This window comes from Streptomyces iakyrus (assembly GCF_000717055.1).
Taxonomy (GTDB): Bacteria; Actinomycetota; Actinomycetes; order Streptomycetales; family Streptomycetaceae; genus Streptomyces; species Streptomyces iakyrus.
Window position 1 is genome coordinate 115,344 of the sequence record NZ_JNXI01000001.1, and the last position, 55,778, is coordinate 171,121.

General features: G+C 72.2%; 56 protein-coding genes, 1 tRNA gene and 1 riboswitch (2 of these 58 cut by a window edge). Of the genes, 33 read left to right on the plus strand and 24 right to left on the minus strand.

All coding sequences use genetic code 11. The annotated features are described in order from the left end of the window. On the minus strand, nt 1-1,138 hold the 5' portion of the coding sequence (locus OO68_RS00480; protein ID WP_033306060.1) for a glycosyltransferase family 4 protein. 308 nt of this gene lie to the left of the window's left edge; only the first 1,138 of its 1,446 coding nucleotides appear in the window; it begins with the start codon at nt 1,136-1,138; its stop codon lies beyond the left edge, outside the window. Nucleotides 1,139-1,349: 211 nt separating this feature from the next. Here OO68_RS00480 and OO68_RS00485 point away from each other — a divergent pair, with 211 nt between their 5' ends. Beyond that, on the plus strand, nt 1,350-2,009 hold the full coding sequence (locus OO68_RS00485) for a TetR family transcriptional regulator (protein WP_033306061.1): 660 nt from the start codon (nt 1,350-1,352) through the stop codon (nt 2,007-2,009). A gap of 302 nt (nt 2,010-2,311) precedes the next feature. Here the strand turns inward: OO68_RS00485 and OO68_RS00490 are convergent, their stop codons facing one another. After that, nucleotides 2,312-2,545, minus strand: a complete 234-nt coding sequence (locus OO68_RS00490; protein ID WP_033306062.1) for a ferredoxin — start codon at nt 2,543-2,545, stop codon at nt 2,312-2,314. Between the two features lie 2 nt (nt 2,546-2,547). Further along, complete coding sequence (locus OO68_RS00495) at nt 2,548-3,999, minus strand: aldehyde dehydrogenase (protein ID WP_033306063.1); 1,452 nt, start codon at nt 3,997-3,999, stop codon at nt 2,548-2,550. 158 nt (nt 4,000-4,157) lie between these two features. On the opposite strand from OO68_RS00495, the gene OO68_RS00500 reads away from it, so the two are divergent. The 3 genes from OO68_RS00500 to OO68_RS00510 all read left to right on the plus strand — a co-directional run bounded on the left by OO68_RS00500 (nt 4,158) and on the right by OO68_RS00510 (nt 6,698). After that, on the plus strand, nt 4,158-5,183 hold the full coding sequence (locus tag OO68_RS00500; RefSeq protein ID WP_033306064.1) for a Strvi_7410 family MBL fold metallo-hydrolase: 1,026 nt from the start codon (nt 4,158-4,160) through the stop codon (nt 5,181-5,183). A gap of 63 nt (nt 5,184-5,246) precedes the next feature. Further along, nucleotides 5,247-5,714, plus strand: a complete 468-nt coding sequence (locus OO68_RS00505) for a nuclear transport factor 2 family protein (protein ID WP_106974232.1) — start codon at nt 5,247-5,249, stop codon at nt 5,712-5,714. A 78-nt stretch (nt 5,715-5,792) separates the two neighbouring features. Next, complete coding sequence (locus tag OO68_RS00510) at nt 5,793-6,698, plus strand: Sco1979 family transcriptional regulator (RefSeq protein WP_078625114.1); 906 nt, start codon at nt 5,793-5,795, stop codon at nt 6,696-6,698. A 4-nt stretch (nt 6,699-6,702) separates the two neighbouring features. Here OO68_RS00510 and OO68_RS00515 read toward each other — a convergent pair whose 3' ends face one another. Continuing rightward, on the minus strand, nt 6,703-7,518 hold the full coding sequence (locus OO68_RS00515) for an SAM-dependent methyltransferase (RefSeq protein ID WP_033306066.1): 816 nt from the start codon (nt 7,516-7,518) through the stop codon (nt 6,703-6,705). A gap of 35 nt (nt 7,519-7,553) precedes the next feature. Next, a complete protein-coding gene (locus tag OO68_RS00520) occupies nt 7,554-8,234 on the minus strand; it encodes a phosphotransferase (RefSeq protein ID WP_033306067.1) in 681 nt (226 codons plus the stop codon). 340 nt (nt 8,235-8,574) lie between these two features. Beyond that, nucleotides 8,575-8,683, plus strand: a riboswitch (cobalamin riboswitch). A gap of 92 nt (nt 8,684-8,775) precedes the next feature. Between OO68_RS00520 and OO68_RS00525 the strand changes: the two genes are divergently transcribed. From OO68_RS00525 to OO68_RS00560, 8 genes are all read left to right on the plus strand, one after another. Then, nucleotides 8,776-9,990 (plus strand): SCO2321 family membrane protein, encoded by a 1,215-nt coding sequence (locus tag OO68_RS00525; RefSeq protein ID WP_033306068.1) that lies wholly within the window; start codon nt 8,776-8,778, stop codon nt 9,988-9,990. Next, nucleotides 9,987-10,619, plus strand: a complete 633-nt coding sequence (locus OO68_RS00530) for an SCO2322 family protein (protein ID WP_033306069.1) — start codon at nt 9,987-9,989, stop codon at nt 10,617-10,619. The genes OO68_RS00525 and OO68_RS00530 overlap by 4 nt, the downstream gene beginning before the upstream one ends. Before the next feature lie 91 nt (nt 10,620-10,710). Further along, nucleotides 10,711-11,766: an energy-coupling factor transporter transmembrane component T gene (locus tag OO68_RS00535; protein WP_245236884.1), complete on the plus strand. Its 1,056-nt coding sequence runs from the start codon at nt 10,711-10,713 to the stop codon at nt 11,764-11,766. Beyond that, nucleotides 11,763-13,448 carry an ABC transporter ATP-binding protein gene (locus OO68_RS00540; RefSeq protein WP_033306071.1) on the plus strand — a complete coding sequence of 562 codons (1,686 nt, stop codon included), beginning with the start codon at nt 11,763-11,765 and terminating at the stop codon, nt 13,446-13,448. The genes OO68_RS00535 and OO68_RS00540 overlap by 4 nt, the downstream gene beginning before the upstream one ends. After that, nucleotides 13,445-14,269 carry an ECF transporter S component gene (locus tag OO68_RS00545; RefSeq protein WP_033306072.1) on the plus strand — a complete coding sequence of 275 codons (825 nt, stop codon included), beginning with the start codon at nt 13,445-13,447 and terminating at the stop codon, nt 14,267-14,269. Before OO68_RS00540 ends, OO68_RS00545 begins: the two co-directional genes overlap by 4 nt. Before the next feature lie 315 nt (nt 14,270-14,584). After that, entirely contained in the window at nt 14,585-15,793 is a 1,209-nt protein-coding gene (locus OO68_RS00550) for an argininosuccinate synthase-related protein (RefSeq protein WP_033306073.1), read from the plus strand. Between the two features lie 76 nt (nt 15,794-15,869). Further along, nucleotides 15,870-16,601, plus strand: coding sequence for a 2OG-Fe dioxygenase family protein (locus OO68_RS00555; protein ID WP_033306074.1), 732 nt, complete (start codon nt 15,870-15,872; stop codon nt 16,599-16,601). 48 nt (nt 16,602-16,649) lie between these two features. Beyond that, on the plus strand, nt 16,650-17,618 hold the full coding sequence (locus OO68_RS00560) for a DMT family transporter (protein ID WP_033306075.1): 969 nt from the start codon (nt 16,650-16,652) through the stop codon (nt 17,616-17,618). Here the strand turns inward: OO68_RS00560 and OO68_RS00565 are convergent. Beyond that, the gene (locus tag OO68_RS00565) at nt 17,553-18,545 is read right to left on the minus strand and encodes a helix-turn-helix transcriptional regulator (RefSeq protein WP_033306076.1); all 993 of its coding nucleotides are present in this window, start codon (nt 18,543-18,545) and stop codon (nt 17,553-17,555) included. The two genes, OO68_RS00560 and OO68_RS00565, sit on opposite strands and share 66 nt — an antisense overlap. A 324-nt stretch (nt 18,546-18,869) precedes the next feature. On the opposite strand from OO68_RS00565, the gene OO68_RS46070 reads away from it, so the two are divergent. Further along, on the plus strand, nt 18,870-19,010 hold the full coding sequence (locus OO68_RS46070) for a hypothetical protein (RefSeq protein ID WP_157852642.1): 141 nt from the start codon (nt 18,870-18,872) through the stop codon (nt 19,008-19,010). Nucleotides 19,011-19,014: 4 nt separating this feature from the next. Further along, a complete protein-coding gene (locus OO68_RS45185; protein WP_051814219.1) occupies nt 19,015-19,827 on the plus strand; it encodes a type 1 periplasmic-binding domain-containing protein in 813 nt (270 codons plus the stop codon). Nucleotides 19,828-19,855: 28 nt separating this feature from the next. Here the strand turns inward: OO68_RS45185 and OO68_RS00575 are convergent, their stop codons facing one another. Continuing rightward, nucleotides 19,856-21,091: a cytochrome P450 gene (locus OO68_RS00575; RefSeq protein WP_033306077.1), complete on the minus strand. Its 1,236-nt coding sequence runs from the start codon at nt 21,089-21,091 to the stop codon at nt 19,856-19,858. Nucleotides 21,092-21,309: 218 nt separating this feature from the next. On the opposite strand from OO68_RS00575, the gene OO68_RS00580 reads away from it, so the two are divergent. Continuing rightward, complete coding sequence (locus tag OO68_RS00580) at nt 21,310-22,479, plus strand: steroid 3-ketoacyl-CoA thiolase (protein ID WP_033306078.1); 1,170 nt, start codon at nt 21,310-21,312, stop codon at nt 22,477-22,479. Here the strand turns inward: OO68_RS00580 and OO68_RS00585 are convergent. Next, nucleotides 22,463-22,648 carry a DUF397 domain-containing protein gene (locus OO68_RS00585; RefSeq protein WP_033306079.1) on the minus strand — a complete coding sequence of 62 codons (186 nt, stop codon included), beginning with the start codon at nt 22,646-22,648 and terminating at the stop codon, nt 22,463-22,465. The genes OO68_RS00580 and OO68_RS00585 overlap by 17 nt on opposite strands. Continuing rightward, nucleotides 22,629-23,456, minus strand: coding sequence for a helix-turn-helix domain-containing protein (locus OO68_RS00590; RefSeq protein WP_033306080.1), 828 nt, complete (start codon nt 23,454-23,456; stop codon nt 22,629-22,631). Before OO68_RS00590 ends, OO68_RS00585 begins: the two co-directional genes overlap by 20 nt. A 93-nt stretch (nt 23,457-23,549) precedes the next feature. Here OO68_RS00590 and OO68_RS00595 point away from each other — a divergent pair, with 93 nt between their 5' ends. Next, nucleotides 23,550-23,945 (plus strand): ATP-binding protein, encoded by a 396-nt coding sequence (locus OO68_RS00595; protein ID WP_033306081.1) that lies wholly within the window; start codon nt 23,550-23,552, stop codon nt 23,943-23,945. Here the strand turns inward: OO68_RS00595 and OO68_RS42875 are convergent. Together OO68_RS42875 and OO68_RS00605 are read right to left on the minus strand one after the other, a co-directional pair. Next, a complete protein-coding gene (locus OO68_RS42875; protein ID WP_157852643.1) occupies nt 23,942-24,352 on the minus strand; it encodes a peptidoglycan-binding domain-containing protein in 411 nt (136 codons plus the stop codon). The two genes, OO68_RS00595 and OO68_RS42875, sit on opposite strands and share 4 nt — an antisense overlap. 89 nt (nt 24,353-24,441) lie before the next feature. Beyond that, complete coding sequence (locus tag OO68_RS00605; RefSeq protein WP_033306082.1) at nt 24,442-26,481, minus strand: bifunctional glycosyltransferase 87/phosphatase PAP2 family protein; 2,040 nt, start codon at nt 26,479-26,481, stop codon at nt 24,442-24,444. A gap of 355 nt (nt 26,482-26,836) precedes the next feature. Here OO68_RS00605 and proP point away from each other — a divergent pair, with 355 nt between their 5' ends. Beyond that, complete coding sequence (gene proP / locus OO68_RS00610) at nt 26,837-28,222, plus strand: glycine betaine/L-proline transporter ProP (protein WP_033306083.1); 1,386 nt, start codon at nt 26,837-26,839, stop codon at nt 28,220-28,222. 89 nt (nt 28,223-28,311) lie between these two features. Continuing rightward, nucleotides 28,312-28,983, plus strand: a complete 672-nt coding sequence (locus OO68_RS00615) for an O-methyltransferase (RefSeq protein WP_033306084.1) — start codon at nt 28,312-28,314, stop codon at nt 28,981-28,983. Nucleotides 28,984-29,016: 33 nt separating this feature from the next. Here the strand turns inward: OO68_RS00615 and OO68_RS00620 are convergent, their stop codons facing one another. Further along, nucleotides 29,017-29,409, minus strand: coding sequence for an FHA domain-containing protein (locus tag OO68_RS00620; protein WP_033306085.1), 393 nt, complete (start codon nt 29,407-29,409; stop codon nt 29,017-29,019). Between the two features lie 96 nt (nt 29,410-29,505). Here OO68_RS00620 and OO68_RS00625 point away from each other — a divergent pair, with 96 nt between their 5' ends. Continuing rightward, nucleotides 29,506-29,913, plus strand: coding sequence for a DnaJ family domain-containing protein (locus OO68_RS00625; protein ID WP_033306086.1), 408 nt, complete (start codon nt 29,506-29,508; stop codon nt 29,911-29,913). Between the two features lie 19 nt (nt 29,914-29,932). Here the strand turns inward: OO68_RS00625 and OO68_RS00630 are convergent, their stop codons facing one another. Together OO68_RS00630 and OO68_RS00635 are read right to left on the minus strand one after the other, a co-directional pair. After that, entirely contained in the window at nt 29,933-30,667 is a 735-nt protein-coding gene (locus OO68_RS00630; RefSeq protein WP_033306087.1) for a hypothetical protein, read from the minus strand. A gap of 4 nt (nt 30,668-30,671) precedes the next feature. Further along, nucleotides 30,672-31,367 (minus strand): hypothetical protein, encoded by a 696-nt coding sequence (locus tag OO68_RS00635; protein ID WP_033306088.1) that lies wholly within the window; start codon nt 31,365-31,367, stop codon nt 30,672-30,674. A 159-nt stretch (nt 31,368-31,526) separates the two neighbouring features. On the opposite strand from OO68_RS00635, the gene OO68_RS00640 reads away from it, so the two are divergent. Next, nucleotides 31,527-32,018, plus strand: coding sequence for a GNAT family N-acetyltransferase (locus tag OO68_RS00640; RefSeq protein WP_078625140.1), 492 nt, complete (start codon nt 31,527-31,529; stop codon nt 32,016-32,018). A 30-nt stretch (nt 32,019-32,048) separates the two neighbouring features. On the opposite strand, the gene OO68_RS00645 is transcribed toward OO68_RS00640, so the two are convergent. Then, nucleotides 32,049-34,100, minus strand: coding sequence for an MDR family MFS transporter (locus tag OO68_RS00645; RefSeq protein ID WP_033306090.1), 2,052 nt, complete (start codon nt 34,098-34,100; stop codon nt 32,049-32,051). Nucleotides 34,101-34,259: 159 nt separating this feature from the next. Here OO68_RS00645 and OO68_RS42025 point away from each other — a divergent pair, with 159 nt between their 5' ends. Next, nucleotides 34,260-35,771 (plus strand): peptidoglycan-binding domain-containing protein, encoded by a 1,512-nt coding sequence (locus tag OO68_RS42025; protein ID WP_051814222.1) that lies wholly within the window; start codon nt 34,260-34,262, stop codon nt 35,769-35,771. 42 nt (nt 35,772-35,813) lie between these two features. Continuing rightward, nucleotides 35,814-36,350: a chloramphenicol phosphotransferase CPT gene (cpt, locus tag OO68_RS00655; protein ID WP_209442531.1), complete on the plus strand. Its 537-nt coding sequence runs from the start codon at nt 35,814-35,816 to the stop codon at nt 36,348-36,350. Between the two features lie 206 nt (nt 36,351-36,556). Here the strand turns inward: cpt and OO68_RS00660 are convergent, their stop codons facing one another. Beyond that, on the minus strand, nt 36,557-37,216 hold the full coding sequence (locus tag OO68_RS00660) for an HAD-IA family hydrolase (protein WP_033306092.1): 660 nt from the start codon (nt 37,214-37,216) through the stop codon (nt 36,557-36,559). Nucleotides 37,217-37,423: 207 nt separating this feature from the next. Further along, on the minus strand, nt 37,424-38,005 hold the full coding sequence (locus tag OO68_RS00665; protein ID WP_033306093.1) for a TMEM165/GDT1 family protein: 582 nt from the start codon (nt 38,003-38,005) through the stop codon (nt 37,424-37,426). 390 nt (nt 38,006-38,395) lie between these two features. Between OO68_RS00665 and OO68_RS00670 the strand changes: the two genes are divergently transcribed. The 6 genes from OO68_RS00670 (at nt 38,396) to OO68_RS00695 (ending at nt 45,831) form a co-directional block, all read left to right on the plus strand. Then, complete coding sequence (locus tag OO68_RS00670) at nt 38,396-39,040, plus strand: HNH endonuclease family protein (RefSeq protein ID WP_033306094.1); 645 nt, start codon at nt 38,396-38,398, stop codon at nt 39,038-39,040. Between the two features lie 77 nt (nt 39,041-39,117). Continuing rightward, on the plus strand, nt 39,118-40,755 hold the full coding sequence (locus tag OO68_RS00675; RefSeq protein ID WP_033306095.1) for an alkaline phosphatase D family protein: 1,638 nt from the start codon (nt 39,118-39,120) through the stop codon (nt 40,753-40,755). A 225-nt stretch (nt 40,756-40,980) separates the two neighbouring features. Next, the gene (locus tag OO68_RS00680) at nt 40,981-42,996 is read left to right on the plus strand and encodes an FAD/NAD(P)-binding protein (protein ID WP_033306096.1); all 2,016 of its coding nucleotides are present in this window, start codon (nt 40,981-40,983) and stop codon (nt 42,994-42,996) included. Nucleotides 42,997-43,079: 83 nt separating this feature from the next. Then, nucleotides 43,080-43,532, plus strand: coding sequence for a DoxX family protein (locus OO68_RS00685; protein WP_033306097.1), 453 nt, complete (start codon nt 43,080-43,082; stop codon nt 43,530-43,532). A 286-nt stretch (nt 43,533-43,818) separates the two neighbouring features. Further along, nucleotides 43,819-44,415, plus strand: a complete 597-nt coding sequence (locus OO68_RS00690) for a DedA family protein (RefSeq protein ID WP_033306098.1) — start codon at nt 43,819-43,821, stop codon at nt 44,413-44,415. A gap of 129 nt (nt 44,416-44,544) precedes the next feature. Next, nucleotides 44,545-45,831 carry a phosphatase PAP2 family protein gene (locus OO68_RS00695; RefSeq protein ID WP_033306099.1) on the plus strand — a complete coding sequence of 429 codons (1,287 nt, stop codon included), beginning with the start codon at nt 44,545-44,547 and terminating at the stop codon, nt 45,829-45,831. A gap of 67 nt (nt 45,832-45,898) precedes the next feature. On the opposite strand, the gene OO68_RS00700 is transcribed toward OO68_RS00695, so the two are convergent. Then, complete coding sequence (locus tag OO68_RS00700; protein ID WP_033306100.1) at nt 45,899-46,135, minus strand: DUF2277 domain-containing protein; 237 nt, start codon at nt 46,133-46,135, stop codon at nt 45,899-45,901. A gap of 282 nt (nt 46,136-46,417) precedes the next feature. Here OO68_RS00700 and OO68_RS48655 point away from each other — a divergent pair, with 282 nt between their 5' ends. Both OO68_RS48655 and OO68_RS00710 read left to right on the plus strand, forming a co-directional pair. After that, entirely contained in the window at nt 46,418-46,720 is a 303-nt protein-coding gene (locus OO68_RS48655; protein ID WP_439332890.1) for a hypothetical protein, read from the plus strand. A 51-nt stretch (nt 46,721-46,771) separates the two neighbouring features. Beyond that, nucleotides 46,772-47,125 (plus strand): DUF8825 domain-containing protein, encoded by a 354-nt coding sequence (locus OO68_RS00710; protein ID WP_033306101.1) that lies wholly within the window; start codon nt 46,772-46,774, stop codon nt 47,123-47,125. Between the two features lie 12 nt (nt 47,126-47,137). Here the strand turns inward: OO68_RS00710 and OO68_RS00715 are convergent, their stop codons facing one another. Both OO68_RS00715 and OO68_RS00720 read right to left on the minus strand, forming a co-directional pair. Beyond that, a complete protein-coding gene (locus tag OO68_RS00715; RefSeq protein WP_033306102.1) occupies nt 47,138-47,782 on the minus strand; it encodes a DUF305 domain-containing protein in 645 nt (214 codons plus the stop codon). Nucleotides 47,783-47,877: 95 nt separating this feature from the next. After that, a complete protein-coding gene (locus tag OO68_RS00720; protein WP_051814224.1) occupies nt 47,878-48,282 on the minus strand; it encodes a DUF6153 family protein in 405 nt (134 codons plus the stop codon). Nucleotides 48,283-48,415: 133 nt separating this feature from the next. Between OO68_RS00720 and OO68_RS00725 the strand changes: the two genes are divergently transcribed. Further along, complete coding sequence (locus OO68_RS00725; protein WP_033306104.1) at nt 48,416-48,985, plus strand: DinB family protein; 570 nt, start codon at nt 48,416-48,418, stop codon at nt 48,983-48,985. A gap of 81 nt (nt 48,986-49,066) precedes the next feature. On the opposite strand, the gene OO68_RS00730 is transcribed toward OO68_RS00725, so the two are convergent. Next, nucleotides 49,067-49,138: transfer RNA gene (locus tag OO68_RS00730), tRNA-Val, on the minus strand. 210 nt (nt 49,139-49,348) lie between these two features. Between OO68_RS00730 and OO68_RS00735 the strand changes: the two genes are divergently transcribed. Both OO68_RS00735 and OO68_RS00740 read left to right on the plus strand, forming a co-directional pair. Next, a complete protein-coding gene (locus tag OO68_RS00735) occupies nt 49,349-50,176 on the plus strand; it encodes a DUF4097 family beta strand repeat-containing protein (RefSeq protein ID WP_033306105.1) in 828 nt (275 codons plus the stop codon). Nucleotides 50,177-50,250: 74 nt separating this feature from the next. Then, a complete protein-coding gene (locus OO68_RS00740) occupies nt 50,251-51,687 on the plus strand; it encodes a hypothetical protein (protein ID WP_033306106.1) in 1,437 nt (478 codons plus the stop codon). A gap of 19 nt (nt 51,688-51,706) precedes the next feature. Here the strand turns inward: OO68_RS00740 and OO68_RS00745 are convergent, their stop codons facing one another. The 3 genes from OO68_RS00745 to OO68_RS00755 form a co-directional block, all read right to left on the minus strand. After that, nucleotides 51,707-52,861, minus strand: coding sequence for an amidase domain-containing protein (locus OO68_RS00745; RefSeq protein ID WP_245236868.1), 1,155 nt, complete (start codon nt 52,859-52,861; stop codon nt 51,707-51,709). 134 nt (nt 52,862-52,995) lie between these two features. Beyond that, nucleotides 52,996-54,273 carry a polysaccharide deacetylase family protein gene (locus OO68_RS00750; RefSeq protein WP_033306108.1) on the minus strand — a complete coding sequence of 426 codons (1,278 nt, stop codon included), beginning with the start codon at nt 54,271-54,273 and terminating at the stop codon, nt 52,996-52,998. Nucleotides 54,274-54,330: 57 nt separating this feature from the next. Then, nucleotides 54,331-55,778 carry the 3' portion of a transglycosylase domain-containing protein gene (locus OO68_RS00755; protein WP_078625141.1) on the minus strand. 667 nt of this gene lie beyond the right edge of the window, so the window shows 1,448 of its 2,115 coding nt (coding positions 668-2,115); its start codon lies off the right edge, out of view; the stop codon is at nt 54,331-54,333.

Sequence of the window (55,778 nt, forward strand, 5' to 3'; positions counted from 1 at the left end):
CGCCGGGCGGTACCGCGAGGCACGTCTCGCCGTCACGGCCGGCGACCTCGGGTATGGCGCCGCCGGTCGTGGCGAGCAGGGGCGTGCCCGTGGCCATGGCCTCGGCGGCCGGGAGCGAGAAGCCCTCGTAGAGCGACGGCACGCAGGCGACCTGCGCCGAGCGCACGAGGTCGACGAGTTCCGCGTCGGAGATGCCCTTGACGAACTCGACGGCCCCGGCGAGGCCGTAGCGCTCCATCGCCTGGGCGACCGGTCCTTCGGTGGGCCGCTTGCCGACGACGACGAGGTGGGCGCCGGGGTGCTCGGTGCGCACCTTGGCGAGTGCCTCGACGAGGTGCACCAGGCCCTTCAGCGGCACGTCGGCGCTGGACGTCGTCACGATCCGGCCCGGCACGACCGGCACCGAGGGATCGGGCGAGAACAGGTCGGTGTCGGCGCCGATGTGGACCACGTGGATGCGGTCCCGCCGGACACCGAGGTGGTCGATGATCTCCTGCTGCGAGGTGCCGGACACGGTGAGCACCGACGGCAGCCGGCGCGCGACGCGCTTCTGCATGCGCGTGAAGGCGTACCAGCGCCGCACCGAAAGGCGCCGCTTCCGTCCCTCGGCGGCGTCCAGCTCCAGCTGCCGGTCGACGGTGATGGGGTGGTGGATGGTCGTCACCAGGGGCGCGCCGACATCGCCCAGCAGGCCGTAGCCGAGGGTCTGGTTGTCGTGCACGACGTCGAACTCGCCGCGGCGGGCGCGCAGGTGGCGGCGGGCGCGCAGCGAGAAGGTCAGCGGTTCGGGGAAGCCGCCCGTCCACATCGTCGCGACTTCCAGCGCGTCGATCCAGTCGCGGTACTCGCCGCGTCCCGGCGTGCGGAAAGGATCCGGCTGGCGGTACAGGTCGAGGCTGGGCAGCTCGGTGAGACGCAGCCCGTCGTGGCCCTCGTCGAGGACGGGGTAGGGCTGGGCGCCGATGACCTCGACCCGGTGGCCGAGGCGGGCCAGTTCGCGGGAGAGATGCCGGACATAGACGCCCTGTCCGCCGCAGAACGGGTTTCCCTTATAGGTGAGGAGCGCGATGTGGAGCGGTCGCAAGCCGTCGGCGGCGGGGCCCTCCGTAGCCCCGGCCTGACTGGCCTCAGCGGTCACTCTGGGCCCCCTTCTCCCTGCACTGTCCCGCGAGATTACGCCGGGACGCTAATCTAGAACAAGTTTCAGACTTGATCGTTCGGAGGCTCTGAATCTACCGGCAGGTAGGGGTGCTGTGAGCAGTGGATCAGGTGATTCACGCCACGACCGGCGCCGTGCCATGCTGTGTGATCACTCGTCCTCACGGACGGTCACGGAACGGGACCGACACATGCCCGCGGAAGCCAAGGTGAGCGCCAAGGTGAACAAGCCGGCCAAGGTGGAAGCCAGAGCGGCAGCCCCCGCCTCCCCGCCCCTCACGGAGCGGCAGGAGGCCCGCCGCCGCCGGATCCTGCACGCGAGTGCGCAGCTGGCCAGCCGGGGCGGCTTCGACGCCGTGCAGATGCGCGAGGTCGCGGAGTCCTCGCAGGTGGCACTCGGCACGCTGTACCGCTACTTCCCGTCCAAGATCCACCTGCTGGTCGCCACCATGCAGGACCAGTTGGAGCACATGCACGGCACCCTGCGGAAGAAGCCCCCGCAGGGCGAGACGGCCGCCGAGCGGGTCGCGGAGACGCTGATGCGGGCCTTCCGGGCGTTGCAGCGCGAGCCGCACCTGGCCGACGCGATGGTCCGCGCCCTCACCTTCGCCGACCGCAGCGTGAGCCCCGAGGTCGACCAGGTCTCCCGCCAGACGACGGCGATCATCCTGGACGCGATGGGCCAGGAGAATCCGACGCCCGAGCAGCTCTCGGCCGTCCGGGTCATCGAGCACACCTGGCACTCCGCGCTGATCACCTGGCTGTCGGGCCGGGCCTCGATCGCCCAGGTGAAGATCGACATCGAGACGGTGTGCCGCCTGATCGACCTGACGGCACCAGCCCCTCGGTAGACGCCCGGACACGCCAAGGACCTACGAGACGGGTTCCCTTCGCCGGCATGGTCCGGATCAGGTGATGGGGGTCGCCTTCCGGGCGCCCGGCCTTGCGGCCCTGCGTCCTTCCGGCCTCTCAGCCCTACCGTCGCAGTCGGCACCAGCGGAAGCCGGAACTGAAGCTTCCCGCCGACGTCGGCTACTCCGGTCGGACTCCCTCACTCGCCTCGTAGGCCGATTTCCAGGATAGAACGCCCGAAGGGGAATGGAACCCCCTGATCCGTGATTTTTCGGGCGCCACGGTGCCGGTGCTCCGGGCGCTACTCGTCCGGTGGGAACACCGCCTCCCCGCTGTCCCCCAGCGTGATCGTGATCGCCTCCGCCGGGCAGCATTCGGCCGCCTCCAGCACCCGCTCGTTCGCGTCCATGTCGGGGGCCGTGGGGCGGGACTGGCGGGCGGTGTCCAGGCGGAAGCCGTCCGGCGCGTGGTGGAGGCACTGCGCCGAGCCGATGCACAGGGAACGGTCGACCTCGACGTGCCAGCGGTCGCCCATCGCTAGGCCTGGGCCGGGAGGTGGATCATCTTGTGCTCCAGGTACTCGCCGTACCCCTCGGGCCCGAACTCCCGGCCCAGGCCGGAGTTCTTGTAGCCGCCGAAGGGGCCGAGCATGTCCAGGCTGAAGGTGTTGACGGAGTACGTGCCCGTGCGGACCTGGCGCGCGATGTCGATGCCGTGCTCGACGTCCGCCGTCCACACGCTGCCGCTCAGCCCGTAGTCGGAGTCGTTGGCGATCTTCACGGCGTCGGACTCGTCGTCGTAGGGCAGCAGGCAGATCACCGGGCCGAAGATCTCCTCGCGGGCGATGCGCATGGAGTTGTCGACGTCGCCGAAGAGGGTCGGCTCGACGTACCAGCCGCGGTCCAGGCCGGCCGGGCGTCCGCCGCCGGTGAGGATCTTGGCGCCCTCCTCCTGGCCGATGCGGATGTAGTCGAGGTTGCGCTGCTGCTGCCGCCGGGCCACCAGCGGGCCCACCTGGGTCGCCGGGTCCAGCGGGTCGCCGACCGTCAGGGCGCCCGCCGCGGCGGCGAGGGCGTCGGCGAACTCGTCGTAGCGGGAGCGCGGCAGGAGGATGCGGGTCTGGGCGACGCAGGCCTGCCCGTTGTTCATCCAGGCCGCCGGGGCGATGCCCGCCACGGCCGTCTCGACGTCCGCGTCGGGCAGCACGACGGCCGCCGACTTGCCGCCCAGTTCGAGCGTCACGCGGGTGACGTTGCGCGCGGCGACCTCCATCACGCGCTTGCCGGCCGCGACCGACCCGGTGAAGGACACCTTGTCGACGCCGGGGTGCCCGACCAGGTACTCGCTGACGTCCCGGTCGGCGGGCAGGATCGACAGCACGCCCTCCGGCAGCCCGGCCTCGCGAGCGATCTCGCCGAGCAGATAGGCGTCGAGCGGCGACTCGGGCGACGGCTTGAGGACGACCGTGCAGCCGGTGAGCAGGGCCGGGGCGAGCTTGGCGGCGGCGACGAACTGCGGGACGTTCCAGGGGGCCACGGCGGCCACGACCCCGACGGGCTCACGCCGTACGAGGATCCGGCCCAGCACGCCGTCACGGCGCTCCTCGTGGGTGAAGTTCCGGGCGACGGTGATCGCCGAGTCCCAGACCATCACCGCGCCGAGCGCCTGGGCGAGGACGCTCCAGGAGTACGGCGAGCCGTTCTGGGCGGAGATCACGCGGGCGATCTCGTCGTGCCGGAGGGCGATGGCGTCCTTGATCCGGCCCACGATCTCGATCCGTTCGTCGAGGCTCATGCGCGGCCAGGGCCCCTCGTCGAACGCGCGCCGGGCCGCCGCCACGGCCCGGTCCACATCCGCCGTCGAGGCGTGCGGGACGCGTCCGATGACCTCCTCGGTGTGCGGCGAGATCACCTCGATGACGTCCTGGCCCAGGGGGTCGGTCAACTCCCCGCCGATGAACAGCTGTCCGTGTTCCACGAGCTCGGTCATGGCCGACTGCCTCCCCGGGAGCGTTCTCTGACGGTTCATCAGATATGCCCACTGATACCAGCCCCGCCCCGAGGAGTCCACGGACCGCGCATCACCGGGGGACCCCTATTGGAACCCGTTCTAGTTATAGTGACGGGGAGCCGGCGACAGGGGAGCCCATGACACAGGTGACCGATCACGGCGGAGGCGTCCGGTCCCTGCGGGTCCCGATCCCGGACAACCCGCTCGGCCACACGCTGGTGTACGTCGTCGACACCGACCGCGGCCCGGTGCTGATCGACACCGGCTGGGACGACCCGGAGTCCTGGGACACCCTCGCGGAGGGCCTCACGGCCTGCGGCACCTCGGCCGCCGAGATCCACGGCGTGGTCATCACCCACCATCACCCGGACCACCACGGCCTGTCCGGCCGGGTCCGGGAGGCGTCGGGCGCATGGATCGCGATGCACGCGGCGGACACCGCGGTCGTAATGCGGACCCGTGAGGCCCGCCCCGAGCGCTGGTTCACGTACATGGCGGCCAAACTCGCCGCGGCCGGCGCCCCCGAGGAACACATCGCCCCGCTGCGGGCGCCCCGCCCGCGCGCCCTGCCCGGCCTCTCCCCCGCGCTGCCCGACCGCGACATCGTCCCCGGCGAACTCCTGGCGCTGCCCGGCCGCCGCCTGCGCGCGATCTGGACCCCGGGGCACACACCGGGCCACGTCTGCCTCCACCTGGAGGAGACCCACCCGGCCCGGCTCCCGGGCCGGGGCCGCCTGTTCTCCGGCGATCACCTGCTGCCCGGCATCACCCCGCACATCGGCCTCTACGAGGATCCGGACGACGCCACCGTCACCGACCCCCTGGGCGACTACCTCGACTCCCTGGAGCGCGTCGGCAGGCTGGCCCCCGCCGAGGTCCTCCCCGCCCACCAGCACCCGTTCTCCGACGCCGCCGGGCGCGTACGCGAGTTGCTCACGCACCACGAGTCCCGCCTGACCGCCCTGCTGGCGCTGCTCGCCGAGCCCCTCACCCCCTGGCAGCTCGCCGAGCGCATGGAGTGGAACCGCCCCTGGGCCGAGATCCCGTACGGTTCCCGCACCATCGCCGTCTCGGAGGCCGAGGCGCATCTGCGGCGGCTGGTGAAGCTGGGCCGGGCGGAGGCGGTGCCGGGGGGCGAGCCGGTGAGGTACGCGGCGGTGTAGGCAACGGGCAAGGCCAGGTGCAACCGTGTCGCCGGATGGCCCGGAGGAATGCTAAGAACCCCCATGGACCCCATGGAGCACCTCCTCGCCGAACGCGCCTGCGAGCGCCTGATCCTGGACTTCGTCCACCGGCTCGACCTGGGCGAACCCTCCTCCGTCGCCGAGCTGTTCACGGAGGACGGCGTCTGGCAGTGGCCGCACGACGGGCGGCGGGTCGAGGGACGCGACGCTCTCCGCGCGTACTTCGGATCCCGTCCGGCCGACCGGCTGTCCCGCCGCATGATGTCCAACGTCCTGGTCACGGTGACCTCGCCGGACACGGCCCGGGCGGTCTCCTACTTCACGACGTACCGCGTCGACGGCTACGAGGGCGGTGTCGTCCCGGCCGGTCCGCCGGTCCAGATCGGGCACTACGAGGACACCTTCCGCCGGGCCGGCGACGGGACCTGGCTGCTCGCCTCACGAACCCTCCACCTTCCCTTCGGCGGACCCACCCCGCGTCCGAACGTGCCCGCGTCACAGGGCTCTTGACGTTGCCTGGCGCCCCCCAGGTCGTGCGGACACGGCCTAGGATGGTCGGACGCAACGCTCGCACCGGGAGAGACGCCCATGGGCACCGAAGAGGCCGCACGCACGACGACCGGCAGCGGGGCCCTGGACGGCGAATGCACCGGGCCCATGGTGCCGCGCCTCGCCCTCGGCGCCCGGCTGCGCGGGCTGCGGGAGGAGCGGGGCATCGGCCGGGCGGACGCCGGGCACGTCATCCGCGCCTCCTCCTCCAAGATCAGCCGGATGGAGGCCGGCCGCCACGGCTTCAAACTGCGTGACGTCGCCGATCTGCTCACCCTCTACGGCGTCACCGACGAGGCCGAGCGGGCCACCCTGCTGGCGCTGGCCGAGCAGGCCAACACCCCTGCCTGGTGGCGGTACTACAGCGATGTGGTGCCCACCTGGACCCAGACCTACCTCGGGGCCGAGCAGGCGGCGAGCCTCATCCGCTGCTTCCGGGTCCAGCGCGTCCCCGGCCTGTTGCAGACCCCCGGCTACGCCCGGGCCGACGTCCGGCTCGCCCACCCGGACGCGGGGGCGGCGGAGACCGACCGCCGGGTCGCGCTGCGGATGGCCCGCCAGCGAATCCTGCACCGGCAGCCGGCGACCCGGTTGTGGGCCGTGATCGACGAGGCGGCGCTGCGCCGCCCGGTGGGCGGTATCCGGGTGATGCGGGATCAGCTCAGGCATCTCATCGCCATGTGCGGGCTGCCGCACGTCACGGTGCAGATCCTGCCGTTCGCGGCCGGCGCGCACGCCGCGGAGGGCGGTCCGGTCACCATTCTGCGGCTGCCCGGCGGGCAGTTGCCCGACGTGGTCTACCTGGAGCAGCTCACCGGCGCGCTCTACCCCGACCGGCCGGCCGACATCGAGTGCTACTGGGACGCCATGAACCGGCTGGTGGTCGAAGCCGAGTCGCCGGACGAGACTCCGACCATCCTGCACCGCATCCTTCAGGAGACCTGAGCGCTCAGTTCTTGCGGGCGACGCCGCCGTACTGGTGCACCTCGGCGGGAAGCCCCAGGGCCGCCGCGTCGGGACGCCACCGCGAGCAGGAGGCCACGCCCGGTTCGAGCAGCTCCAGGCCATCGAAGTAGCGCGCGATCTGCTCGGGGCTGCGCAGGATGTACGGGATCGAACCGCCGTCGTTGTACTGCTGGATGGCGCGGACGTAGTCCTCGTCCGTGTCGGTGGAGTCGTACTGCACGAGGTAGCTGCCGGGGGGCAGGGCGTCCACGAGCTGCCGGACGATCGAGCGGGCCTCGTCGTGGTCCTCGATGTGGCCGAGGATGCCCATCAGCATCAGGGCGACGGGCCGGTCGAAGTCCAGGGTCTTCCCGGCCTCCCGGACGATCGTGCCCGGCTCGCGCAGGTCGGCGTCGACGTAGTTGGTGACGCCTTCCGCCGTGCTGGTGAGCAGCGCGCGGGCGTGGGCCAGCACCAGGGGGTCGTTGTCGACGTAGACGATCCGGCTCTCCGGGGCCACGCGCTGGGCGATCTGGTGGGTGTTGTCGACGTTGGGCAGGCCGGTGCCGATGTCCAGGAACTGGCGGATGCCCTCCTCGGCGGCCAGGTGGCGGACGGCCCGGGCGAGGAAGTAGCGGGCGGCGCGGGCGCCGGTCTCGATGCCGGGGAAGATCTCGCGGAACGCGTCACCGGCCACCCGGTCGACCTCGTAGTTGTCCTTCCCGCCCAGCCAGTAGTTCCAGATCCGGGCCGAGTGCGGCACCGAGGTGTCGATCTTGGGGAACGGCTCCTGCTCGGGGGTCTCCGCCTGATCGGTCATGGACGCTCCTGCGTGAGTGGTCGGGAAGCCCCACGTTAGCCGGTCCGCGCCCTGGAGAGGATCAACTCGGCTGCGGTATCGAGGAGTTCGACTTCGGCCCGGCCCATCGTCGGATTGGCACCCCGGCGGCGCAGGGCCTCGGTCAGTGCCGTGCGGGTGAGCGGGGACGGGCCGTCGAGGAGGGCGGTCAGCATGGTGTCCGCGGGGGCGGAGAGGGAGTCTCCGGCGACGGCGGCCTGCGCGAGGACCACCGCGGTCGCCGCCCAGTCCAGGCCCGGGTCGCCCTCCTCCGCGTCCGACCAGTCGATGACGCGAGGGCCGTCGGGGGTGATGATCACGTTCTCGGGGTGCAGGTCCAGGTGCAGGACACGGACGGCCGGGTCGGTGGCGCGCAGCGCGGGAACGGCGTGCAGGTCGCGCAGCAGCCGGGCGAGGATCGAGCCCGCCTCGGCCATCTCCAGGGTGCCCGCGAGGCAGGCCTGGAGCATGGTCGGGCCGGTGAGGCGTTCCATCACCAGGTCGGTGCGCGAACCGGAGGGCCGGACCCGGGGCACGGGATAGCCGTGGGCGCGCACGTGCTCCATCAAGGCGCCCTCGGCCGCCGCGTCACCCCCATCGCCCCGCTCCCGGCGCACCACCCACGCCGCGTCGATCTCGAACACATCGGCCCGCCGCCCGGATCCGAGCAGCCTTCCCGCCGGTGGTGTGATCGCCATGAAGCGAAGCTACCCCGCATCCGCGCCACCTCATCGAGGCCCGAGTCGCCCCCTGTCTTGGCCGGCCCCCGACTGCCGGGCGCTCCGCCGGCGTCAGGCCGAGCCACCCCGCGGTCACACGCCCGGCACGGGGGACCGAGCCACGACGTCGGCCGGTACCCGCAGCGTGTCCGGGGCCGAGCGCCCGGCTGCCCGCACCCCGGCACCGGACCATTCCGCAGCGCTGCCCCACCGGCACGTGGCACGTCGCACGTCGCACGTGACCAAGGCCCCACCCGGGCCCCTCGGCCGGATTCCTACGTGCGGGTACAGTAAGCGCGTCGTCATCACACCGTACGGGGGGAAGCCGGTGCAATTCCGGCGCTGACCCGCAACCGTGAACCGCCACCCAGGCGGTGAGCCGGATCGCCCCGTACGGTTTCGTGACCGGCTCGCGTGCCCGGCAGACCGCCGGGCACGGCACCGTCGAGGTATACGGAGCCGAGCCGCCGGGGTGTCCCGTGCTGCCCGGCTCCCCCACAGGGAGAGGCACCCGCCGATCATGAACGTCCGCCGCAGCGCCGCGGTCCTGGCCGCCGTCGCCGTGATCGGCGCCGCCACCCCGGCCGCCGCCGACCCGTCCCCGTCGCCCTCCCAGGCGTTCCCCTCCGCCCTGTACGGCGACAAGGACCCGAAGTACGACGGCGTCTGGCGCCAGTCGCTCGCGCTGCTCGCGCAGGACACCGTGGGTGTGAAGCCGGCGGCGAAGTCCGTGCAGTGGCTGGTGCGGCAGCAGTGCGCGGACGGCGGCTTCGCCTCCTACCGGCCCGATCCCACCACCGCGTGTGACGCCAAGACCCTGCTCGACACCAACGCCACGTCCGCCGCCGTGCAGGCCCTCACCGGGCTCGGCGGGCACGACGCCGTCACCCGCAAGGCCGTCGGCTGGCTGAAGTCCGTGCAGAACGAGGACGGCGGCTGGGGCTACGCGCCCGGCGGGGCCAGCGACACCAACTCGACGGCGATCGTCATCGGCGCGCTCACCGCCGCGGGCGAGAAGCCGGACCAGGTCGAGAAGGACGGCAAGTCGCCCTACGACGCGCTGCTGAAGCTCGCCCTGCCCTGCAGCGGGGACGGCGACGGCGCCTTCGCGTTCCAGCCGGACAAGAAGGGCGAGCTCGCCGCCAACGCGGACGCCACGGCGGCCGGTGTGCTCGGCGCGCTGGGCAAGGGCATGGTCGTCGAGCCCGGCAAGAAGTCCGAGGCGACCTGCGAGAAGGCCACGACGCCGCGGCAGGCGGCGGCGAACGGCGCGGGCTACCTCACCGCCGCCCTCGCCAAGGACGGCGACCACCTCATGTCCGCGCTGGCCGGTGCCGAGCCCCAGCCCGACTTCGGCAACACCGCCGACGCGGTCGTCGCGCTCGCCGCGCAGGGGGACACCGCGCAGGCGGAGAGGTCCGTGCGGTGGCTGGAGAAGAACTCCGCGTCCTGGGCCGCGCAGAGCGGTCCGGCCGCCTACGCCCAGCTGATCTTCGCCGCCCACGCGACGGGCACGAACCCGCGTGACTTCGGCGGCGCGAACCTCGTCAAGCAGCTGGGCGCGACGGGCCCGGCCCCGCAGACCGCCGAAAAGACCACGTCCGAGGCCGCGGACGAGAAGGAGGACTCCGGCTCGGACTTCTTCGGGGTCTGGTGGTACGTCGGCGTCTGCCTGGTCGCCGGCATCGGCATCGGTTTCCTGTTCACCGGCCGCAAGAAGCAGCAGCAGCTGTGATCCGCCGGGCCGTTCTCCTCCTCCTGGCCTCGCTCCTGCTGTGCGCGGGCGCGGGCCAGGCCCAGGCCGCCGGTTACCGGTACTGGTCGTTCTGGGAGCGCGACGCCGGCCGCTGGGTCTACGCCACCCAGGGTCCGTCCCTGGCCCGCCCCTCGGACGGCGACGTCCAGGGCTTCCGCTTCGCGGTGAGCGAGGACTCCGCGAGCGCGGTCCGGCCGCGCGGAACGGCCGACTTCGCGACGATCTGCGCGAAGACGCCCGCGCAGGAGGGCAGGAAGCGGGTGGCCCTGGTCATCGACTTCGGCACAGCGTCGGACGCCCCCGGCGGCGCATCCCCGCCCGCCGCCCGCACGGCCTGCGCCCGGGTCTCCCCCGACGCGACGACGGCCGAGGCCCTGGCCGCGGTGGCGAAGCCGCTGCGCTACGACACCAACGCCCTGCTGTGCGCGATCTCGGGCTATCCGGAGAAGGGCTGCGGCGAACAGGTCTCCGAGGAGCAGCGGGAGCGGCCTGCGGCGGAGAAGACCTCCCCCTCGGACGGCGGGCCGTCGCTCGGACTGCTCGCGGGTATCGCCGTGGTCGTGGTCCTGGGCGGCGCGGCGATCTGGCAGGTACGGCGGCGTGGCTAGCCGTCCCGCCCAGCCTGCGGGCCGTCGTGCCGGCACTGCGGAGCGCCGGGTTGCGCAGCCGCCCCGGCCGGGGCGGCAACGCCGGGCACACCTGCACCCGGGAGCCTGGTGGCTGTGGTCCCTCTCCCTCGGCACCGCCGCCACCCGCACCACCAACCCCCTGCTCCTCGCACTCCTCATCTCGGTCTCCGCCTACGTCGTGGCGACGCGCCGCCCCGACACCCCCTGGTCCCGCTCCTACGGCGCCTTCGTCAAGCTCGCCCTCGCGGTGATCCTGATCCGCCTCGTCTTCGCGATCGTCCTCGGCTCCCCCGTCCCGGGCACGCACACCCTCCTCACGCTGCCGGAACTCCCCCTCCCCGCCTGGGCGCAGGGCATCCGCCTCGGCGGCGAGGTCACCGCGGAAGCCCTCACCTTCGCGCTGTACGACGGGATGCGGCTGGCCACGCTGCTCATCTGCGTGGGCGCCGCGAACGCCCTCGCCAACCCCTCCCGTCTCCTCAAGTCCCTCCCGGGCGCCCTGTACGAGATGGGCGTCGCGGTCGTCGTCGCCCTCACCTTCGCCCCGAGCCTCATCGCCGACGTCCGGCGGCTGCGCGCCGCACGCCGGCTGCGCGGACGCCCGGACAACGGCGTCAGGGGCCTGCTGCACGTGGGGCTCCCGGTCCTGGAGGGCGCGCTGGAGCGTTCCGTGGCCCTGGCCGCCGCGATGGACGCCCGCGGCTACGGCCGTACCGCCCAGGTTCCGCCCGGCGTACGCCGTACCACCGCCGCCCTCACCCTCGGCGGTCTGCTCGGCGTCTGCGCGGGGACGTACGGCCTCCTCACGGCCGAAGGCGCCGCCTACGGTCTCCCCGTGCTCCTCGCGGGTCTGGCCGCCGCCCTCGCGGGTCTCAAGCTCGGCGGCCGCCGGTCGCTGCGCACCCGCTACCGCCCGGACCGCTGGGACGTGCGCGCCTGGCTGGTCGTCGCCTCCGGCGTCGCGACGGCGGCCCTGCTCGCCCTCGCCGCGGCCCGTGACCCCGCGGCCCTCCACCCCGGCGTGGTGCCCCTGGTCGCTCCCGCCCTCCCCCTCTGGCCGGCCGCGGCCGTACTGCTCGGCCTGCTGCCCGCGTTCGTCGCCCCCGACCCCAAGGAGCTGTCGTGATCCGCTTCGAGGATGTCTCCGTGACCTACGACGGGGCCGCCGAACCCACCGTCCGGGGCATCGACTTCGAGGTCCCGGAAGGTGAACTCGTCCTGCTGGCGGGCCCGTCCGGCGTCGGCAAGTCCACCGTCCTGGGCGCGGTCAGCGGACTCGTCCCGCACTTCACCGGCGGCACCCTGCGCGGCCGGGTCACGGTCGCCGGCCGCGACACCCGCACCCACAAGCCGCGCGAACTGGCCGATGTCGTGGGGACGGTCGGCCAGGACCCGCTGTCCCACTTCGTCACGGACACCGTCGAGGACGAACTCGCCTACGGCATGGAGTCGCTGGGCCTGGCCCCGGACGTGATGCGCCGCCGCGTCGAGGAGACCCTCGACCTGCTGGGCCTGGCCGGCCTGCGCGACCGGCCGATCGCCACGCTCTCCGGCGGCCAGCAGCAGCGCGTCGCGATCGGCTCGGTCCTCACCCCGCACCCGGGCGTCCTCGTCCTGGACGAGCCGACCTCCGCGCTGGACCCGGCGGCCGCTGAGGAGGTGCTGGCGGTCCTCCAGCGGCTCGTCCACGACCTCGGCACGACGGTCCTCCTGGCCGAACACCGCCTGGAACGCGTCATCCAGTACGCCGACCAGGTCGTCCTCCTGCCCGCCCCGGGCGCCTCCCCGGTCCTGGGCGGCCCGGCCGAGGTGATGGCCGTGTCCCCGGTGTACCCGCCGGTGGTGGCCCTGGGCCGCCTGGCGGGCTGGACCCCGCTACCCCTGACGGTCCGCGACGCCCGCCGCAGGGCAGGAGATCTGAAGCAACAGCTGGAAAACGCCCCTCTTCAGGGGCGCGGGGCTGCGGTCGATGTGCGGCTGCCGCCGCGTGGGCGCGACAAGCCACAGACGACCCGCACCCGCAAGCGATCCGCCCACCCCACCCCCGTAGGCGAAGTACGAGCCCTCTCCGTCTCCCGCGGCCGCATCCAAGCTCTCAGCCACATCGACCTCACCATCACCCCCGGCGAGACCATCGCCCTCATGGGCCGCAACGGCGCCGGAAAGTCCACCCTCCTCAACGCCCTGGTCGGCCTGGTCAAGCCCACCTCGGGAACCGTCCGGGTCGGCGAAGCCACCCCCCACCGCACCGCACCGAAGGACCTCGTCCGCAAGGTCGGCCTGGTCCCCCAGGAGCCAGGCGACCTGCTCTACGCCGACACCGTCGCCGCCGAGTGCGCGGCGGCCGACCAGGACGCCGGCGCGGACCCCGGCACCTGCCGGACCCTGGTCACCGAGCTGCTGCCCGGCGTCACCGACGACACCCACCCCCGGGACCTCTCGGAGGGGCAGCGGCTCGCGCTCGCCCTGGCCGTCGTGCTGACCGCCCGGCCCCCGCTGATCCTGCTGGACGAGCCGACCCGGGGCCTGGACTACGCGGCGAAGGCCCGGCTGGTCACGGTGCTGCGCGCGCTGGCCGCCGAGGGGCACGCCATCGTCCTGGCCACGCACGACGTGGAGCTCGCGGCGGAGATCGCCCACCGGGTGGTGCTGCTGGCCGAGGGCGAGGTGATCGCTGACGGCCCGACGGCCGAGGTCGTGGTCTCCTCCCCGTCGTTCGCCCCGCAGGTCACCAAGATCCTGGCGCCCCAGCACTGGCTCACGGTCGCACAGGTCCGCGCGGCCCTGCTTCCCGAGGCCACCTCGTGAGCACACAACGGCAGGCCCGGGCCGTCCGCCTCGGCCCCCGCTCCCTCACCGCCCTGGCGCTGGTCAGTGCGGTGGGCGTCGCCGGCTTCGGCTGGCCCTTCCTCGCCCCGCCCGGCTCGCGGATCGGCGCGCACGCGCAGGACGCGCCCTGGCTCTTCGCGGGCCTGCTGGTGCTGCTCGTGGCGGTCGTGGCCGCGGCGATCTCGGAGTCCGGTCTCGGCCCGAAGGCGGTCGCGATGCTCGGCGTGCTGGCCGCCACGGGGGCCGCCCTGCGGCCGATCGGCGCGGGTACCGCCGGGATCGAGCCGATGTTCTTCCTGATGGTGCTGAGCGGCCGGGTGCTCGGCCCGGGCTTCGGGTTCGTCCTCGGCTCGGTGACCATGTTCGCGTCGGCGCTGCTCACGGGCGGGGTCGGGCCGTGGCTGCCGTTCCAGATGCTGGCGATGGGCTGGTTCGCGATGGGCGCGGGCCTGCTGCCGGGCCCGGACCGGCTGCGCGGCCGGGCCGAACTCGCGATGCTCGCCGGCTACGGCTTCCTCGCCGCGTTCGCCTACGGCACGGTGATGAACATGGCGGGCTGGCCCTTCATGAGCGCTCTCGCCTCGAACGTGGCCTTCGATCCGCACGCGCCGGTCGCCGCGAACCTGGCCCGTTTCGTCGCGTACTGCGTCGCCACGTCGCTCGGCTGGGACCTGGGACGGGCCGTCGTCACGGTCGTCCTGACGCTCTCACTCGGCCCTACGGTGCTCCGGGCGCTGCGCCGCGCCACCCGCCGGGCGGCCTTCGAGACGCCGGTCACGTTCGAGACGCCCCGGCAGTGAAGCGCCCCACATGACCCGGGTCACCTACGAAGCGAGGCCGTGGAGAGCGCACCAGTTCACAGCCGGAACCGTCGTCCCGGATACGGCCGCTCATAGCAAGGGGGAACATTGCGGGCAGCCCCAGGAGCTGTTCCTCTGGACCGAAGGCGGCGGCCCCCTGATCCCCGGGGCCGTCGCCTTTCCCACCTGTGATCGGCCTGAAGCTCCGCGTCCGGGTCCGGTCATGGCCGGGCGCGGACTACGGGGATGCATTGTTCGGCGGGGGTCCGCACGGAAGTCTCCTTGTCTGTGACCAGTGCAGAGGTTGGAGAGGCCATGCGTTCCCCGCTCATACGTTCCTTCTCGCAGCTCGACTCCCTGGACCCGGACCGCCCCGTGGTGACACTGTTCAGCGGCGGGCTCGACAGCTCGTATCTGCTGCTGCGGCTGCGGCGGATGGGCATCCGCGAGGTGCACGCCGTGAGCGTCGACATCGGCGAGGACGAGTCCAGTACCTACAAGCGCCAGGTCGCCGAGGCGCTCGGCGCGACGATCCACATCCTCCACCGGCGGGCCGAGTTCGCCGAGGCGTACGTCGCTCCCGCGATCGCCGCCCAAGCCGTGTACCTCGGGATCCACCCCGTCAGCTCCACGCTGAGCCGTCCGCTGATCGCGCACAGCGCGGTCGAACTCGCCCGTACGCTCGGCGCGCAGGCCGTGCTGCACACCGCCAACCGCTCCCAGAACACCCTGCGCCGCCTCAACGGTGCGCTGACGCTGCTCGGTTACGAGGGCATGTTCGGCAGCCCCTACGACCTCGATCCCGTCACGCGCGACGACAAGCTCGCCGAGCTGCGCGACGCCGGCATCGACCTGCTCGCCGGACGGATCGTCAGCGGCGATTCCAACCTGTGGTGCCGCGAGTTCGAGTCGGGCATCCTCGACGACCCCGAGCTCCACGAGGTCCCCGAGGAGATGTACACCTGGAGCCGGCCGACCGCCCTCCCCGGCGACACCGACACCCTCACCGTCACCTTCGAGCAGGGACTGCCCGTGGCTCTCGACGGAGAGCCGCTGCCTCTGACCGTGCTGATCGACCGCCTCAACCGGAGGGTCGGCGCGTACGGACTCGGCCGCTACTCCGGCCTTGAGCACCTCGACCACGGCGAGAAGGTCCTCGAGATCCGGGAGATGCCCGCCGCCTGGCTGCTGCTCAGCGGCTACCGGCACGTCGAGAGCGCCTGCCTGGACGCCGAACTCATCCGCGAGAAGAGGCATCTGGAGCAGGTCTGGACACGTGAGGCCCTCGAAGGCCGCTGGTTCGGCGAACTGCGGCTCGCGGCACAGGTGTTCATCGACGCCTGCGCCGCCCGCACCACCGGGTCCGTGACCTGGCGGCTGCGCAACGGCGGTGCCGACACGCGCTCCATCACCGTCGGAGCCCCGCTGTATCTGCGCGACCGGGAGGCGTGGGAGGAGCGGGCGATCAGCGCGGAGTCGGCGCCGTTCGCCCCTGCGGCCGACCAGGTGCTCGCCGCCGTCTGACCCTCTGCCTTTCCCTCTCACCCCCTCCTCGCCCACTCGCGGATCCCTACCGCGGATTTCACCCACGGAGTACGCCATGACCACTGCCGCAACCCGTCACCCCGCCGCCGACGACGCCGTCAACGCCCTCACCGGGCCCGGCGGTCATCTGATGCCCTCCGCGCAGCTCTCCGCGCTCGCCGGTGTCGGCGCCGCCGACTGGGCGCGGTTCGCCGCCCACTGGGACGAGCTCACCCTCGACACGTACATGGCCGACGGGGGCACCTACCGGTACCGCCGCTACGGCCAGTTCGAGCTGGACCCGGCGGCAGGCGACCTCACCCTGCTCCCGCACACGCCGTACCGTCAGGAGTCGGACATCAATCCGCTCAACGGCGGCATCGAGCGCGTCTTCGACCCGCTGACGGAGTCCTTCACCGATGACCCGCTGCTGCGTTCCGTCCTCGTCGAACTCGGCCGGATCTTCACCGACGTCGACGGCACGGCGTCATGGAACGTGAAACTGCACCCGTACCGCATCAGCGCCTCCGCCGACCAGCAGGGACAGCCCGCGCCCGAGGGCCGGCACCGAGACGGCGTCACCTTCATCACCTCGCTGCTCATCGGCCGCAGCAACGTCACCGGCGGTGAGAGCGGCGTCTACACCGACGCGGGCGAACACCTGCTCACCGTTACCCTGTCCGAGCCCGGTGACCTCCTGCTGGGCGACGACCGCCGCACGCTGCACTCGGTGACCCCGGTGCGCCCGGTGGACCCCGAACTCGCCGCCCACCGCGACGTCCTGGTGATCGCCTACACCGCGCGCTGAGCCACCCCGCCCTCCAGCCTCCATCGTCCGCTGCCCTAGGAGTCCCCCATGACCGTCAACGCGGCCCGCCGCGCCTGGCTGACCGATCTGCCCGTCCTGCTGGTCGCGGTGGTGTGGGGCTCCAGTTATCTCGCCGCCAAGGAGGTCACCACGGCGCAGACCGTGCTGGCCGTGCTCGTCCTGCGGTTCGGTGTGGTGCTGCCGGTCCTGGTCGGCACCGGGTGGCGCAAGCTCAGGGCGCTGGACGGGGCGCAGCTGCGGGGGGCCGGTGTCCTCGGGCTGATCCTTTCCGGCATCTTCCTGCTGGAGACCTACGGCGTCGTGCACACCTCGGCGACCAACGCCGGGCTCATCATCAGCCTCACCATGATCTTCACGCCGCTCGCGGAGAGCCGGTTCACGGGCAGGCGGCCCTCCCGGTCGTTCCTGGCGGCAGCGGGGTTGTCGGTGCTGGGTGTGCTGCTCCTCACCCAGGGCGCCGGGTTCACCGCGCCGTCCCTCGGTGATCTGCTGATGCTGGGCGCGGCCGTGGCCCGTACCGTGCACGTGCTGGCGATGTCGCGCATGCGGTCGGTGCAGGGCGCGGACTCGATGTCGATGACCACGGTGCAACTGGGCGGCGCGGTCGCGGTGTTCGCGGTGCTGTCCACGCTGCCCGGCACCGGCAGCACCACGTGGGCCGCCGCGGCGGATCTGGACGCCGGGGACTGGCTCTGGCTGCTCTATCTGTCGGTGTTCTGCACCCTGTTCGCGTTCTTCGTGCAGATGTGGGCCGTACGCCGTACCTCGCCCTCCCGGGTCAGCCTGCTGCTGGGCACCGAGCCGGTGTGGGCCGCCGTCGTGGGGGTCACCCTCGCGGGGGACCGGCCGGGCTGGCTGGGGCTGCTGGGTGCGCTTCTCGTTCTCGCGGGCACGGCGTGGGGCCGCAGCGCGGCCGCCCCGCGGCAGACGTCAGTCGTCGAGCCAGCCGAGCCGGACCGCGCAGACACCGGCCTGGAACCGGCTGGCCGTTCCTAGCCGTTCGGTCAGTTCGGAGACGAGGCGGCGGACCGTGCGCTCGGAGACCCCGAGCTTGCGGGCCATCGCCTCGTCGGTGAGTCCGCCCCCGAGCATCCGCACCAGCTCACGGTGGCGGCCGGTCGGGTGCCAGTCGCCCTCGGGGCTGTCGGTCGCCGACTCGGTCAGCACGGTGGCGCTTTCCCAGCTGTGCTGGAAGATCCCCCGGAACACCCCGGCCAGCGTCTCGCCGCGCAGCACGATGGCGGCGATCTCCCCGTCCGCGGTCCGGGACGCCGGCACGATCGCCAGCGAGCCGTCCACCACGATGAGCCGCATGGGCAGGGTGTGCGCGGTGCGGACCTGGGCGCCCGCCCCGTTCAGCCGCCGCAGATACGCCGTCATGTGGGGGGCGGAGGCCGCCGAGCGCAGATGGATCGTCCGCATCCTCACGCCGCGGCCCAGCACGAGCCGGTCGCGTTCGAGCCCCGCCTCCACCATCTCCGCGGGCAGCGGGCGACCGGGGTGCAGGGACAGCACTTCCTCCTCCGCCCGCCGCGAGGCGTCCTCCAGAACCGCGGATACATTGGCCATACCATTGACCACCTCCATCTGAACGGAGGCCAGCTCCCGGGCGTGGACCGGCTGGAAGTCCGCCAACACCTGGGCGAGCGCGGAGCGGGTCTGCCGGACGGCGCTCAGCAGGGCGTCCGTGTGCTGCTCCTCGTCGAGGAGCAGCTTGCGCAGTGCGGTGTCCGGGGCGAGGGCCGTCCAGCCATTGTCATGGCCCGACGACGGCACCAACAGGCCGAGTTCACCGAGCAGCTGGAGTGCGCCGGCGAGCTCGCTCCCGCTCCAGCCGCGCTGTTCGGTGAGGGTCTGCGGGTTCCAGGCCGCGTTGTCGAGAGCGAGGCGGTAGAGCTCCTGGGCTCGGGCACGCACGTCCACCGGAATGGGTCCCCCTACTGAGTGACGAGCGCTGTCCCCCGTGAAGCGCTCCCTCGGGGATCTTAGGAAGGGTCCCCCGCAGCGGGAAAGCCGTGGTCCGCCATTCGGACCGCCGTGGACGGCTGAACGGACGAGCGACGGACGGCTGCCCACCGTGCTCCGCACGCCGTCCGCCCCTGGCCATGACCGGTGCCGGAACGTCCTCCGGATGGCCGCGGACGGTCCCGCCGGAACATGATGATCGCCCAGCGGCCTTCGCTGATCACACACCGACCGACCAGGAACTCGACGCCCGTCGAGCGACGATCACCCAGGGGGATCCTCATGTCCGCTTCTCATCTGCTCCGTGGCCTGTTCGCGGTTCTTGCCGCCGCCCTCGTCCTCGGTGGCGTGCAGAGCGCCGCGGCGACCGGAACCGAGACCCGGGCCGTCGTGACCAGCGGCGACTCACTGATCTGGGGCTGACCGGGTGGCCAGACCGAGCGTCGCCGTCGTCGCCCCGCTGACCGGGCCGCGCACAGACTGGGGGGCGGCCCTCCTCGGCCAGCTGGAACGGATTCGAAGGGCCCGTCCGGACGCCGCCGAGTGGCACGTCTACGACGAGACGCCGGAGGTCGCCCGGACCGTGGCCGGCGCCGGACACGCGGCAGTCGTCGGCCACAGCGACACGGAGGACGCCCGCCGGGCCCTGCCGGTGTACCGAGCCGCCCGACTCCCTTGTCTGCTCCCCTTCGTGAGGGCAGGGGCGCCCGCACTGAGCTGGGCACCGGACGGGGACGTGCTGGCCCGCAGGATCGTCGAGGCGGCGACGGCCCTCGGCGTGAGCGCGCTCGCCGTCGCCCCGGACGAGGAACCCCGCTGGCGCGCGCTCGGGCGCGCCGTCGTCGAGGAGGCCGACAGGGTCGGGATCTCGCCGGGCCCCGGTGGCGCGCTGGCGGTGCTGGCGCCGCAGGACCGGTTCGCGCGCTTCGTACGCGGTACGGGTCCCGTGCTCACGCCTACGGACTGCGGACTGGTCTCGTTCGCCCGCCTGCGCCAGGCGGCATCGGACCGCGAGGTGTGGGCCGTCCACCCCCACACGTGCGCGGTACGCCGTGCCAGAGCCGCTCTCGCGGCACTCGCGCAGGCCGTGTCCGAGGATCACGCGCCGCGCGGAACGGCGCTGACGGACGCCGTGCGGGCGCGTTCGGGAATCCTGCTCACCGCCGACGGAGCCCCCCTGGGTGACGGCTGGCTGATCTCCCGGCTCCCGTGGACGTGCGCGGCGAGAACGACGCTGTGACCTCCGCCCCCACCGGCAGGATTCACCGTCAGCCGGTGCTCACCGGGAGTTCCTTCACCCCGTTGATCCACGCCGAGCGCAGCCGGCGCGGGTCCCCGACCAGCTTCAGCCCGGGCATGGCGTCGGCGATCGCGTTGAAGATGAGGTTGATCTCCAGCACCGCGAGGGACTTGCCCAGGCAGTAGTGCGGTCCGCCGCCGCCGAAACCGAGGTGCGGGTTGGGGTCGCGGGTGACGTCGAAGGTGTCGGGATCGTCGAAGACCTCGGGGTCGTGGTTGGCCGAGGCGTAGAACAGGCCCAGCCGGTCGCCCTTGCGGATGCGCTTGCCGCCGAGTTCGGTGTCCTGGGTGGCCGTGCGCTGGAAGGCGGCGACGGGGGTCGCCCAGCGCACGATCTCCTCCGCCGCCGTCTGAGGGCGGTCGCTCTTGTACAGCTCCCACTGTTCCGGGTGCGTGAGGAAGGCGTGCATGCCGTGGGTGATGGCGTTGCGGGTGGTCTCGTTGCCCGCGACGGCCAGCATCAGCACGAAGAAGCCGAACTCGTCGGAGCTGAGGTTGCCCTCGTCCTCCGCCGCGACGAGCTGCGTGACGATGTCGTGCGCCGGGCACTGCTTGCGGTCGGCGGCCATGTTCATCGCGTAGGCGATGATCTCCGTGGCCGACTCGGCGCCGACCTCCTCGGTGATGGCGTACTCGGGATCGTCGTACGCGATCATCTTGTTGGACCAGTCGAAGATCTTGTCCCGGTCCTCCTGGGGGACGCCCATGAGCTCGGCGATCGCCTGGAGAGGCAGTTCGCAGGCGACCTGGGTGACGAAGTCGAACGGCCCGGTGCGCGCGCGGGCGGCGGCGACGATGGAGTGGGCCCGGGCCCGCAGCCGGTCCTCCAGCGCCCGGATCGCCCGGGGCGTGAACCCGCGCTGCACGATCTGCCGGACCCGGGTGTGCTCGGGCGGGTCCATGTTCAGCAGGATCAGCCGCTGGGCGTCGATGGAGTCGCGCTCGATGTGCTCGTTGAAGCGGATGATCGCCGTGTTGAGGGACGACGAGAACAACTCGGGGTGCGTGGAGACGTACTTGACGTCGGCGTGCCGGGTGACGGCCCAGTAGCCCTCGTCCTGGAAGCCGGCGAGTCCGGCCCGCTGCGGCACCCAGCAGACCGGTTCGGCCCGGCGCAGCTCGGCGAACTCCGGCAGGGGCACGCGGTGGTACAGCAGGTCGGGGTCGGTGAAGTCGAACCCCTCGGGCAGCGCGGGACAGGGCATGGGCGGCTCCCACCACTCGTACCGACTCTGAGGTCTGACGGCCCATCAGCTGTGCGGAGTTGCGGTGACGGTAGTAACGGGTTCTACAAGTAGCAAGAGGCACGGCCCCGCCAATTGCCCGCAGGACTCTTGCGGTCACCGAGCGGCCCTCAGCACACTGTGCACAGAACTAGAACGCGTACTAGTTCCGCTGAGCCTCCCGGAGAGGACCCGCACCCATGGCTGCCGAACCCGTGATCGTCGAAGCCGTACGCACCCCCATCGGCAAGCGCGGCGGCGCGCTCGCCAATCTGCACCCCGCCTACCTCCTCGGCGAGACCTATCGCGAACTCCTCGGCCGCACCGGCATCCCCGCCGACTGCGTCGAGCAGATCGTCGGCGGTACGGTCACGCACGCCGGCGAGCAGTCCATGAATCCCGCGCGCACGGCCTGGCTGACCATGGGGCTCCCGTACGAGACGGCCGCGACGACCGTCGACGCGCAGTGCGGGTCGTCCCAGCAGGCCTCGCACATGGTGGCCAACATGGTCGCGGCGGGCGTGATCGACGTCGGCATCTCCTGCGGGGTGGAGTCGATGTCGCGGGTGCCGCTGGGGTCGGGCTCGAAGCACGGGCCGGGCAAGCCGTTCCCCGACGAGTGGAACGTCGACCTGCCCAACCAGTTCGAGGCGGCCGAGCGCATCGCCCGCCACCGGGGCCTGACCCGCGAGGACGTCGACGCGCTCGGTCTCGTCTCGCAGCAACGGGCCGCCCACGCCTGGGCGGAGGAACGCTTCAAACGGGAGACGTTCGCGGTCCAGGTCCCCACGACCGAGGAGGAGCAGCACGCCGGGCAGGGCATGTGGCGCCTGGTCGACCGGGACGAGGGCCTGCGCGACACGACGGCGGAGGGTCTGGCCTCACTGAAGCCGATCATGCCGACGGCGGTGCACACGGCCGGAAACACGTCGCAGATCTCCGACGGGGCGTCGGCGGTCATGTGGGCGTCGAAACGGATGACCCGTGCGCTGAAGCTCCGCCCCCGGGCCCGGATCGTGGCTCAGGCCCTGGTGGGGTCCGACCCCCACTTCCACCTCGACGGCCCGGTCGACGCGACGAACGCCGTGCTGGGCAAGGCGGGGATGTCGTTGAAGGACATCGACCTCGTGGAGATCAACGAGGCGTTCGCGTCCGTGGTGCTCAGCTGGGCGCGGGTCTTCGACCAGGACCTGTCCAAGGTCAACGTCAACGGCGGCGCGATCGCGCTCGGGCACCCGGTGGGAGCGACCGGGGCCCGGCTCATCACGACGGCACTTCACGAACTGGAGCGCGCGGACAAGGAGTTCGCGCTGATCACCATGTGTGCGGGGGGCGGCTTGGCCACCGGCACGATCATTCAGCGGTTGTAGACGTCCAGTTGACGAAGGTGGTGAACGTGGCGGGATCGAGGGTGAGGATCGGTCCCGCCGGGTTTTTGGAGTCGCGTATGGCGATGGTGGCCTCCGGGGTTTCGGCGACCTCGAGGCACTGACCGCCCTGGTCGCTGCTGTAGGACGACTTACGCCACTGCATCTCCATAGCGTTCCTCCATTACGCGCCGGATGAGCCGTGCCGAGTCCTTGAGGGAGAGCGCGGCAGCTCGGAGATGATCGTAACGGAGCGAACAGTTCTTGACGGTGTCCGGATTCGCGGTCGGATGCCCGCTGCCATAGCTCTCCGTGTAAACGATGGTCGGGTCAGCGGCAAAGTGGTAGAGGTCGAATGAGCCTGTCAGCCCGGCGTGCGCTCCGATTGAGAGGGGCAGCACCTGAATGTTGATCCTGGGGTTCCCCTCGAACGACAACAAGTGCGCGAGTTGCTCCCTCATCACCTCCGGGCTCCCGATCTCCAAGCGCAGCGCCGCCTCACTGAGGACCGCCCAGAAGACCGGCGGCTCCCCCTTCTCGAAGACGCGCTGGCGAGCAAGACGTACTGCCGTTCGGTCTTCGAGGTCCGTCTCATCCAACGCGCCCAGCACAGCCCGTGCGTACCCCGTAGTCTGGAGCAACCCGAGCACCATGTGCGTCTGGAAGGAGCAGATGTCCGTGGCCCGCATCTCCAGCTCGGCCACCTGCTGAAACCATGCCGGAAGCCGACTCCGCAGCACCAGTTCCACCAGCCGCGAGAACATTCCGTCCGTGCCCAGCGCCGCATCCGCACGTTCACTGAACTCCGGGGTCGGAACCTTCCGAGCCGTCTCGATCTGGCCCACCAAGGAGCCGGTGTAATTGAGGATGTCCCCCAACTGCCGCTGCGTCAGCCCGGCGGCCTCCCTGTGGCGCCGCAGCTCGAAGCCGTAGTAGTCGAGCGGCGAAGCACCCGGGTCAAGGGCGTTGATGTGGGTCACGGCAGAAGCCCCTCTCACGCAACTCGGTCCACAAAGGAACCGGTTGTATCCGTTCCGTAGCCGAGGGTAGTCAGCGCACGTCAGCCTCGTCCCGTGAACGAATACATTCCCGCCCAGTACGCGATGCGCCTCACCGTCGGTGAACACGCCCCCCGGCACATCCGCCGTATCGTCCGTTTCTTCCTCGAAGAGTGGCGCATGCCCGAGTTGTCGGACGCCGTGGAGCTGGGCGTGACGGAGCTGCTCGCCAACGTGGTACGGCACGTCCCGGACCGTCGCTGCGCACTGCTGCTGCTGCGGCAGCGCACGGGCGTACGGGTGGAGGTCACGGACGGCAGCGACGAACTGCCGTGCACACCGGCCACCCTGGACACGGAGTCCGAGGGCGGCCGGGGACTGCTGCTGCTCGACGCGATGGCCGACAAGTGGGGCGTGTCGCTGTGGTCCGGGGGCGGGAAGACGGTGTGGTTCGAGTGCGCGGCCCGCTAACAGAAGGGAGCATCCGGCGCGTTGGCCCAGAAGGAGAGGAAGGACCAGGTCTGCGCTCCGATGCGACCGTCGACGACGATTCCGGCACACTGCTGGAAGGCCCTGGTCGCGGACTGCGTCTGTCGGCCGAAGTCCCCGTCCACGTCCAGACCGGCGTCGATCGCCTGGTTCAGGTAGCACTGGGCCTGCTGGACCACCGCTCCGGATGACCCCAGACGGAGGTTCGGTCGGTTGATGGTGAAGTCGCAGATGTCGTCCGGCCCCTGGGCCACGAGGGCTGCTGGACGATTCGACTTCTCCACGACCTGGGCCGGTTTGGCCGAGTCGGTCGCCGAAGCCACAGCCGGTGCTCCCGCGAGGGAGATGGGGAGAGCCAGCGCCGCTACGGCGATGAGCACACGTCGCATGCCGTTCACCTCCAGAGAGGGTGCCCTTGTTCTCATCGTGCGCGGCCCTCACCCGGGCTGCATCTCGGGCATGTTGCGCCGTCAACCAGTCACCCGTTTACGGCCTTTCGGGTCGGCACGGGTTCCCGCCCGGCCGCCGCGGCGGTGGCGGCCCGGGGGCCGGACAGCAGGTACGTGAGTCCGAACCCCGCCGCCACCACCACCGCTCCCCCGGCCGCGTCCAGCACCCAGTGGTTGCCGGTCGCCACGATCGAGACCCCGGTGAGCAGTGGATGCAGCAGGCCCAGCGCCTTCAGCCACCACCGTGACGCCAGGATCGCGATCACGACGCCGCACCACAGCGCCCAGCCGAAGTGCAGCGACGGCATGGCCGCGTACTGGTTGGTCAGATGCGTGAGCGTGCCGTAGTCGGGCCGGGAGAAGTCCTGGACGCCGTGCACGGTGTCGATGAAGCCGAGCGTCGGCATGAGACGAGGTGGGGCCAGCGGGTAGAGCCAGAAGCCGGCCAGGGCGAGCAGGGTGGCGAATCCCAGGGCGGAGCGGGCCCAGCGGTAGTCGGCGGGACGGCGCCAGTAGAGGACCGCGAGGACGGCCAGCGGGACGATGAAGTGGAAGGACGTGTAGTACTGGTCGAGGAACTCCCGCAGCCAGCCGATCCCGGCGACGGTGTGGTTGATCCAGTGCTCGACGTCCAGCCGCAGGGTGCGCTCCAGGTCGTAGATCTGCATGCCGTGCTCCTCGGCCTCGGCGCGCCCGGCCGAGTTGCTGCCCCCGGTGGCGGCGAGCCGGACCTGGGAGTAGGCGGCGTAGGTGACCCGGAGCAGGAGCAGCTCCAGCAGGAGGTTCGGGCGGGCGAGGACGCGGCGCAGGAACGGCAGCAGCGGCACGTGCCGGAAGCGGGACGGGACCGCGGGGGCGTGGGCGGTCGGCAGCGGCGACCGCCAGGCCGGCGAGGCGCGCGACAGGAACGGCACGGCGGTGGCGGCGGCGAGCGCGGCCAGCAGGACGACGTTGTCCCGCACGGGGTTCAGGGACGCCATGTTCGGCAGGATCATCGTGGCCGGCAGGGTCATGACCACGACGACGGCGACCGGCCACACGTACCGGTCAGAGGCGCGTCTGCCGACCCGGCCGACGACCGTGAGCAGCACCCACAGCAACTGGTGCTGCCATGCCGTCGGCGAGACGACGATCGCGGCGCAGCCGGTGATGGCGACGGCGAGCAGCAACTGGCCGTCGCGGAAGCAGCGCACGGCCCGGCGCAGGGCCAGGACGGCCACGGCCGCGCCGAGCGACAGGAAGAGCGCGACCTCCAGGGGTCCGTCCAGGCCGAGCCGGAGGAGGGCGCCGTGCAGGGACTGGTTGGCGAGGCCGTCGGCAGGGCCGCCGAGGCCGACGCCGGCCATGTGATGCACCCAGTAGCGGTGGGAGTCGTGCGGCATCGCCGCCCAGGCGATGCCGGTGCAGGCGGCGAAGGTGACGCCGGTGGCGAGCGCGGCGCGTCTGCGGCCGGTGCACCACAGCAGGGGCGCGAACAGCAGCAGGGTGGGCTGGAGCGCCGCCGCGACGCCGATGAACAGGCCGCTGGTGCGCTGGCCGCGGGCGGCGAAGCAGCCGAGCAGGACGAGCAGGACCGGGATGACGCTGGTCTGGCCGAGCCACAGGGTGTTGCGGACGGGCAGGGACAGCATCAGCAGGCTGACGGCGACCGGCGCGGCCAGCAGGGCCGTGCGGCGGCCGACGGGCGGGGGCAGGGCGCGGGCGGCGATCAGGCCGAGGGCGACGACGAGCAGCAGCGTGCCGAAGGTCCAGCCCCAGCCGAGGGCCTGCTCGGCCGAACGGGTGAGCGGCTTGAGGGCGAGTCCGCCGAAGGGCGTGCCGGTGAAGCGGGTCGAGGCGTAGAGCGAGCCGTTCACGTGCAGGACGCCGTTGGGTCCGACCCAGGTCTCCAGGTCGGTCAGCCGCTCGCCGCGCGGGGTGGCGAGGACCATGGCCACCTGCCGGGCGGCGAGGACGGCGGCGATCAGCCACAGCCCGAGGCGGGCGGCGCGCAGGCGCGGGTGAGCCGCACCGGTGGCCGTCGCTCCGAAGCCTTCCGCCGGTCGTCCGCCGTGATCCGCATTCGCCACGCCTCGTCGGCCTCTCGCGCCAGTTCATCCCACATGTCCTGAATGTGGCAATTCCTCCTGCGAACCCTATGGGGAATGCGCGGTTCCGGAGAAGAAGACGCGAGCGGTTGTGATCGCGCGCGGGCGGCGTGAGCGGCCCTCACAGGCGCGATATGGATCACATGAAGATCGGTCGTGAACCCCTTTCCGCGGGGCAGAAGCAGCAGCACAGCCACGATTTACGTGCAGTGTGCAACGAGCGGCGTACCGCCCGTAAGCGGAGCAAATCCGCCTATCGTCGCTTTTTCGGCCCGTACGACAGCGCCGCCGCGCGGGACCGCGTCCCTGTCCCCGTCGAAAGGTAGGCGAGCGAGTCTTGTCGACTGCCTCAGTCGTCTCCCCCGCGTCCCTCGTGAAGACCCGCACGGCGAAAGCCCCCGACCCGACCGTCACCGACCCCGCGCTCGTCAAGCGCGCCGTGAAGGCGGCCGCGCTGGGCAACGCGATGGAGTGGTTCGACTTCGGCGTCTACAGCTACATCGCGGTCACGCTGGGCAAGGTCTTCTTCCCCTCGGGCAACCCCACCGCCCAGCTGCTGTCCACGTTCGGCGCCTTCGCCGCGGCCTTCCTGGTCCGCCCGCTCGGCGGCATGGTCTTCGGCCCGCTCGGCGACCGCGTGGGCCGCCAGAAGGTCCTCGCCCTCACCATGATCATGATGGCGGCGGGCACCTTCGCGATCGGCCTGATCCCGTCGTACGCGACGATCGGCGTCGGCGCGCCGGTCCTGCTCCTGGTTGCCCGGCTCGTGCAGGGCTTCTCCACCGGCGGTGAGTACGCGGGTGCCTCCACGTTCATCGCCGAGTACGCCCCCGACAAGCGGCGTGGCTTCCTCGGCAGCTGGCTGGAGTTCGGCACGCTCGCCGGCTACATCGCCGGCGCGGGCCTGGTCACGATCATGACCGCCCTGCTCTCCACCGACGACCTGACCTCCTGGGGCTGGCGCATCCCCTTCCTGATCGCGGGCCCGATGGGCATCATCGGCCTCTACCTGCGGCTGCGTCTGGAGGAGACCCCGGCCTTCGCGGCCGAGGCGGAGAAGGCCGAGAACAACCGCCCGAAGACGCCGCTGCGCGAGATGGTCGCGGGCCAGTGGCGCGCGCTGCTGCTCTGCGTCGGCCTGGTGCTGGTCTTCAACGTCACCGACTACATGCTGCTGTCGTACATGCCGAGCTACCTGACCGGTCAGCTCCACTACGACGAGACGCACGGCCTGCTGGTCGTCCTCGGTGTGATGGCCGTGATGATGATCGTCCAGCCGTTCGCCGGCGCCCTGACCGACCGCGTCGGCCGCCGCCCCGTGATCGCCACCGGCTGCGCGGGCTTCCTCCTGCTGTCCGTCCCGGCCCTGCTGCTGATCCGCGAGGGAAGCCTGCTCGCGGTCGCGCTCGGCATGGGCGCCCTCGGCCTGCTGCTCGTCTGCTTCACGGCGGCGATGCCCTCGGCGCTCCCGGCGCTGTTCCCGACGAAGGTCCGCTACGGCTCGCTGTCCATCGGCTTCAACGTCTCGGTGTCCCTGTTCGGCGGCACGACCCCGCTGGTGGTCACGGCCCTGATCGGCGCGACCGGGAACATGATGATGCCCGCGTACTACATGATGGCCGCGGCCGTGATCGGCGGTTTCGCCGTGTGGCGCATGGCGGAGTCGGCGGGGCGCCCGCTGCCCGGCTCGGCGCCCTCCGTGGCGGGTCGACACGCCGAGTGAAATCCCGCTGACAGCAACCCGCGCACCAACTATCTTCGTCAGCGCCAGTAGTTAGGGATGCTAACTATGCTGACGAAAGGTAGAGGTGCATGAGCGAGTCGCACGTCTGGGACGAGGTCGACGCCTACTTCACCACCCACCTCGCCCCGGACGACGAAGCCCTGGCGGCCGCCCTGCGCGACAGCGACGCCGCCGGGCTTCCGCACATCAACGTCGCGGGCAACCAGGGCAAGCTGCTCCAGCTCCTCGCCCAGATCCAGGGCGCCCGCCACATCCTGGAGATCGGCACGCTCGGCGGCTACAGCACCATCTGGCTGGGCCGCGCCCTGCCAGCCGACGGGCGCCTGGTCTCCCTGGAGTACGACCCGCGGCACGCCGAGGTCGCCGTCCGCAACATCGCCCGCGCCGGCCTGGACAAGCTGGTCGAGGTGCGGGTCGGGCCGGCCCTGGAGTCGCTGCCCAAGCTGGCCGACGAGAACCCGCCCCCGTTCGACCTGGTCTTCATCGACGCCGACAAGGCCAACAACCCGCACTATGTGGAGTGGGCGATCAGGCTCACCAGCACCGGCAGCCTGATCGTCCTCGACAACGTCGTACGGGGCGGCCGGGTCATCGACGCGGACAGCACCGCCCCGGACGTGACGGGCACCCGTAGCGCGATCGAACTGATCGCCGCCCACCCGAGGCTGAGCGGCACCGCGATCCAGACGGTGGGGATGAAGGGCTACGACGGGTTCGCGCTGGCCCGCGTGCTGGCGTGAGGCCGCGCCGTCACACGGCGTGCGGGCCCGCCGTCACACCTCGTGGTAGAAGCCCACGTTGACGCTGCGCGGGGCGGTGCGGTCCTGGACGATGATCTCGCCGCTGCCGCCCCTGGGCAGCGGGACGGTGCCGCCGTAGGCCAGGGGCTGGACGTACTCCCCCATCGTCAGCCGCACTTCGGAGGACGGGTCGGGCTGGGAGCCGCGCAGCCAGGTGACCTGCCAGGTCCCCTCCGGTCCGCACAGGAACTCCAGGTGGACACGGGAGACGAACAGCCAGTCGTCCGGCGTGCTCAGCCGGCACACGGACTTGTCGCGGCCCACCCGCAGCACCGCGCCCGGCTCGCTCGGCGCATCGGCCATGAGCATGCCGGCCGTGGCGCCCGCCTCCGCCTCCGCAACGGTGGCCATGGTGAGTTCGAGCACGTGCGCTCCTTCTGAGACGTCCCGGTGGGCCAGACAGGTTCTTGGCCCGCCGCATGATAAAACGCCCGGCCACGCGGTGTCCGGCACAATGGCCTCATGACCGAGCGAAAGCCACCAGGCGTCGACTTCGAGTCCTGGGTCGACAAGCAGATCCGTGACGCGGAGACGCGCGGGGAGTTCGACCGGCTGCCGGGCGCGGGCGAACCGCTCCCCCGCGAGATCGAGAGCACCTACGACGAACTGTGGTGGGTCAAGCGGAAGATGGCCCGCGAGGGCTTCTCCGTCCTGCCGCCGGCACTGGCCCTGCGCAAGGAGGCGGAGGACGCGCTGGAGGCCGCGCTCGCGGCCCCCTCGGAGCGGATCGTCCGGAAGATCATCGACGAGGTCAACGCCAAGATCCGCGACATGATGTTCAAGCCGCCGCCCGGCCCCCCGCTGGGAAAGAAGCCGTACGACGTCGAGGACGTCGTACGGCAGTGGCGGGAGCGCCGGGCGGACCGGTGACCGGGGAATCTCCCCCGGCTCACACGTGCAGCAGCCGTTCGGCCAGCTCGCGGTAGTCCTTCAGGGCGAGCCGGAGCTGCTCGGTGTCGGCCGAGGACACGGACCTGCCCTCGCCGCCCTCGACGGACTGCCAGGAATGGCGCAGGGTGCGGCGGCGCTGGGTCACGGCCTCGGTGAAGCGGGCCGCGATCTCCTCCAGCACGTGGTCGGCCTCCTCGACAGCGGCCCGGGGCCCGTCGACGAACCCGGCGACGGCGTGCTGCAACTGCGAGCCGAGCTTGTCGGACTCCTCGTGGGCGAGGAGGTGGGCCCGGTTCTTGGCGGGGCCGGCCTTGTCGGGGCCGGTGCCGTGGTCGGCGCGGGGTGTTTCGGAGCCGAGCCCCTCCGTGCCGTGCCCGGTGCCGAGCCGGTCGGTGCCGAGCCGGTCCGGGTCGTTCCGGTCGGTGCCGAGCCGGTCCGGGTCGTTCCGGTCGGTGCCGAGCCGGTCGGTGCCCTCCGTGTCGTGCCGGTCCGTGCTGTTCCGGTCCATGCCGGGCAGATCGGTGCCGTGCGCCACGGCGCGGTCCGCGTCGGTGCCGTGCGGGGCGCCGCGGTCGGTCTCGACGCCGCGCGCGGTGCCGCGGTCCGTTTCCGGACCCCGGGCCGTCTCGTGGCGGTCGGTGCCCGGTGCGGCCGGGCGGTGGCCGGTGCCCAGGGCGCTCTCGCCGCGGGCGTCCGGCGCCTGGTCGCCGGGCGGTCGGGTCATGTCGGTCATTGCCTCAACTCTCCTTCGCCTGACGTCGGTTCATCGCCCACGGCATGTGCCCGCCGCGGGAGTGGGCCTTGCGGCCGCCGTTCAGGGCGGCGCGCTCACGGCCGTTGTCGTGCCGTTCGCCGGTGCGGCCGCCGCCGTCGTGGCGGGCCGGCTTCACCAACTCCTCGAACAGGGCGCGGGCCGCCACAAAGGCCTCGCGCATGTCTTCCGTACCCTGGCCGCCGTCGCGGGCGTCCTCCGCGCGCAGATGCGCGGCGCGGTGCACGCGCCGGTAGCCGTCCACGTGGTGGGCGTGGTGCACGGACAGTGCGGCCAGCTGTTCCTCGTACTGCCCGCCGTCCGGGAAGCCCCGGGCACCGGCAAGTTCGGCGAGCAGCCGGTCCGCCTCGGCGACGGCGTCGCGCGGCGAGTCGACGAACCGCTCCTGGGCGGCCGTCCAGCGCGCCTCGTACTGCTCGCGCTGCGCCGGCTCCAGCGGCCGCTCGCGCAGCTCGCCGTGGCGCTGCACGCGCTCGGTCAGTTCGCGCTCGGCCGCTTTGGCGTCACCGTCGTGCCGGGCGACGGCCCGGTCGTACTCGGGTCCGAAGCGCCGCTTCAGGCTCGGGCCCTGCCGAGGCCCGCGGGCGCGCAGGGTCATGACGGCCGCGATGATGACGACCGCCGCGATCACGATCAGAGCAATGATCAGGCCAGTGGACATGAATGCCTTCCGGGTTCTCGGCCCAACCGGCTCTCCTCGCGAGCCGGTTCGCTCGTCGGGTTGCCCCAAACCCCGGGTCCAAACGGCGCCCGGGCGCGACCGCGTGGCCGGGACTATTCGTTTGCGTGTCCGATGGGGCGCCCGTGAAGAATGCGGTTCATGACCTGGACCGTGACCCCGGAACCGTACAACTCCCCCGTCGCCGCCGCTCTGTGGCGGGCGTACTACACCGAGGTCAGCGACCGCTGGTACCTGTTGCACGAGGGGCGCCGGACCGACCCGGCCGAGCTGGAGCGGGAGATCGCCGCCCAGCCGGGTGCCGACCTCGCCCCGCCGGACGGCCGGCTGCTGGTCGCCCGGTACGGCGGTGAGCCGGCCGGCAGTGCGGGCGTACGGCTGGTGGACGGCACGACCGCCGAGCTCAAGCGGGTGTTCCTGCGCGAGCCGATGCGCGGCCTGGGCGGCGCCCCGCTCCTGGTCGGAGCCGCCGAGGACGCCGCTCGCGCGCTGGGCGCCACCCGGATGATTCTCGACACCCGCAGCGATCTCATCGAGGCCCGCGGCCTCTACGCCCGCCTCGGCTACCGGGAGACCGCACGCCACAACGACGACCCGTACGCGGAACACTGGTTCACCAAGGACCTGGCCTGAGGTCGGATTCACCAAGGATCCGGCCTGAGGTCAGACCCTCTCCTCCGGGGGGCGCGTGCGGTACGGCCGCTCGCGCCGGGACCCGCACAGTTCGCCGTTCAGCTCGCGCACGAGCCGCTCCAGGTCGGTCGGCCGGTCCGGCCCCCACCAGTCGCCGAGCAGCTCGGCGAGGGACTCCTCGCGGGCCTCGGCCAGCCGGCCGGCGACCTCGCGCCCCTGCCCGGTCAGGACCATGTCGACGCCCCGGCGCACGGCGAGCCGGCGCTCCTCGGCCTGCCGGGCGGCCTCCATGATCACGGTCAGGGGCACGGGCATGGTGTCGGCCAGCACGCCCGGCTCCACCGAGCCGTGGCGCCGCATCCGCAGCAGCAGCCAGCTCGTGGCGGGCAGCAGGTCGTAGCCCGCCCGGGCGGTGATCTTCCGGTAGATCTCCCGCCGCCCCGCGCGGGTGCCGAGCACCGAAAGGGCCCGGCAGACCTCGTCGTACGAGGACCGCTCGACGGGGTTGCTGGCCAGGGTCTCGGTGACGTCCGGCGCGGTGACCGAGCCGCGCAGCCGGTCCTCCTTCAGGAACCAGGCCAGCACGAAACCGAGGAGCGCGACCGGGGCGGCGTACAGGAAGACGTCCGTGATGGAGACGGCGTAGGCGTGCAGGGCCGGCGGGCGCAGGCCGGGCGGCAGGGCGGCGATGCCGCGCGGGTCGGCCTCCAGTGCGTCCACCGAGACGCCGGGCGGCAGCGTGGCACCGCGGAAGGCGTCGGTGAGCTGCTCCCCCAGGCGGCCGGCGAACACCGTGCCGAAGACGGCGACGCCGAACGAGGCGCCGATGGAGCGGAAGAAGGTCGCGCCGGAGGTGGCCACGCCCAGGTCCTCGTAGGGGACGGCGTTCTGCACGATGAGCACGAGGACCTGCATCACCAGGCCGAGGCCGAGCCCGAAGACGAAGAAGAAGCCGCTCAGTTCGGCGGTGGAGCTGTTCTCGTCCAGCTGGTGGAGCAGGAGCAGTCCGAGCGTGGTGACGCCGGTGCCGGCGATCGGGAACACCTTCCAGCGGCCGGTGCGGCTGACGATCTGCCCGGAGGCCGTCGAGGCCAGCAGCAGGCCCAGCACCATCGGCAGCATGTGCACACCGGACATGGTCGGGCTGATGCCCTGCACGACCTGGAGGAACGTCGGCAGATAGGTCATGGCGCCGAACATGGCGAACCCGACGACGAAACTGATCACGGCGGCGAGCGTGAACGTCCGTACGCGGAACAGCCTGAGCGGCAGGACGGGTTCGGCGGCCCGCCGCTCGGCGGCCACGAAGGCGAGGGCGAGGACGACGCCGAGGACCGCCAGACCGACGATCTGCCAGGACCCCCAGGCCCAGGTCGTCCCGCCGAGCGAGGCGACCAGGACCAGGCAGGTGGCGACGGCGGCGATGAGGAAGGTGCCGAGGTAGTCGATGACGTGCCGTCGCGCCGTGCGCGGGATGTGCAGGACGGCGGCGATCACGGCGAGCGCGACGACGCCGACGGGCAGGTTGATGTAGAACACCCAGCGCCAGCTCAGATGCTGGGTGAACAGCCCGCCGAGCAGCGGCCCGAGCACGCTGGTCGCGCCGAAGACGGCACCGAACAGGCCCTGGTAGCGGCCGCGTTCGCGCGGCGACACCAGATCGCCGACGATCGCCATCGACAGCACGATCAGCCCGCCCCCGCCGAGGCCCTGCACGGCCCGGAACGCGATCAGCTGGGCCATGTCCTGCGCGGCGCCGCACAGCGCGGATCCGACCAGGAAGATCACGATCGCCGTCTGGAACAGCCGCTTGCGCCCGTACTGGTCGCCGAGCTTGCCCCACAGGGGGGTCGCGGCGGTCGCGGCCAGCAGATATGCGGTGACCACCCAGGAGAGGTGATCCAGACCGCCGAGATCGCTGACGATCGTGGGCAGCGCGGTCGACACGATGGTCTGGTCGAGGGCGGCGAGCAGCATGCCGAGGAGCAGGGCTCCGATGGAGACCAGGACGTTCCCGGACACCTGCTCCTGAGGGGCCGCGCCCGGGGGCGTCAGCGTGGTGGCGTTCCCGTCCTCGGCCATCCGACCTCCCGCGTCTGCTGTGACCTTTTCCATCGTGACCGCTGTGACCGGTTATGGCCCGCCGGGCCCCTTTGGAAGCTGTGCTTCCGGGGGCTCCTCGACCGCACTGTGGAGAAGATCTGGATAATCTCTGGAGTTCGCGAGGGGAGGGAGGAACGCGTGGAACCGCCCAACGGCCACCCGTGCCCGGAGTGCGGCGCACCCAGACAGCGGGACAACACCCCCGCCTGCGCCTGCACCGACCGGGCCGCCGAGGCCCTCCGCGACGCCCGCACGACCCAGGCGGCGGCAGCGGAGGACTTCGACCCACTGCGGATCCGCCCGTACGTGGAGATCGACGGCGGGGGGTCCGCCGGGCCGGGCGCGCCGGGCTCCGAGGAGGGGCGGCCCGCCTCACCGGCCGGGGCGACGGCGTCCCCGCGCCCTGGGGGGCCCGCGGGTGCGTCCTTCGCAGGCACCCCGGTCACGGCACCCCCGGCCGAGCCCGCCCCGCACGCCGTGGACGGCGCCGCCCGACGTCCCGGAACCGCCCCGGCGGAAGCGTCACCCGCCCAGGTCCCCGGTCCGTCGTCCGCAGCCGAAGCGGGCGACAGCGCCGCCCTGCCGTACGGAGACGCCCACCGGCCGCCGGGAATCGGTTCTGCCGAGGCACCGCGGGCCCAGGACCCCGGGCCCGCAGCCGAAGGCGCACCGGGCCGGGCCGCAACGGACGGCAGCGGAAATCCGCCGCAGTCCCGGGCCGAAAGGACACCGGGCCCGGCCGCTGCGGCGGACGGTTCCGGCAGCCTCCCGGACGCCGAGGCCTCACTCCCCGGCGGTACCGCTCGGCCGCCCGCGCCCACCGACGCCACCATGCCCCTGCGCCCGATCGACACGGTCGCGCCTGTCGACCCGGACGTGACCGCCGCGCTGCCGGCCCCCTCCGTCACCTCGGCGCTTCCCACGCCCCTGGCCCCCGCCCCGACCGAACCGAGCGTCACCGACCTGCGGATGTTCGACGGAAACGTGAGGACACCCGTCGGGGCGCCGGAAGGCGGCCGGTCCGGTACGCGTCGGCCGCGCCGGCGCAGCACCCTGCTCCTCGCCACCGCCGGTGCCTGCGTCGCCGTCGTCACGGCGGCCGGGTACGCGAGCGGGCTGTTCTCCTACGAGAGCCCGTCCCGGGACACCGCGCTGCCGGACGACATCCGTGCGAGCGTGCCGGACGCCCCGTCGAGCAGCGCGGCGTCCACGCCTCCGAAGGGCAGCGCCTCGGTCGCTCCGCCGGCCCCGGCAGCGCCGCGGCCGTCGCCGTCCCGCACGGCGAGCCCGTCCGCCTCGCCGTCGCCGTCCGCGAGCGCCTCGGCGAGCCCGTCGCAGTCGCCCTCCGCGTCGGCATCGCAGCCGTCGGCATCGGCGACCGGCCCCGGCCAGGCGCCTCCGGACAACTCCCGCCAGAACAAGGGCCCGGCCGTCCTGCGCCTCGGCGACAACGGCCCGGAGGTCACCGAACTCCAGCTCCGCCTGCGACAGTTGAACCTGTACGTCGACGACACCGACGGCAGCTTCGACGACCGGCTGGAGGAAGCGGTCCGCACCTACCAGTGGTCCCGCGGCATCCAGGTCGACGACCTCGGCGTCTACGACCGGGAGACCCGGGCGAAGCTGGAGTCGGAAACCCGGGAGCCCTGACCGGCCCGGCCGCTCTATCGTGACGCCGTGACTACTCAGGTGATCACTACTCAGGTGATCGTTCTCAACGGCGGTTCGAGCTCGGGCAAGTCGGGGATCGTCCGGTGCCTGCAAGAGGTCCTGCCCGGTGCGTGGATGACCTTCGGCGTCGACTCGTTCGTCGAGGCGCTGCCCGCGAAGCTCCAGGGCTCGGAGGGCGGGATCACGTTCGCGGCGGACGGCGGCGTGAGCGTCGGCGCGGAGTTCCGGGCTCTGGAGGCGGCCTGGACCGAGGGCATCGCAGCCATGGCCCGCGCCGGCGCGGGGATCGTCGTCGACGACGTCTTCCTCGGCGGCGCGGCGTCCCGTGAGCGGTGGGAGAAGGCTCTCGCCGGACTCACCGTGCTGTGGGTCGGGGTCCGGTGCGACGCCGAGGTCGCCGCGGGCCGCGAGATCGCCCGGGGGGACCGGGTCAAGGGCATGGCCGCGTCACAGGCGTCGGTCGTGCACGAGGGTCTGTGCTACGACGTGGAGGTGGACACGACGCACACCGAGTCCCTGGAGTGCGCGCGCGTCATCGCCGCCCATGTGACGGGCTGACCAGCGCCGCCCGAGGGACTCACGCGCTCCGGCCACCCACGGACACATGCCTGCCTCGCCGCCCGCGCGACGCGCACGCCGGCCACCCGAGTGACGCGCACCGTCGCCGCCGCCCGACCGGGCCCGGGCGCCACCCCACCGAGCCCGGACATCTCCGCCCAGCCGGTCCGGGGCCCGGCCATCCCGCTGAGCCGGGCGGCCCGGGTTCACCCGATGCGCAGCCGGATCGTCCCGCCCGCACTCGCCTCGACCCGCACCTTCGTGAGGTCCTCCACCACCACGTCCGGCTCGTGGGCCGCGGCCCGGGGCCCGACCCCGACCACCGTCATCCCGGCGGCCCGCCCGGCCGCTATCCCGGCCCCGGAGTCCTCGAAGACCACACAGTCCCCGGGGGCGACGCCCAGCTCGGCGGCGCCCTTCAGGAAGCCCTCCGGGTCGGGCTTGCTCGCCCCGACGGACTCCGCGGTCACCCGCACCTCGGGCTGCTCCAGACCGGCCGCGGCCATCCGCGCCGTCGAGAGCGGCACATCGGCCGAGGTCACCAGCGCGTGCGGCAGCCCGCGCAGCGAGGCCAGGAACTCCGGCGCGCCGGGGATCGCCACGACACCGTCGGTGTCGGCCGTCTCCTCGGCGAGCATCCGGGCGTTGTCGGCGTGGTTCTGCTCCATCGGCCGCCCGGGCAGCAGCAGCGCCATGGAGGCGTAGCCCTGGCGGCCGTGGACGACCTTCATGACCTCGTCGCCGTCGAGCCCGTGGCGCTCGGCCCAGCGCCGCCAGACGCGTTCGACCGAGGCGTCCGAGTTGACGAGGGTGCCGTCCATGTCCAGCAGGAGGGCGCGGGCGGTGAGCACGGCGGTGGCCGTCATCGGCAGCTCCAAGGCTCGGGGCGCGTTCCAGCGCGGGAGGGGGGCGGACGACGGATCGCGACCGGCACGCCCCGGGAGACAAGGCGGCCCCGCCCGCCGGTCAGGGAAAACGGGCGGAGGCCACTTTGTTTCTCTACGGTACAAAACAAGGCGGCCTTCGCGCCAGGGGGCCCCACCGGACGTTCACCCACTGTTCGGCTCGCCCGCTCAGCCGGTGACGGCCTCCCAGAGGCTCCAGACCCCGAGCGCCAGCATGACCAGCGCCGCGACCTGCGTGATCAGCCGCAGCGGCACCTTCTTCATCAGCGTCTTGCCGCCGACGATCCCGAGCCCGGCAACGGCCCACAGCGCGAGCACGGCGCCGAGGCCGACGGAGAGCGGGTCGTCGTAGCGGGCGGCCAGGTTCGCGGTCATGATCTGGGTCAGATCACCGAACTCGGCGACCAGGATGAGCATGAACCCGGCACCCGAGACCTTCCAGAAGGACTGGTTCTCCGGCTTGCGGACCTCCTCCTCGTCCTCGCCCTTCCGCAGCAGCAGCACCGCTGCCCCGCCCAGGAAGAGCACGCCCGTGAGAGCCTGCACGATCTGCTGCGGCAGCAGCGTCAGCACACTGCCGGCGGCGACGGCGAGCGCGACGTGCAGCGCGAAGGCGGCGGCGACACCGGCGAAGACGTAGGAGGCGCGGTAGCGGGTGCCGAGGACGAGGCCCGCGAGGGCGGTCTTGTCCGGCAGTTCTGCGAGGAAGACGACGCCGAAGACGACGGCCGTCACGGTCAGGCTGATCAAGGGTTCCTCAATCGGTCGGGGCTGCCCCACCGAGAGTGCTGGACCTTCGCACACGACACCTCGGCACGGCAGCACACTCGGAACCCGCACCGGGGGGCGCGGGCATGCACTGCTTTGCCGAAGGTCTCGCTGGCGGGTCCTGGGAAAGGACCGCCTCCGGGCGCCGGCTCAGGCGGGCTGAGCAGTATGTCGACGGTCCGGCGAAGAGCTACTCCCCTTCTGCGCCGTCCATCGTACGCGACACCCCTGGCGTGAAAACTTTCCCCGCGAACCTTGTCATGTCATGCACGTGTCACTAACTTCTCACCGGGCGCACACCTGTGCGCAACACGGCACCGCGAGCATTCCCCTGCTCGCACGCCAACACCCCCTCCTCCCCAGGGAGTTCGCATGCCCAGGTTCTACGCGCGTCGACGGCTCAGCCTGGCCGCGGCCGCCACCGCGCTCATATCGGCCGCCACCCTCTTCAACGCCCCCACGGCCTCCGCCGCCCTCCCCACCCCTGTGAGCGGCGCCACCGCCCGCTCCTACCTCGCCTCGCTCACCGTGGCGACCGAGGACCGCACCGGCTACAACCGCGACCTCTTCCCGCACTGGATCACCCAGTCGGGCTCCTGCAACACCCGCGAGGTCGTCCTCAAGCGCGACGGCACCAACGTCCAGCAGGACTCCTCCTGCGCCGCCACCAGCGGCAGCTGGTACTCCCCCTACGACGGCGCCACCTGGTCCGCCGCCTCCGACGTCGACATCGACCACCTCGTGCCGCTGGCCGAGGCCTGGGACTCGGGCGCCGACTCCTGGACCACCTCCCGCCGCCAGTCGTTCGCCAACGACCTGACACGCCCGCAGCTCATCGCCGTCACCGACAACGTCAACCAGGCCAAGGGCGACCAGGACCCGGCCACCTGGATGCCCTCCCGCACGGCGTACCGCTGCACCTACGTCCGCGCCTGGGTGCAGGTGAAGTACTACTACGACCTCTCCGTCGACTCGGCCGAGAAGTCCGCGCTGACGAACTACCTGGCGAGCTGCTGACACGCTGATTCGTGTCGGGACCTCCCCGCTGACCTCCGTCGTTCCGTACCGTACGGGGCGACGGAGAGGGGAACGACATGAGCGCACTGCGCCTCGGACCGCTGCTGAGGTACACCGACGGCTCGTCCGCGTCCGTGTGGGTCGAGACGAGCCGTCCGTGCACCGCCGAGGTGCGCTGCGCCGACGGCGCAGGCGGCACGGCCCGCAGCTTCCAGATCGCGGGCCACCACTACGCGCTGATCCCGGTGACCGGCCTGACGGCGGGCACGACCACGACGTACGAGGTGCTGCTCGACGGCACCCGGGTGTGGCCGCTGCCCGGCTCCCCCTTCCCGCCCTCGGCGATCCACGCGCCGGGCCCGGAGAGCGGCCTGAACGTCGCCTTCGGCTCCTGCCGCTGGGCCTCTCCCCCGGCGGGCGGGGACGACCCCGTGGGCCCGGACGCCCTGGACGCCCTCGCCACCCGCCTCGCAGCCGACCCCGAGGGCGAGCGGCCGCACGTCCTGCTGCTGCTCGGCGACCAGGTGTACGCCGACGAGACCTCCGACGCCACGCAACGCTGGCTGGCGGGCCGCCGCGACCTGAAGGAGGAGCCGGGCAACGGGGTCGCGGACTACGAGGAGTACACCCACCTCTACTACGAGTCCTGGCTCGACCCGCGCATCCGCTGGCTGCTGTCCACCGTGCCCAGCTTCATGATCTTCGACGACCACGACGTGATCGACGACTGGAACACCTCCGCCGCCTGGCTCGCCGACATGCGTTCCACCGGCTGGTGGCAGGAGCGGTTGCTGAGCGGCCTGATGTCCTACTGGGTCCACCAGCACCTCGGGAACCTCTCCCTGGAGGAGCTGGCGGCCGACCCGGTGTACGAGGCGGTCCGTGAGACCCCCGACGGGACCGATGTGCTGCGCGCCTTCGCCTCCCGGGCCGACGCCGACGCCGCCACGGTCCGCTGGAGCTACCGGCGCGACTTCGGGCGCGTGCGCCTGGTGATGGTGGACAGCCGGGCCGCCCGGGTCCTCGCCGAGGACGAGCGCGCGATGCTCGACCCGGGCGAGGAGGCCTGGCTGCGCGAGCAGGTGCTGGACTCGCGCGAGGCCTACGACCACCTGCTGATCGGCACTTCGCTGCCCTGGCTGCTGCCGCACCTGGTGCACGACGCCGAGGGCTGGAACGCTGCGCTGTGCGGGGGTGAACGCGGCGAGCGCTGGGCGCGGTTCGGGGAGAAGGTGCGGCGCGCCGCCGACCTGGAGCACTGGTCGGCGTTCCCCGAGTCCTTCGCGGGGCTGGCGGAGCTGATCGCCGAGGCGGGCACGGGCGACCGGGCACCGGCGACGGTGTGCGTGCTCTCCGGGGACGTGCACCACGCCTACATCGCCGAGCCCTCGTGGCCCGGCCGGAGCCCGGACGCCCGGGTGGTGCAGCTGGTCTGCTCCCCCGTGCACAACTCCGTCCCGCTGTCGATGCGGCTGGCGTTCCGCATCGGCTGGAGTGCGATGGCGCGGCGCCTGGGCCGCGGCCTCGCCCGGCACGGCCGCCTCCGGAAACCGCCGGTCAGCTGGCGCAAGACGGGCGGCCCCTGGTTCGGCAACCAGCTCATGACCCTGATCCTGCGCGGCCGTTCGGCCCGGCTGCGGCTGGAGCACGCCAAGGCCCGCGAGGGCACGGGCCCCCGGCTGACGACGCTCCTGGACTCCGAGCTCACCCCGTAACCGACTGTTACGCCCCGCTTGCTGCCGCTGTGTCCCGTGATGCTCCGTGACGCCCTGCGGTGCACCGCGATGCCCCGCGATGGCAGTGAGGCATCCCACAGCGACCGTCAATCCTTCCCCAGGAGTCTCGGTTACCGCTCCCGGCGACGGCATGATGAGGCGGACCGTCCGCTTCCTGCCCGGCGGACCGCCGACACGCGCCCCCCACGCCCGGGAGTTCCACCCTTGTCTGCGTCGCCCGAGGACACCTCCGAGGAAGCCTTCGCGCGCGTCTCCGTCGCCCTGGTCGGCGCCGGACCGCGCGGCACCAGCGTCCTGGAACGCCTGTGCGCCTCCGCCCCGGAACTGCTCCCGCCGGGTGCCCTGCTGACGGTCCACGTGATCGACCCGGACCCGCCCGGTCCCGGCCGCGTCTGGCGCACGGCCCAGTCGCCCGAGCTGCTGATGAACACCGTGGCCTGCCAGGTCACTCTGTTCACCGACGACAGCGTGGACTGCTCGGGCCCGATCCGCCCGGGCCCGAGTCTGCACGAGTGGGCGGACGGCGCACTGGGCCCGGACGAGTACCCCACCCGGGCCGACTACGGCCGCTACCTGGAGTGGGTGTTCGCCGAGGTCGTACGGCAGGCGCCGCCGGCCGTACGGGTCGAGACGCACCGGGCGCGCGCGGTACGGCTCGACGACACCCCCGGGGGCCGCCATGCCCTCACCCTCGACGACGGCCGCACCCTGACCGGCCTGTCCGCGGTGGTGCTGGCCCAGGGGCACCTGCCGCGGACCGCCGGCCCGGACCTGCTGCGGCACGCGGCCCACGCCGCGCGGCACGGCCTGCGCCATGTCCCGCCCGCCAACCCGGCCGACGTCGACCTGTCCTCCATATCCCCGGGTGAGCCCGTTCTGCTGCGGGGCCTCGGCCTCAACTTCTTCGACCACACGGCCCTGCTGACGACCGGCCGGGGCGGCCGTTTCGTACGGGACGCCGGGGGCCTGCGCTACCTCCCCTCCGGCCGCGAGCCGCGGCTCTTCGCCGGGTCCCGGCGCGGGGTCCCGTACCAGGCACGCGGCGACAACGCGAAGGGGCCGTACGGCCGGCACGTCCCGCTCGTCCTCACCCCGGAGGTGATCGCCGGGTTCCGCAAGCGCGCGGACTCCGGGGAGGCGCCCGACTTCCTCGCGGAGATCTGGCCGCTGGTGGCGAAGGAGGTGGAGACGGTCTACTACGCCGCGCTGATCCGACGGGGCGGCGCGGACCGCGCCGGGCGGGAGCGGGAGTCGGCCGGGCGGGAGCGGGAGTCGGCCGGGCGGGAGCGGGAGTCGGCCGGGCGGGAGCGGGAGTCGGCCGGGCGGGAGGGGGAGTTCGTCGACCGCTTCCTCGCCGTTCCGCACGGCGACCCCCGGGAGGCGTCGCTGCTGGAGGAGTTCGGGGTGCCGGACGGCGACCGCTGGTGCTGGGAGCGAATCTCCCGCCCGTACGCCGGACGGGACGTCGCCCGCCCAGGCCGGTGGCGCGACTGGCTGCTGGCGCATCTGCGCGAGGACGCCGCCCAGGCCGCCCTGGGCAATGTGCACGGCCCGCTGAAGGCGGCCCTGGACGTGCTGCGCGACCTGCGCAACGAGCTCCGGCTGATCGTGGACCACGGCGGCCTCGCCGGCGCCTCACGCCGGGACCACCTGGACCGCTGGTACACCCCCCTCAACGCGTTCCTGTCCATCGGCCCGCCGCGTCGCCGCATCGAGGAACTCGTGGCCCTCATGGAGGCGGGCGTGGTGGAGGTACTCGGGCCGCGGCTGCGGGTGACGGAGCAGGACGGTGGCTGGGCCGCACACTCCCCCGACGTGCCGGGACCGGCCGTCGTTGTGAGAACCCTCATAGAGGCGCGCCTGCCGGAACCGGACCTGCGGCACACCGCCGACCCCCTCCTGGCCGGCCTGCTGCGCAGCGGGCGGTGCCGACCGCACACCGTCGACGGTTACGAGACAGGCGGACTGGACGTCACGTCCCGCCCTTATCGGCTGATGGATCGTCAAGGAGTTGCACACACAAGGCTGTTCGCGTTCGGCGTGCCAACAGAAGGCGTGCACTGGGTGACCGCTGCCGGAGCCCGCCCAGGGGTGGATTCGGTCACTCTTTCGGACGCGGACGCGGTGGCGAGAGCCGTTCTACGTGCGACTGGGCCCGAAATCGAGCCCCAACGGGAGGCAAAGTCGTGGCCAAATGTTGAACTTGCAAGCATCAATTAGGCACACCTAACGTGGGCTACTCCGCGGTATCCGTCCCCGACCGGCCTCCCCAGAGCCGGCCAACCGAAGGAGAGACCCCCCACATGACCGCTCGCCTCAACGGCGCACAGCCGTACGCGCTCGGACTGTTCCGGATCGTCGTCGGCCTGCTCTTCGCCTGCCACGGCGCCGTCGCACTCTTCGGCGTCCTCGGAGGCGTGGACGGCAAGGGCGGCACCGCCGCGACCGGTGCCTGGCCGAACTGGTACGCGGCCGTCATCGAACTCGTCGGCGGCACCCTGGTTCTGCTGGGCCTCGGCACCCGCATCGCGGCGTTCATCTCCTCCGGCGCGATGGCGTACGCGTACTTCAAGGTCCACCAGCCCCAGGGTCTGTGGCCGATCGAGAACAGCGGCGAGGGCGCGGCCATGTACTGCTGGGCCATGTTCCTGCTGATCTTCACGGGCTCCGGCGCGTTCGGCCTGGACCGGCTGCTGGCCAAGCGCACCTCGGCGCAGGAGCAGCGCTCCGCGGGCCAGGCTCCGGTGGCCGCCTGAGCCGCCCGGCCCTTCGGACACCCAGCGGCGCCTTCCCCACCGGGGGAGGCGCCGCCGCGTCTGTACCGGCCCGGTGTCGGTTCGACGAGGACGGCACTCGTATATATGCCGACAATCCGGGGCGAGGCGCGACGAGGTGAACACTCCGCACCGAACGTATGAGCCCCCCGTGAACCGCCCGTCACACCCCAGGCGTACGCTCTATGGCTGTCATGGCCACTCCTGCCGTCTCCGCCCGCGCCATCGCGGCACGGTCTGGCCCACGGGGGAGTCACGGGGAGTCGCGGTGCTGGAGCACTTGGGGTCGCTGATCGGCAGCCCATGGATCTACGCGGTGGTGGCCTTGTCCGTCCTGCTCGACGTGTTCCTGCCGGTGCTGCCCAGCGGCGTCCTGGTGATCACGGCGGCCACGGCGGCGGCAGCGGGCACGGCTGCCGACGTGCCCGACATCCTCGCCCTGACCCTCTGCGCGGCCACCGCCTCCGTCCTGGGTGACCTGCTGGCCTACCGCCTCGCCTGGCGCGGCGGCGCCCGGCTGGACCGGGCGATCTCGCGTTCCCGGCGGCTGACCACCGCCCAGGAGCGCCTCGGCGCGGCCCTCGCGCGGGGCGGCGGCGCCCTCGTCGTCCTCGCCCGGTTCGCGCCCGCCGGCCGCTCGGTGGTCTCCCTCGGCGCGGGCGCCGCCCGGCGCCGCGTCCGCGACTTCCTGCCCTGGTCGGCCCTGGCCGGTCTCACCTGGGCCGCGTACAGCGTCGCCCTCGGCTACTTCGGCGCCCACCTGCTGGGCGCGACCTGGGTGGCCACGGCGGTGTCGGTGGGGGCGCTGTTCGGCGCCGGGGCGGGCGCGGCGTATCTGATGCGGCGCGAGCCGCGGACGTCGTAGACCGGCTCCCACCCACCACCACGACCACTCCGAGACCTGGAAGCGGCTGAGACATTGACCACCACAGCGCCGCGGGAAGCCTCCCGAATAGGACGGACAGCGCTCGCCGCGAGGCGGCGGCCCCGGGCGATGCTGTGGGCCGCCGCCGGCGTGATCACCCTCGGGTTCCTCGTCGCGCTCCAGATCACCGCGCACCACTTCGGCATGCCGGGGCCGATCACCACGCAGGCCCGCGAGGTGATCCACGCCCCCAAGTCGGGGTTCCTGCTCTACGCCAGCATGGCGCTGATGATGGTGGTGCTCACCTGGCGGCAACGGCTCATCGCCCTCGGCACCGCGGTCGGCATCGACCTCGTCTTCCTGCTGGTGCGGTGGGCGACCGGCACCTATCCCGCCGAAGGCCATCCGTTCGGCAACGGCGCCCTGTGGGTGATCCTGGGTGTCGCGGTCTTCGCCCTCGTCCGCCGCACCGGCCGGGAACGCCTCCTGATGCTGAAGGGCGTCGGGCTCGGGCTGCTGCTCGTGACCGGCCGCAAGACGGGTGACACCTGGCTGCTGATCACGTCGCAGACCCGCCCGGTCACCCTCGACCCGTACGTCGCCATGGCCGATCATGCGCTGGGCAACCCGTCGTGGCTGGCCGGCCGGCTCCTGCGGGCGAGCGGCCCGGTCGGCGAGCACGCCCTCGACTACGTCTACGCCCAGCTCGCCGTGGCGGCGGTCTGCGTGGCGCTGTACCAGCTGCGCAACGTGGCGGCCGAGCAGCGCTTCCCGCGTCACCACCTGGTGCGCACCTTCCTGCTGATCGGCCTGCTCGGACCGGCCTTCTACATGATCTACCCCGTGGTCGGGCCGATGTTCGCCTACGGCCCCGAGGGCGGGCACTGGGCGGCGGCCGACCTGTGGCCGGACACCCTGCCGCCGATCACCACCCCGTACGAGCTGCCGTTCGACGAGATCACCCCGCGCAACTGCATGCCCAGCCTGCACACGGCCTGGGCCGTCACGATCTTCATCCACTCCCGCAAGGGCCCGCGCGCCCTGCGGTACGCCGGCACGTTCTGGCTGATCGCCACCCTCGCCGCCACGCTGGGCTTCGGCTGGCACTACGGCGTGGACCTCATCGCCGGCGTGGTGTTCGCGTACACGGTCGAGGCGGCGCTGCGCACGTACGACCGCGGCTGGGACCGGGCCGGAGTGCGGCTGATCGCGTACGGCACGGCCGTCTTCACGGTGCTGCTGGCGTCCTACCGCTTCGTGCCGCTGGAGATGGCCGCCCACCCGTGGGTGTCCGGCCCCCTCCTCCTGCTGGCGATGGCCTCGGTGGTCTACGGCTACCTGCGGACCACCCGGCTGTGGGAAGCGGAGACCGTACCGGCGCCGCGCCCCGAACCGCAGGCGGAACTGGCGGTCTGAGGCACAGGGCGTTCCGCGGCGTCCCGGGACTGTCTCGACAGGATCAGGCCCGGCCGTCTCGAACGGTTCAGACCCTGCTCGGTTTCCGTGTCCCGGCCCCGCGGACCTCCAGACCGTCCAGCAACTCGGCCGTGGCCTGCGCGACGGCCTCCACGGCGCGGTCGAACACCTCCTGGTTGTGAGCGGCGGGGGCGCGGAATCCCGAGACCTTCCGCACGTACTGCAGGGCGGCAGCGCGCACGTCGGCCTCGGTGGCCTCTTCCGGCATCGCGGGCGGACGCAGCGTCTTGATACTCCGGCACATGCCCCCAGTCTCACCCGTCCGGCCCCTCTGCGACAGCGGCGCCTACCATGATCACTCCGACGCGCCCGCTACCGGCCCGACGGCGTGGCCCCGCCGTGATCCGGGTCGAGGGAACCCGGGGTAGCGCCGGGCGTCGTCGAACACGGCAGCCCCTTCGCGGAGATCGACCTGACCGGCACGGACGGGCCCCGTCCGCGCCTCGACGCCCTGGCCGAGGCCCTCGCGGCAGCCGGTCCGGCCACCCGGGTCCTGGCGGACGAGACGGCGGCCCTGTGGGCGGAGATGTCGTCCCTGGCGCCGTTCGCCCTGCTGACCACGCTCCCCCGAGCTTTCGACTTCGCTCGACCAGGGGGGACCCCCATCGGCCTCCCCCTCGGCGACGTCCGCACCCGTCACCGCGACGAGCCGGCCGCCCTGGTGGAGGAGACCGCCGCGATCAGCGACGCGTGCGGCGGCCCGGCGGACCCCGCCCAGGCCCTCGCCCGCTACGACGCGTTCCCGGCGGCGACGAGCTGTCGGACGGGGCCGGGGGCACGGCCCGGCGCTGATACGGAGCCGTCGCCGCCGGCACACCCGTTCGCATGAACCACAGGAAGGAACTCGCCCGGCAAATTCGAACAGGCGTATCATTGGTTCGTGGCTACGACCTATGACTTTCCGAGTGACCTCCTGGCCGGTCAGGAGGAACTCCATCAGGTCCGGGCCGAGCTGTCGGCCCTGCTGAAGCGGCTTCCCTGGTCGGTGGAGCCGCTGGACGGCTTCAGCGACGACAACGGCTGGCGCAAGGTGGAACGCCCCGCCTCGCCCGGCTGGAGCGCCGACGAACAGGCCGAAGTCGAGAAGCTCCGGCAGCGGGAGCACGAACTGGCGGTGTTCGTCAGCACCCACCGCTACTGGGCCGAACTCGCGGGCCCCGAGCGGGTGGCGGCCCGCTCGGAGCTGAAGCACGCGCACGAGGCTCCGCCGGAGGAGACCGGCGGAACCTCGTGACGCCCGACGGGATCAGCTCTTGGCGTCCATCATCTGCTTCATCTCACGGATCTCGGCCTGCTGGGCGGTGACGATGTCGCCGGCCATGGCCTTGGCGGGGCCGTAGCGGCCCTTGCTCTGCTCGGTCCGGGCCATCTCCACGGCCCCCTCGTGGTGCTCGACCATCAAGGTCAGGAACTGGTGGTCGAAGGCCTTGCCCGTCAGCGTCTCCAGCGCGGCCATGTCCTCGTCGCCCATCATCCCGGGCATCCCGGAGTGGCCCGACGCGGAGTGGTCCATGCCGCCGCCCGCTGGGGGCACGTCCTCGCCCCAGGTCTTCAGCCAGCCGGTCATGGTCCTGATCTCCGGATCCTGCGCCTTCTCGATCCGCCCGGCGAGGTCCTTGACCGCCCCGGAGGAGGCCCGGCCGCCGGCCAGCCGCGCCATCTCCAGCGCCTGCCGGTGATGCGGGATCATGCCCTGCGCGAAGGCGACGTCCTGGGGGTTGTGGGCACCGGTGGCCGACGGGGTCCCGGTGGGTCCGTGACTTCCGGCGTCGCCGTGGCCGGCGGCCCCGTCGGCGCCGTCACCGCCACAGGCGGCGAGGACGACCGCCACGGCACCCGCGGCCGCCACCAGGGCAGCCCGGCGCGCCAGGGTACGAATGCTGCTGCTCATGCGTGAACTCCTGCTTCTGCAAGGAATGGAACTTCCGGACACGACGGAGCACCACGCCGCCACCGGTCGCTGCCGGCCGGCGTGATGCGTGGTGTCTAAATCCGCAGAAGCTGGAGCTCGGCCAGGGAAGGCGGGGCCCGGGCACCATCCGTATCCACGACGGCATACGCCCGTACGGCGCTCTCCCCCTCGCCCACGGGGACCGGGTCGGGAACCAGCGGGGGCAGCACCGGCCCCCCGCCCACGGCACCGGACGCACAGGTCGCGTCGGCGTGCCGCACATGCCCGTCAGCGCAGTGCAGATAGGGCATGAGGTGGGTCGTCGACACGGAGGCCGGCGCCATCTGGCCCTGGTGCCCCTGCATCACATGAGCCCGCTGAGACAGCCCACCCCCGGGCGCCAGCCCGTGCATCCCCAGCAGCCCCGTCAACAGCCCCAGCACGCACAGCACATGCCACCGCCGCAGGGCGGGTCGCTGAGCACGGGCCGGGTTGTTCACGCGCCCATCGTAGTGACAGGCCCCGAGACCGAGGGGAGGGGCCTCCTCCTCACCGCATGAGATCGGGGAGCGGCATGTCGAGCGCGTCTGCGATGAGTCACAGCCAGGTCTCCGTTCTCAGTAGTGTGCGGGAATGACAAGAAGCGAGCGACTCGCGGACCAGTTGGACCGGCACTGGCACAAGAACCTGAGGCCGCGTCTGCACGGTCTTGTCGATGAGGAGTACTTCTGGGAGCCGGTGCGCGGCTGCTGGAGCATCCGCCCCGGTGGCACGTCGGGCGCACCGATGTCGGCCGGGTCGGGGGAATGGACGATGGACCACGCGTCCCCTGACGCGGTGCCGACGCCGGCGCCGGTGACAACGATCGCCTGGCGGCTGGCGCACATCATCGTCTCCTGCATGGGCTATCGGGTCGGATGGCACTTCGGCGGCCAGGACGTCGACTCCCGGACCTTCGCCTACGCGGGGACCGCTGACGAGGCGCTGAAACAGCTCGATGAGATGTACGGGAGATGGAACGCGGGGGTCCGCGAGCTCTCGGACGCCGACCTGGAGAATCCGCCCACGGTGGGTCCCGAGCGGTTTCCCATGGAGGGCATCGTCCTGCACGTCAACCGGGAGCTGATCCACCACGGCGCCGAGATTTCCCTGCTGCGCGACCTCTACCGCTGGCAGGACGGAACCGTACCGCGTCGCACATGACTTTCCGGCAACCGGCGATCGAGCATCGGAAAAGGCCCCCCGGGAACATCTCAGGAGGCCTCTGAACCGCTACTCGGTCGGTGGGCGCGGACGGTTTCGAACCGCCGACATCCTGCTTGTAAGGCAGGCGCTCTACCCCTGAGCTACGCACCCGGCTCCCGGGCCACGTGCCCAGGACGAGTCGACAGCCTACATGGCCCGGGGCACGGTCCGGCAAACCCGTATCGCGGGAGCGTCCGGGGGCCGCCCTGGGGTTAACCCCACCGTTGATCCGGGAGTGGCCCGGATCCCCCGGCGGGCCCCGGATCCATACGGTCGTAGAGCGCACCGGAGCGCCCGTCGTCCGTCCAGGGGGAGACCGTCATGACCGCACGCACCGCCACCGTCCGCGCCACCGCCCTCACCGGTGCCGTCGTCGTGCTCGTCGCCGGGCTCAGTGCCTGCGGGGCGTCCGCCGGGGACGACACGGACCCCGACCGCCGGTCCTTCGGCCTCCAGGGCCGCACCCTGACCGTCGACTCGGACGACTCGGCCCTGGAGATCGTCGCCTCCGACGAGAACCCGGCCGGCACGATCGAGGTCACCCGGTGGTTCCAGGGCTCGGTCGTGGTCGGCAAGGAGCCCAAGGTCACCTGGGCGCTGCGCGACGACCGTCTGGTGCTGCGCCTGAAGTGCTCCGGCATCGTCGCCGACTGCTCGGCCAAGCACCGCATCGAGGTTCCCCGCGGCGTCACCGTCAAGGTCCAGGACGGCGACGGCACGGTTCACGCCCGGGGCTTCCGGGACCCCCTGAACATCCGCACCGGCGACGGATCCGTCCGCGTCACCGACACCACCGGCCCCGTGCAGGTGCGCACCGGCGACGGGTCCATCCGCGTCAGCGGCACCAGCGGTCCGCTGCGGATGCGCACCGGCGACGGTTCCATCCGCGCGGACGTCTCCTCCCGCGACGTCCGCACCCACACCGGCGACGGTTCGGTCCGCCTCGAACTCGGTGCCGTGCCGGACCGTGTCGAGTCCCGCAGCAGCGACGGCTCCGTGACCATCGCACTGCCCCGCGCCGCCTACCGCGTGACCACCGAGACCGGTGACGGCGGCGTCGACGTGTCCGTGCCCCGCGACGAGAGCAGCGCCCACCGGGTGTCCGCCCACACCGGCGACGGCAGCGTGACGGTGCGAACAGTGAACTGAACGGCCCGTGTGTTCGTCCTCTACCGGTGGGAGAATGACACCGGGCAGGGTGGACCACAGCACGGGAGAGGGATGTGACGGCGACACCAGGACAGCCGGACTCGCCGTCGGTGCCGCGCGCCCGTCGTCCGCGCCGCCGCAGCCCACGCGTCCCCGGGCCCCTCCGCGCCCTCGGGCCCCTCCGCGTCCCCGGGCCGCTGCGCGACATGCTCGTCCTGGCCGCACTCCCGCTGCTGGCCGCGCCGGCCCTGGCCGCCGCCTTCGCGGGCGGGGGCACCCGGCGCTGGTTCGGCGGCCGGGCCGAGAGCCAGCGGGCCGAGGCCCAGGCCGCGAAGGACGCCGCCGCCGCGGCGTTCTACGAGCTCGACACCGCCCAGCGCGACCTGCGCATCTCGATCGAGACGATCACCGCCGTCGACGACTCCCCCGCCGCCCGGCGGGCCGTCGCCGACTTCGACGCGCTGGGCCGGCGGATCGACGAGGCCAGTCACCGGTACATCAACGCCGTCGACGCCCACGATCTCGACCGCGACGACCTGGAGGCCTCCGCCGCGTCCCGCGCCCGCGGCGAGCTGACCGCCGCCAAGGAGGAACTCGGCCGGGTCAAGCAGGACCTCGACCGGTTCACCGAAGGTCTCGGCCCGCTCCTCGGCAAGGCGGAGACCCAGCTGGCCCGTCTCGCCCCCGCGGTCGAACGCGCCCGCCAGGCCCTGCTCGCCGCCTCCAACGCGCTGGACGCCGTACGGGCGTCGGGGCTCAGGGCGGACGACCTCGCCGCCCGGCTCGCCGCCCTTTCCCCGGAGCTCACCAAGCTGAACCAGGGCGCCGGGCAGCACGGCGTACCGCAGACCCTGGAGCGGGCCGAGCGGGTCACCCGCGAGGCCGAGGCGGTGCGTGTGGAGGCCGAGCGGCTGCCGGACCGCGCCGCCGAGATCGACCACCGGCTCGTCTCCCTGCGCACCCGCGCACAGGCCCTCACCACCCGCTCCGAGCAGGTGGAGCCGACCCTGAGCGAACTCCGGCGCCGCTTCACCGCGGCCTGCTGGCAAGACCTCCAGCACGTCCCGGAGGCGGCCGCCGAGAACGTCCGCCAGGCCGAGACGAGACTGGCCGAGGCCCGTGCCGCCCGCGGCGAACAGCGCTGGGCCGACGCGACGGCCCTGCTGTCGACCGTACGGGCCCTGCTGAACAACACCGACGAGGCCGTGTCGGCCGCCGGGGACCGCCTGCACCGCCTGAACGCCGTGCAGAAGGACCCCCAGCAGGAGATCGACCGCACCCGCTTCGCCATCCGCGACGCCCAGCGCCTCGCCATGGCCGGCCGCAACACCCCCGACCCGCGCCACGCCCGCCCCCTGGACGACGCCGTGGCCCGCCTGGACCGCGCAGTCGCCGGCCTCGAAGGCCGCCACCCCGACTACTGGCACTTCCTCACGGAGACGGAGGGCATCCGGCGGTCGGTGGCCCGGGTGGTGGACGGGATCCGTGAGGAGCGGGGGGCCGGACACTGAGCCCGGCCCCCGTCCGGACTCAGGTGCGGTAGGCGTAGTAGTACGCGTTCGGGTACGAGGCGACGATGCTCGCCACCGACCTGCGGAGCGTGTTGGTGGAGTGGTAGGTCAGGTACGGCACCCCACCGCTCTTGTACGTGACGATCATCGTGTGGTCCTTGGACCCGTCCCTGTCGAAGTCCACCTGGAGGACGTCGCCGACCTCCAGCTGGTAGACGTTGGCGAGCGGCGTGGTCCGCTTGGAGTTCTGGGCGAACCAGGACCACTCGTTGACGCCGATGAACGAGTGCGACTGGATGTCGGCGTTGCCGAACCACCTGGTGTAGTCGTACACGTAGCCGGGGACGTGCTTCCAGCCGCCCGCCTTCAGGGACTGGCTGACGAAGTTGGTGCAGTCGCCGCCGGCGCCGCGGCCGCTGAAGTCCGGGTAGTCCTTGTTGTAGGCGTTCCAGTGCTTCTCGGCGTAGGCCGCCATGGCCTTGTAGTCGTACGTCGTGCCGGTCTTCGGGGCGGCGGCCGGGTTGCGGGTGGTCGCCGCCCGCGGAGCGTTCGGCATGGTGTCGGCGGCGGCGGTCGCCTTGACGGGGGCCGGCTTGGACAGCGTGTTCACCGCGAGACCGCCCTGGTCGGCGTCGCGGATGCCGGTCAGCCGCCAGTCGCCCCGCCGGTCGGCCGTGAAGGTCAGTTCATGCCGGGCCTGGAATCCGGTGGTCTTCGGCGCGTTGCCGCGGGTCCGGGCGTAGGTCAGGGTCGTGGTCTCGGTGACCTCCGCCTTGGCCGTACGGCCCGTCACCCGCGTGGCGTTCAGGGTGACGGTGGTGCTGGCGTCGCGGTACGTCTCGCCGGCCTCGGCCAGCTTTTGCTTGCGCTGCCCCAGCGCGGACCGGGTCGCGTCCTCGGTGCGGGCGGTACCGGAGGACAGCGCGACGTCGCCGGAGAAGCCGTCGGTCAGCGGCTTGTCCGCGTCGGCACGCCCGCCGGCGACCAGGGCGTTGGTGCGGTCGGTGAAGACCGCGTCGGCCAGCCGCTGGAAGGTGGCCTTCGTCCGCGCGTCCACCGTCGGATCGTCGCTGACCGCCGCGCCCGCGCTCCAGTTGGGCAGCAGGGCGATTCCGGCGATGACCGAGGTGGCCGCGGCACCGACTATCGTGACGCGGCGTCGCGTCCCGCTCAATTTCCGTGATTTCACTGGTGTTTCCCCTCTTGCCCCGGCCAAAGGGTTGCCGGGGTAGGAGATCTTTGCATGGAATGTGTGACTACTGTGAAGGGTGTTGCGCCTGTTGATTTCAGGTCCCGATCACATTCTGATCACTTCACGACCGTCGACCAGTCGGGCGACTGTGCCGGGTCCAGGCCACGGAGCCGCTGCAGGGTGGCCGGCTTCTGCACGTCGAGCCAGTCGGCCAGTTCCCTGAAGGACACGCATTTGACGTCCTTCTTCGTGCACATGGCCTTGACGACGCGGTCGACGGCCCGCATGTAGATGCCGCCGTTCCAGTCCTCGAAGTGGTTGCCGATGAACAGCGGGGCCCGGCTGCCGTAGTACACGCGGTTGAAGCCGGACATGTAGGAGGCGACGGTCTGTTCCTCCCACTGGGGGTAGTTCGCCGGGTCGCCCTCGGTCTCACCCTCGGACTGGTTGTAGAGGAAGTTGAAGTCCATCGACAGGCCCTGGTACTTGCCGCCCTCGTAAGGGAGCATCTGGAGCGGGAAGTCCCATATGCCGTTCTTCTTGCGGGGCCATATCTGGAAGTCGCCCGCGGAGCTGGCGTCGTAGCGCCACTTGTAGTCCTCGGCGGCCTTCAGCAGGTTCTCCTGGCCCTCCAGGCAGGGCGCCCGGCCGCCGGTGACCTCCTTCCTGAAGTCGAACGGCAGCGGGTCGACGTCCCGGAAGCCGGTGTTGGTCTTCCACTTCTCGGCGAAGTCGTAGAACTGGTCGATCTCGCTCTTCCACTCCGCGACGCTCCAGTCGCCGCCGCCCTTCTCGCCGCAGAAGTGTCCGTTGAAGTGGGTGCCTATCTCGTTGCCGCCCTGCCACGCCTTGCCGAGCTGCTCCAGCGTGGTGCGGATGTGCTCGTCGGTGGCGAAGCTGATCGCCGCCGAGCCTCTGGAGTGCTGGGGCGGGGCGTAGAGGTCCTTCTTGCTCTTGGGCACGAGGTAGATACCCGTGAGGAAGAAGGTCATGTGGGCGTCGTACTCCTCGGCCAGCTCCCGGTAGTGCGAGAAGAGGCCGTCGTCGCCCTGCAACGCGCCGTCCCAGGAGAAGACGACGAACTGGGGCGGCTTCTGGCCCGGCTTGAGCGGCACCGGCTTCAACTGGTCCTTCGGGGGGCCGGTGTAGGAGGTGGAGCCGTCCCCGAGGACCTTCACCTTGCCGTCCCACTCGGGTTCCCGGTCCGGCTGCGCGGAGGGCTCCCTGCGGGTCCCGGAGGAGGCGGCCGGGGCGGTGGTGTCCGAGCCGGTCAGGATCAGGTAGCCCGCGACGAGGGACGCGACGACGAGGAGCGCCGCCAGGGCCAGGATCCCCGGGGGCACGCTGCGGCGGGAGGCGCGGGGTCGTCGGCGGCGGCCGGAGGGCGATTTCATGCGCGGCTCATTCTGCGAAGGGGGGTGGGGGGTACGAGGGCGGTGCCGGGCGGGGGGTCAGCCGATGCCGCGGGCACCGGACCAGATGCGGTACGGGACGCTGTCCCCCGGGGAGCCCGCGATGCCCTTCAGCGGGAGGGGTTCGAGACTCTTGCCGAGGTCGATGCGGTAGGCCACCACGGCCGTCGACACGGAGTGGGCCGTGCCGACGTACCAGGCGGCGGTGTCGTTCTGCGTGGTGCCGGTCTTCCCGGCCACCGCGGCGGCCGGGTCCGCCCCCGGGCGGGCGGTGCGGAAGGCGTCCGTGAGGGCGGACTGGACCGCGGCGGCCACGCTCGCCTTCACCGCGCGGCGGGAGGCGGGCTTGTCCAGCGCGATCCCGGAGCCGTTGCGGGTGATGCGGGACACCGAGTACGGCTCGACGTGCTTGCCGGCGGCGGCGAACGTGGCGTATCCGCTGGCCATGCGGATCGCGCTGGGCGTGGCACTGCCCAGGGACATCGCGGGCACCTGCGGGCCGAAGCTGGAGGGGAGCAGGCCGGCCCGCAGGGCGGTGGCCCGCACCCGGTCCAGGCCGGTGTCCATGCCGAGCTGCATGAACGGCGTGTTCACCGACAGGGCGAGCGCCCGGCCCAGGCTGATCCGCCCGTAGGACTTCTTGCCGTCGTTGTGGGAGGTGACCTGTTTGCCGCCGCGGTCCCAGTAGGGGCCCTCGGGTGTCCGGACGGCGATGCCGTCGTCCCCGTCGTACAGCGTCTGCGGGGTGACCTCGGTCGCGGCGCCGTCCCGGGTCTTGTGCACGCCGTTCTCCAGGGCGGCGGCGTAGACGAAGGGCAGGAAGGCCGAACCGGCGGGCACGGTGGTCGCGTTCGACTCGTTGTAGCCCTGGGTGCGGTGGTCGGGGCCGCCGTGGACGGCGAGGATCCGCCCGTCTGTGGCCACCGACGATGCGCCGAAGTGCAGGGACTTCGCCTTGGCCGCGTCCTTCTTCCGCGCCTGCTTGCGAGCCTCGGCGACGGCGTCGGTGAGCGCGCTCTCCTGCTTGCGGTCGAAGGTCGTGTAGATCTGGAAGCCGCCGAAGTCGAACTCCTTGTCCGAAAGGTGCGCCGCCTTCTTGGCGTACCGGGCGGCCAGTTCCACGAGGTAGTCGCTCTGCTTGCCGGTGTCGAACCCGGGCGCCCGCTTGAGCGGTTCGGGGAACTTCGTGTACCTGGCCCGCTCGGCCTTCGACAGGGTGCCGGTCTCGGCCATGCGGTCGAGGATCCAGGACCAGCGCTCCACCGCCCGGTCGTGGTTGGCCTGGCTCAGGGCCGGGTCGTAGAGCCCGGCGCCCTTGAGGAGGGAGGCGAGGAAGGCGGCCTCGCTGACGTCGAGGTCGCCGACGTCCTTGCCGTAGTAGGCCTGGGCGGCGCGCTGGATGCCGTAGGTGCCGCGGCCGAACCAGCTCGTGTTGAGGTAGCCCTCCAGGATGTCGTCCTTGCTCATCTGGTTGTCGAGCTTGAGGG

Bases quoted from the DNA above. Each gene is read 5' to 3' on its own strand.
- OO68_RS00485 (WP_033306061.1), top strand. From the start codon at position 1,350: ATGCCCGCGGAAGCCAAGGTGAGCGCCAAGGTGAACAAGCCGGCCAAG.
- OO68_RS00490 (WP_033306062.1), bottom strand. From the start codon at position 2,545: ATGGGCGACCGCTGGCACGTCGAGGTCGACCGTTCCCTGTGCATCGGC.
- OO68_RS00495 (WP_033306063.1), bottom strand. From the start codon at position 3,999: ATGACCGAGCTCGTGGAACACGGACAGCTGTTCATCGGCGGGGAGTTG.
- OO68_RS00500 (WP_033306064.1), top strand. From the start codon at position 4,158: ATGACACAGGTGACCGATCACGGCGGAGGCGTCCGGTCCCTGCGGGTC.
- OO68_RS00505 (WP_106974232.1), top strand. From the start codon at position 5,247: ATGGACCCCATGGAGCACCTCCTCGCCGAACGCGCCTGCGAGCGCCTG.
- OO68_RS00510 (WP_078625114.1), top strand. From the start codon at position 5,793: ATGGGCACCGAAGAGGCCGCACGCACGACGACCGGCAGCGGGGCCCTG.
- OO68_RS00515 (WP_033306066.1), bottom strand. From the start codon at position 7,518: ATGACCGATCAGGCGGAGACCCCCGAGCAGGAGCCGTTCCCCAAGATC.
- OO68_RS00520 (WP_033306067.1), bottom strand. From the start codon at position 8,234: ATGGCGATCACACCACCGGCGGGAAGGCTGCTCGGATCCGGGCGGCGG.
- OO68_RS00525 (WP_033306068.1), top strand. From the start codon at position 8,776: ATGAACGTCCGCCGCAGCGCCGCGGTCCTGGCCGCCGTCGCCGTGATC.
- OO68_RS00550 (WP_033306073.1), top strand. From the start codon at position 14,585: ATGCGTTCCCCGCTCATACGTTCCTTCTCGCAGCTCGACTCCCTGGAC.
- OO68_RS00555 (WP_033306074.1), top strand. From the start codon at position 15,870: ATGACCACTGCCGCAACCCGTCACCCCGCCGCCGACGACGCCGTCAAC.
- OO68_RS00560 (WP_033306075.1), top strand. From the start codon at position 16,650: ATGACCGTCAACGCGGCCCGCCGCGCCTGGCTGACCGATCTGCCCGTC.
- OO68_RS46070 (WP_157852642.1), top strand. From the start codon at position 18,870: ATGTCCGCTTCTCATCTGCTCCGTGGCCTGTTCGCGGTTCTTGCCGCC.
- OO68_RS00575 (WP_033306077.1), bottom strand. From the start codon at position 21,091: ATGCCCTGTCCCGCGCTGCCCGAGGGGTTCGACTTCACCGACCCCGAC.
- OO68_RS00580 (WP_033306078.1), top strand. From the start codon at position 21,310: ATGGCTGCCGAACCCGTGATCGTCGAAGCCGTACGCACCCCCATCGGC.
- OO68_RS00585 (WP_033306079.1), bottom strand. From the start codon at position 22,648: ATGGAGATGCAGTGGCGTAAGTCGTCCTACAGCAGCGACCAGGGCGGT.
- OO68_RS42875 (WP_157852643.1), bottom strand. From the start codon at position 24,352: ATGCGACGTGTGCTCATCGCCGTAGCGGCGCTGGCTCTCCCCATCTCC.
- OO68_RS00615 (WP_033306084.1), top strand. From the start codon at position 28,312: ATGAGCGAGTCGCACGTCTGGGACGAGGTCGACGCCTACTTCACCACC.
- OO68_RS00625 (WP_033306086.1), top strand. From the start codon at position 29,506: ATGACCGAGCGAAAGCCACCAGGCGTCGACTTCGAGTCCTGGGTCGAC.
- OO68_RS00630 (WP_033306087.1), bottom strand. From the start codon at position 30,667: ATGACCGACATGACCCGACCGCCCGGCGACCAGGCGCCGGACGCCCGC.
- OO68_RS00635 (WP_033306088.1), bottom strand. From the start codon at position 31,367: ATGTCCACTGGCCTGATCATTGCTCTGATCGTGATCGCGGCGGTCGTC.
- OO68_RS00640 (WP_078625140.1), top strand. From the start codon at position 31,527: ATGACCTGGACCGTGACCCCGGAACCGTACAACTCCCCCGTCGCCGCC.
- OO68_RS00645 (WP_033306090.1), bottom strand. From the start codon at position 34,100: ATGGCCGAGGACGGGAACGCCACCACGCTGACGCCCCCGGGCGCGGCC.
- OO68_RS00660 (WP_033306092.1), bottom strand. From the start codon at position 37,216: ATGACGGCCACCGCCGTGCTCACCGCCCGCGCCCTCCTGCTGGACATG.
- OO68_RS00670 (WP_033306094.1), top strand. From the start codon at position 38,396: ATGCCCAGGTTCTACGCGCGTCGACGGCTCAGCCTGGCCGCGGCCGCC.
- OO68_RS00675 (WP_033306095.1), top strand. From the start codon at position 39,118: ATGAGCGCACTGCGCCTCGGACCGCTGCTGAGGTACACCGACGGCTCG.
- OO68_RS00685 (WP_033306097.1), top strand. From the start codon at position 43,080: ATGACCGCTCGCCTCAACGGCGCACAGCCGTACGCGCTCGGACTGTTC.
- OO68_RS00695 (WP_033306099.1), top strand. From the start codon at position 44,545: ATGCTGTGGGCCGCCGCCGGCGTGATCACCCTCGGGTTCCTCGTCGCG.
- OO68_RS00700 (WP_033306100.1), bottom strand. From the start codon at position 46,135: ATGTGCCGGAGTATCAAGACGCTGCGTCCGCCCGCGATGCCGGAAGAG.
- OO68_RS48655 (WP_439332890.1), top strand. From the start codon at position 46,418: ATGTCGTCCCTGGCGCCGTTCGCCCTGCTGACCACGCTCCCCCGAGCT.
- OO68_RS00715 (WP_033306102.1), bottom strand. From the start codon at position 47,782: ATGAGCAGCAGCATTCGTACCCTGGCGCGCCGGGCTGCCCTGGTGGCG.
- OO68_RS00725 (WP_033306104.1), top strand. From the start codon at position 48,416: ATGACAAGAAGCGAGCGACTCGCGGACCAGTTGGACCGGCACTGGCAC.
- OO68_RS00735 (WP_033306105.1), top strand. From the start codon at position 49,349: ATGACCGCACGCACCGCCACCGTCCGCGCCACCGCCCTCACCGGTGCC.
- OO68_RS00750 (WP_033306108.1), bottom strand. From the start codon at position 54,273: ATGAAATCGCCCTCCGGCCGCCGCCGACGACCCCGCGCCTCCCGCCGC.